The 56822-nt window shown below is 65.1% G+C and carries 53 protein-coding genes and 1 pseudogene (2 of these 54 cut by a window edge); 23 read left to right on the top strand and 31 right to left on the bottom strand.

What is annotated here, in order from left to right:
* Positions 1-481 carry the 5' portion of an aldehyde dehydrogenase family protein gene (locus DTA15_RS26245; protein WP_006490987.1) on the bottom strand. 953 nt of this gene lie to the left of the window's left edge, so only the first 481 of its 1434 coding nucleotides appear in the window; its start codon is at positions 479-481; its stop codon lies beyond the left edge, outside the window.
* A gap of 28 nt (positions 482-509) precedes the next feature.
* The gene (locus tag DTA15_RS26250) at positions 510-2150 is read right to left on the bottom strand and encodes an acetolactate synthase large subunit (RefSeq protein ID WP_006490980.1); all 1641 of its coding nucleotides are present in this window, start codon (positions 2148-2150) and stop codon (positions 510-512) included.
* 388 nt (positions 2151-2538) lie between these two features.
* Here DTA15_RS26250 and DTA15_RS26255 point away from each other — a divergent pair, with 388 nt between their 5' ends.
* Both DTA15_RS26255 and DTA15_RS26260 read left to right on the top strand, forming a co-directional pair.
* A complete protein-coding gene (locus tag DTA15_RS26255; protein ID WP_006490978.1) occupies positions 2539-2844 on the top strand; it encodes a type II toxin-antitoxin system RelE/ParE family toxin in 306 nt (101 codons plus the stop codon).
* A 3-nt stretch (positions 2845-2847) separates the two neighbouring features.
* The gene (locus tag DTA15_RS26260; protein WP_006490972.1) at positions 2848-3147 is read left to right on the top strand and encodes an addiction module antidote protein; all 300 of its coding nucleotides are present in this window, start codon (positions 2848-2850) and stop codon (positions 3145-3147) included.
* A gap of 48 nt (positions 3148-3195) precedes the next feature.
* Here the strand turns inward: DTA15_RS26260 and DTA15_RS26265 are convergent, their stop codons facing one another.
* The 5 genes from DTA15_RS26265 to andAc form a co-directional block, all read right to left on the bottom strand.
* Complete coding sequence (locus DTA15_RS26265) at positions 3196-4482, bottom strand: DUF445 domain-containing protein (RefSeq protein WP_006490986.1); 1287 nt, start codon at positions 4480-4482, stop codon at positions 3196-3198.
* A 96-nt stretch (positions 4483-4578) separates the two neighbouring features.
* Positions 4579-5799: an anthranilate 1,2-dioxygenase system ferredoxin--NAD(+) reductase gene (gene andAa / locus DTA15_RS26270; protein ID WP_006490971.1), complete on the bottom strand. Its 1221-nt coding sequence runs from the start codon at positions 5797-5799 to the stop codon at positions 4579-4581.
* A complete protein-coding gene (gene andAb / locus DTA15_RS26275; protein ID WP_006490973.1) occupies positions 5789-6115 on the bottom strand; it encodes an anthranilate 1,2-dioxygenase ferredoxin subunit AndAb in 327 nt (108 codons plus the stop codon). The genes andAa and andAb overlap by 11 nt, the downstream gene beginning before the upstream one ends.
* A 35-nt stretch (positions 6116-6150) precedes the next feature.
* Positions 6151-6627 (bottom strand): anthranilate 1,2-dioxygenase small subunit AndAd, encoded by a 477-nt coding sequence (gene andAd, locus DTA15_RS26280; RefSeq protein ID WP_006490977.1) that lies wholly within the window; start codon positions 6625-6627, stop codon positions 6151-6153.
* Positions 6628-6642: 15 nt separating this feature from the next.
* The gene (gene andAc / locus DTA15_RS26285) at positions 6643-7914 is read right to left on the bottom strand and encodes an anthranilate 1,2-dioxygenase large subunit AndAc (RefSeq protein ID WP_006490988.1); all 1272 of its coding nucleotides are present in this window, start codon (positions 7912-7914) and stop codon (positions 6643-6645) included.
* Between the two features lie 212 nt (positions 7915-8126).
* Between andAc and andR the strand changes: the two genes are divergently transcribed.
* Positions 8127-9086, top strand: coding sequence for an anthranilate 1,2-dioxygenase regulatory protein AndR (andR, locus tag DTA15_RS26290; RefSeq protein ID WP_006490985.1), 960 nt, complete (start codon positions 8127-8129; stop codon positions 9084-9086).
* Positions 9087-9242: 156 nt separating this feature from the next.
* Here the strand turns inward: andR and DTA15_RS26295 are convergent, their stop codons facing one another.
* From DTA15_RS26295 to DTA15_RS26305, 3 genes are all read right to left on the bottom strand, one after another.
* Positions 9243-9554, bottom strand: a complete 312-nt coding sequence (locus DTA15_RS26295; RefSeq protein ID WP_012493170.1) for a hypothetical protein — start codon at positions 9552-9554, stop codon at positions 9243-9245.
* A 44-nt stretch (positions 9555-9598) separates the two neighbouring features.
* Positions 9599-11275, bottom strand: coding sequence for a methyl-accepting chemotaxis protein (locus DTA15_RS26300; RefSeq protein ID WP_012493169.1), 1677 nt, complete (start codon positions 11273-11275; stop codon positions 9599-9601).
* A gap of 165 nt (positions 11276-11440) precedes the next feature.
* Positions 11441-12331: a LysR family transcriptional regulator gene (locus tag DTA15_RS26305; RefSeq protein ID WP_006484368.1), complete on the bottom strand. Its 891-nt coding sequence runs from the start codon at positions 12329-12331 to the stop codon at positions 11441-11443.
* A 91-nt stretch (positions 12332-12422) separates the two neighbouring features.
* Here DTA15_RS26305 and DTA15_RS26310 point away from each other — a divergent pair, with 91 nt between their 5' ends.
* Genes DTA15_RS26310 through catC form a run of 3 tightly spaced genes read left to right on the top strand, consistent with a single transcriptional unit; the run spans position 12423 to position 14825 of the window.
* A complete protein-coding gene (locus DTA15_RS26310; RefSeq protein ID WP_006484346.1) occupies positions 12423-13556 on the top strand; it encodes a muconate/chloromuconate family cycloisomerase in 1134 nt (377 codons plus the stop codon).
* A 32-nt stretch (positions 13557-13588) separates the two neighbouring features.
* Complete coding sequence (gene catA, locus DTA15_RS26315; protein WP_006484366.1) at positions 13589-14491, top strand: catechol 1,2-dioxygenase; 903 nt, start codon at positions 13589-13591, stop codon at positions 14489-14491.
* Between the two features lie 43 nt (positions 14492-14534).
* Entirely contained in the window at positions 14535-14825 is a 291-nt protein-coding gene (catC, locus tag DTA15_RS26320; protein WP_006484359.1) for a muconolactone Delta-isomerase, read from the top strand.
* A 180-nt stretch (positions 14826-15005) separates the two neighbouring features.
* Here catC and DTA15_RS26325 read toward each other — a convergent pair whose 3' ends face one another.
* Positions 15006-15785 carry an NAD(P)H-dependent oxidoreductase gene (locus DTA15_RS26325; RefSeq protein ID WP_006484350.1) on the bottom strand — a complete coding sequence of 260 codons (780 nt, stop codon included), beginning with the start codon at positions 15783-15785 and terminating at the stop codon, positions 15006-15008.
* Between the two features lie 86 nt (positions 15786-15871).
* Here DTA15_RS26325 and DTA15_RS26330 point away from each other — a divergent pair, with 86 nt between their 5' ends.
* Together DTA15_RS26330 and DTA15_RS26335 are read left to right on the top strand one after the other, a co-directional pair.
* The gene (locus DTA15_RS26330) at positions 15872-16765 is read left to right on the top strand and encodes a LysR family transcriptional regulator (protein ID WP_006484342.1); all 894 of its coding nucleotides are present in this window, start codon (positions 15872-15874) and stop codon (positions 16763-16765) included.
* A 164-nt stretch (positions 16766-16929) separates the two neighbouring features.
* Positions 16930-17334: a DUF2471 family protein gene (locus DTA15_RS26335; protein WP_006484347.1), complete on the top strand. Its 405-nt coding sequence runs from the start codon at positions 16930-16932 to the stop codon at positions 17332-17334.
* Positions 17335-17521: 187 nt separating this feature from the next.
* On the opposite strand, the gene DTA15_RS26340 is transcribed toward DTA15_RS26335, so the two are convergent.
* On the bottom strand, positions 17522-19555 hold the full coding sequence (locus DTA15_RS26340; RefSeq protein ID WP_006484351.1) for an NADPH-dependent 2,4-dienoyl-CoA reductase: 2034 nt from the start codon (positions 19553-19555) through the stop codon (positions 17522-17524).
* Positions 19556-19630: 75 nt separating this feature from the next.
* Here DTA15_RS26340 and DTA15_RS26345 point away from each other — a divergent pair, with 75 nt between their 5' ends.
* The gene (locus tag DTA15_RS26345; RefSeq protein WP_006484341.1) at positions 19631-20713 is read left to right on the top strand and encodes an AraC family transcriptional regulator; all 1083 of its coding nucleotides are present in this window, start codon (positions 19631-19633) and stop codon (positions 20711-20713) included.
* 13 nt (positions 20714-20726) lie between these two features.
* Here DTA15_RS26345 and DTA15_RS26350 read toward each other — a convergent pair whose 3' ends face one another.
* The 3 genes from DTA15_RS26350 to DTA15_RS26360 form a co-directional block, all read right to left on the bottom strand.
* Complete coding sequence (locus tag DTA15_RS26350) at positions 20727-21176, bottom strand: aconitase X swivel domain-containing protein (protein ID WP_012493167.1); 450 nt, start codon at positions 21174-21176, stop codon at positions 20727-20729.
* Entirely contained in the window at positions 21169-22416 is a 1248-nt protein-coding gene (locus DTA15_RS26355; RefSeq protein ID WP_006484364.1) for an aconitase X, read from the bottom strand. Before DTA15_RS26355 ends, DTA15_RS26350 begins: the two co-directional genes overlap by 8 nt.
* Before the next feature lie 202 nt (positions 22417-22618).
* Positions 22619-23047 (bottom strand): MarR family winged helix-turn-helix transcriptional regulator, encoded by a 429-nt coding sequence (locus DTA15_RS26360; protein WP_006484349.1) that lies wholly within the window; start codon positions 23045-23047, stop codon positions 22619-22621.
* Positions 23048-23139: 92 nt separating this feature from the next.
* Between DTA15_RS26360 and DTA15_RS26365 the strand changes: the two genes are divergently transcribed.
* From DTA15_RS26365 to DTA15_RS26395, 7 genes and pseudogenes are all read left to right on the top strand, one after another.
* Positions 23140-24060: a LysR family transcriptional regulator gene (locus tag DTA15_RS26365; protein WP_006491760.1), complete on the top strand. Its 921-nt coding sequence runs from the start codon at positions 23140-23142 to the stop codon at positions 24058-24060.
* Positions 24061-24169: 109 nt separating this feature from the next.
* Complete coding sequence (locus tag DTA15_RS26370) at positions 24170-24601, top strand: MarR family winged helix-turn-helix transcriptional regulator (RefSeq protein WP_006491751.1); 432 nt, start codon at positions 24170-24172, stop codon at positions 24599-24601.
* Between the two features lie 64 nt (positions 24602-24665).
* On the top strand, positions 24666-25760 hold the full coding sequence (locus tag DTA15_RS26375; protein ID WP_006484356.1) for an HlyD family secretion protein: 1095 nt from the start codon (positions 24666-24668) through the stop codon (positions 25758-25760).
* A 13-nt stretch (positions 25761-25773) separates the two neighbouring features.
* Positions 25774-27348 (top strand): DHA2 family efflux MFS transporter permease subunit, encoded by a 1575-nt coding sequence (locus tag DTA15_RS26380; RefSeq protein WP_006484370.1) that lies wholly within the window; start codon positions 25774-25776, stop codon positions 27346-27348.
* Between the two features lie 18 nt (positions 27349-27366).
* On the top strand, positions 27367-28809 hold the full coding sequence (locus tag DTA15_RS26385; RefSeq protein ID WP_006484365.1) for an efflux transporter outer membrane subunit: 1443 nt from the start codon (positions 27367-27369) through the stop codon (positions 28807-28809).
* A gap of 212 nt (positions 28810-29021) precedes the next feature.
* Positions 29022-29452, top strand: a pseudogene (locus tag DTA15_RS26390) (STM2901 family protein).
* Positions 29453-29455: 3 nt separating this feature from the next.
* A complete protein-coding gene (locus DTA15_RS26395; protein WP_006484358.1) occupies positions 29456-29827 on the top strand; it encodes a DUF1493 family protein in 372 nt (123 codons plus the stop codon).
* 307 nt (positions 29828-30134) lie between these two features.
* Here the strand turns inward: DTA15_RS26395 and DTA15_RS26400 are convergent, their stop codons facing one another.
* Positions 30135-30545 carry a TIGR02594 family protein gene (locus tag DTA15_RS26400; protein WP_006496036.1) on the bottom strand — a complete coding sequence of 137 codons (411 nt, stop codon included), beginning with the start codon at positions 30543-30545 and terminating at the stop codon, positions 30135-30137.
* A gap of 217 nt (positions 30546-30762) precedes the next feature.
* Between DTA15_RS26400 and DTA15_RS26405 the strand changes: the two genes are divergently transcribed.
* The 3 genes from DTA15_RS26405 to DTA15_RS26415 all read left to right on the top strand — a co-directional run bounded on the left by DTA15_RS26405 (position 30763) and on the right by DTA15_RS26415 (position 34377).
* Positions 30763-31674: a LysR substrate-binding domain-containing protein gene (locus DTA15_RS26405; protein ID WP_034178642.1), complete on the top strand. Its 912-nt coding sequence runs from the start codon at positions 30763-30765 to the stop codon at positions 31672-31674.
* A gap of 132 nt (positions 31675-31806) precedes the next feature.
* On the top strand, positions 31807-33123 hold the full coding sequence (locus DTA15_RS26410; RefSeq protein WP_006484361.1) for an MFS transporter: 1317 nt from the start codon (positions 31807-31809) through the stop codon (positions 33121-33123).
* Between the two features lie 12 nt (positions 33124-33135).
* Positions 33136-34377 (top strand): metal-dependent hydrolase family protein, encoded by a 1242-nt coding sequence (locus DTA15_RS26415; RefSeq protein ID WP_006484360.1) that lies wholly within the window; start codon positions 33136-33138, stop codon positions 34375-34377.
* A gap of 200 nt (positions 34378-34577) precedes the next feature.
* Here DTA15_RS26415 and DTA15_RS26420 read toward each other — a convergent pair whose 3' ends face one another.
* Positions 34578-35003: a hypothetical protein gene (locus DTA15_RS26420; protein ID WP_012493163.1), complete on the bottom strand. Its 426-nt coding sequence runs from the start codon at positions 35001-35003 to the stop codon at positions 34578-34580.
* 680 nt (positions 35004-35683) lie between these two features.
* Between DTA15_RS26420 and DTA15_RS26425 the strand changes: the two genes are divergently transcribed.
* Positions 35684-38620: a DEAD/DEAH box helicase gene (locus DTA15_RS26425; protein ID WP_012493162.1), complete on the top strand. Its 2937-nt coding sequence runs from the start codon at positions 35684-35686 to the stop codon at positions 38618-38620.
* A gap of 214 nt (positions 38621-38834) precedes the next feature.
* Here the strand turns inward: DTA15_RS26425 and DTA15_RS26430 are convergent, their stop codons facing one another.
* The 5 genes from DTA15_RS26430 to DTA15_RS26455 all read right to left on the bottom strand — a co-directional run bounded on the left by DTA15_RS26430 (position 38835) and on the right by DTA15_RS26455 (position 44549).
* Positions 38835-40697 carry a methyl-accepting chemotaxis protein gene (locus DTA15_RS26430; RefSeq protein ID WP_006484343.1) on the bottom strand — a complete coding sequence of 621 codons (1863 nt, stop codon included), beginning with the start codon at positions 40695-40697 and terminating at the stop codon, positions 38835-38837.
* A 171-nt stretch (positions 40698-40868) separates the two neighbouring features.
* Positions 40869-41540: an OmpA/MotB family protein gene (locus DTA15_RS26440; RefSeq protein ID WP_006484371.1), complete on the bottom strand. Its 672-nt coding sequence runs from the start codon at positions 41538-41540 to the stop codon at positions 40869-40871.
* Positions 41541-41610: 70 nt separating this feature from the next.
* Entirely contained in the window at positions 41611-42375 is a 765-nt protein-coding gene (locus DTA15_RS26445) for a flagellar motor protein (RefSeq protein ID WP_006484340.1), read from the bottom strand.
* 13 nt (positions 42376-42388) lie between these two features.
* On the bottom strand, positions 42389-43645 hold the full coding sequence (locus DTA15_RS26450; protein ID WP_006484345.1) for a Crp/Fnr family transcriptional regulator: 1257 nt from the start codon (positions 43643-43645) through the stop codon (positions 42389-42391).
* Between the two features lie 241 nt (positions 43646-43886).
* Positions 43887-44549, bottom strand: a complete 663-nt coding sequence (locus tag DTA15_RS26455) for a glutathione S-transferase family protein (protein ID WP_006484344.1) — start codon at positions 44547-44549, stop codon at positions 43887-43889.
* A gap of 288 nt (positions 44550-44837) precedes the next feature.
* Between DTA15_RS26455 and DTA15_RS26460 the strand changes: the two genes are divergently transcribed.
* Complete coding sequence (locus DTA15_RS26460) at positions 44838-46193, top strand: polyhydroxyalkanoate depolymerase (RefSeq protein WP_006484363.1); 1356 nt, start codon at positions 44838-44840, stop codon at positions 46191-46193.
* A gap of 107 nt (positions 46194-46300) precedes the next feature.
* Here DTA15_RS26460 and DTA15_RS26465 read toward each other — a convergent pair whose 3' ends face one another.
* The 9 genes from DTA15_RS26465 to DTA15_RS26500 form a co-directional block, all read right to left on the bottom strand.
* A complete protein-coding gene (locus DTA15_RS26465) occupies positions 46301-46762 on the bottom strand; it encodes a DUF3761 domain-containing protein (protein ID WP_006496048.1) in 462 nt (153 codons plus the stop codon).
* 62 nt (positions 46763-46824) lie between these two features.
* Positions 46825-46962, bottom strand: a complete 138-nt coding sequence (locus DTA15_RS38700; protein ID WP_006488624.1) for an HHHH-motif protein — start codon at positions 46960-46962, stop codon at positions 46825-46827.
* A gap of 505 nt (positions 46963-47467) precedes the next feature.
* Positions 47468-48493, bottom strand: coding sequence for an IS110-like element ISBcen1 family transposase (locus tag DTA15_RS26470; protein WP_006488630.1), 1026 nt, complete (start codon positions 48491-48493; stop codon positions 47468-47470).
* Between the two features lie 120 nt (positions 48494-48613).
* Positions 48614-49048 carry a cupin domain-containing protein gene (locus tag DTA15_RS26475; RefSeq protein WP_006488629.1) on the bottom strand — a complete coding sequence of 145 codons (435 nt, stop codon included), beginning with the start codon at positions 49046-49048 and terminating at the stop codon, positions 48614-48616.
* 79 nt (positions 49049-49127) lie between these two features.
* On the bottom strand, positions 49128-50108 hold the full coding sequence (locus DTA15_RS26480) for an ABC transporter permease (RefSeq protein ID WP_227743149.1): 981 nt from the start codon (positions 50106-50108) through the stop codon (positions 49128-49130).
* Positions 50109-50124: 16 nt separating this feature from the next.
* Complete coding sequence (locus DTA15_RS26485) at positions 50125-51102, bottom strand: ABC transporter permease (protein WP_006488625.1); 978 nt, start codon at positions 51100-51102, stop codon at positions 50125-50127.
* A gap of 33 nt (positions 51103-51135) precedes the next feature.
* Positions 51136-52692 carry a sugar ABC transporter ATP-binding protein gene (locus DTA15_RS26490; protein WP_006493773.1) on the bottom strand — a complete coding sequence of 519 codons (1557 nt, stop codon included), beginning with the start codon at positions 52690-52692 and terminating at the stop codon, positions 51136-51138.
* 69 nt (positions 52693-52761) lie between these two features.
* Positions 52762-53790 (bottom strand): ABC transporter substrate-binding protein, encoded by a 1029-nt coding sequence (locus DTA15_RS26495; RefSeq protein ID WP_006493774.1) that lies wholly within the window; start codon positions 53788-53790, stop codon positions 52762-52764.
* 134 nt (positions 53791-53924) lie between these two features.
* On the bottom strand, positions 53925-54842 hold the full coding sequence (locus DTA15_RS26500) for an aldose 1-epimerase (protein ID WP_006493769.1): 918 nt from the start codon (positions 54840-54842) through the stop codon (positions 53925-53927).
* Between the two features lie 313 nt (positions 54843-55155).
* Between DTA15_RS26500 and DTA15_RS26505 the strand changes: the two genes are divergently transcribed.
* Positions 55156-56196, top strand: coding sequence for a LacI family DNA-binding transcriptional regulator (locus DTA15_RS26505; protein WP_006496055.1), 1041 nt, complete (start codon positions 55156-55158; stop codon positions 56194-56196).
* 379 nt (positions 56197-56575) lie between these two features.
* Positions 56576-56822: the 5' end (the start) of a PA14 domain-containing protein gene (locus tag DTA15_RS26510; protein ID WP_006493771.1), read on the top strand. 2072 nt of this gene lie beyond the right edge of the window; 247 of the gene's 2319 nt are visible here — the first part of the coding sequence; the start codon lies at positions 56576-56578; its stop codon lies beyond the right edge, outside the window.

Raw genomic sequence — 56822 nt, forward strand, 5'->3', positions numbered from 1 at the left:
CGGCGAGGTTCAGCGGGAAGTTGAACGGCGAGATGAACGAGCACGGGCCGACCGGCACGCGCTTCGTGTAGCCCGTATAGCCCTGCGCACGCGCGGAGATCTCGAGGTTGACGATCTCGCCGTCGATGCGCACCGATTCCTCGGACGCGACGCGGAACGTGTCGATCAGCCGCGTGACTTCGCCCTTCGAATCGTTGATCGGCTTGCCGGCCTCGATGCACAACGCCTCGGCCAGCTCGTCGAACCGTTCGCGAAAGCGCGCGACGCAATGATCCAGCACGGCCTGCCGCCGGTAGGCCGGCATCTCGCGCATCGGCTTCGTGGCGTCGACGGCGGCGGCGATCGCCGCATCGATCGCCTTCGCGTCGGCCAGCGCGACGCGCGTGGCGACCTTGCCGCTGAACTTGTCGGTCACCTCCAGATCGGTGTTCGCGTAGACGGCTTCGTTGGCGAGGTAGTACGGGTAGGTTTCCTTCAACATGGAACGACTCCTTCCTGTGAACGGGTATTCAGAGTTGCGCCGACAGGCGCTTGATCTCGCGGTTCAGCACGCGCTCGTTGTCCGAGTAGTCGATCGGCACGTCGATCACGTGCACGCCCGGCGACGAGAAGCACTCGCGCAGCAGCGGCTCGAGATCGTCGGCCGACTCGACGCGATGCCCGTGCGCGCCGTAGCTTTGCGCGTACGACACGAAATCGGGGTTCTGCAGCGTCATCGCGAAATCGGGGAAATTCATGTTCTCCTGCTTCCAGCGGATCATCCCGAACGCGTCGTCGCGCAGGATCATCACGACGATGTCGAGCTTCAGCCGCACCGCCGTTTCGAGCTCCTGAGAATTCATCATGAAGCCGCCGTCGCCGCATACGGCGATCACCTTGCGCTGCGGATGCACGATCTTGGTCGCGATCGCCGACGGCAGGCCCGCGCCCATCGACGCGAGCGCGTTGTCGAGCAGCAGCGAGTTCGGCTCATGCGCACGCCAGTAGCGTGCGAACCAGATCTTGTACATCCCGTTGTCGAGACAGACGATGCCGTCCACCGGCAACGCGTTGTACAGGTCGTTGACGATCCGCACCGGGTACATCGGGAACCGCGGATCGTGCTGGCCCTTTTCCAGGTGCGCGTCGAAATGCGCCTTGATCATCTTGAAGCGCTCGAAATCCCAGTGCGATTGCGGCGTCAACGCCTCCTTCATCTGCCACACCGCGTTCGCGATGTCGCCGACCACCTCGATCTGCGGGAAATAGACGGGGTCGACCTGCGCGCCGAGGAAGTTCACGTGGATCACGGTCTTGTCGTCGGTGCGCATGAAGAACGGCGGCTTCTCGATCACGTCGTGGCCGACGTTGATGATGCAATCCGCGTGCTCGATCGCGCGATGCACGAAATCGCCGTCGGACAGCGTCGCGTTGCCGAGCCACAGCGGGTGCGTCTCGTCGATCACGCCCTTGCCCATCTGCGTCGTGAAGAACGGAATGCCCGTCTTGTCGACGAATTCGAGCAGCATCTTGCAGGTGGTCTTGCGGTTGCCGCCCGCGCCGATCATCAAGAGCGGATGGCGCGCGGCCTGGATCGCGTCGACCGCATGCGCGACCGCCTTCTCCTCGGCCACCGGCCGCCGGCTGTAGCTGCGCGGGATCGGCTTGCCGTCGCCCTCCTCGTGCGCGATGTCTTCGGGCAGTTCGAGGTGCGCGGCGCCCGGGCGCTCCTCCTCCGCACGGCGGAACGCCTCGCGCACGGCCGACGGGATGTTGCCGATCGACACGATCTGCCGCGTGAACTTCGTGAGCGGCTGCATCATGTCGACCACGTCGACGATCTGGAAGTGGCCCTGCTTGCTGGACTTGATCGGCTTCTGCCCGGTGATCATCAGCATCGGCATCCCGCCGAGCTGCGCATACGCGGCGGCCGTCACGAAGTTCGTCGCGCCCGGCCCGAGCGTCGCGAGACACACGCCGGTGCGGCCCGTGAGACGGCCGTAGGTGGCGGCCATGAACCCGGCCGCCTGCTCGTGCCGGGTCAGCACGAGCTTGATCTTCGATCGCCGCAGCGATTCGAGCAGATCGAGGTTTTCTTCTCCTGGAATGCCGAACACGTACTCGACGCCTTCGGCTTCCAGCGCCTTCACGAACAGATCCGATGCTTTCATGGGGACTCTCGGTTATGCCGCCTGCCCGGCCTACGGACACGCGGCGTTCATGACGCGCGCCGGCCTACGGCACGCGGACGCCTTACCTACTGGACACTGACCACGGCACTGCCCGCCGCGCACGACGCGATGCGTGATGCGCGGCGACGCCCCCGAACACCGGAGGACGGACGGACCCGCCCGCACGCGGCAAGCACGCGCAGGCGGCAAAGACGTTTTTGATTGTAGACGGATTCGCGCAACTCCGGCTTCGACCGGATGGCCGGCTCCGGCAGCGGAAAGATCGGCCTGACGGCCAGTCGACACCCGGTGACGCGACCGGCGGGCTGGCATGGCAACGATGTTCCATTCAACAGACATGTGAACCATGGTTTACACATTGCAATGCATGCCCTACAGTCCTCCTGCATTCAGCATCCGGACCACCGACGTCTTCGACGCCTGGTTTGCCGGCCTGCCCGATCGCCGCATCCAGGCGCGCATCGACCGCCTGTCGATGGGCAATCCGGGCGACTGGAAATCCGCCGGCTCCCCCGTCGTCGAAATGCGTATCGACCACGGCCCGGGCTATCGCGTCTATGACGTGAGGCGCGGAACGATATGGGTCATCCTGCTCTGCGGCGGCGATAAATCGGCGCAACAGGCCGACATCCGCGCCGCGCACGCAATGCTCGCGCACCTCGACATGGAGTGATCGATGGACAAGATCAAGACGCGGCCGTGGGATTCGGCCGAACACCTGAAAACCGAAGACGACATGGCCGACTACTTCGACGCATGCCTGCAGGAGGCCGGCGACGATCCGGCCTTCATCGCGCATGCGCTCGGCGTGATCGCCCGCGCACGCGGCATGTCGCAGGTCGCACGCGATGCGGGCCTGTCGCGCGAAGGGCTGTACAAGGCGCTGTCGCACGACGGCAATCCGAGCTTCGGCACGATCCTGAAAGTCATCAAGGCGCTCGGCCTGCAATTGCACGGCGCCAAGGCTGCCGCGTGATCCGGCGGCGCACGGCGTCGCGCCACGTGCGCAACGTCCGTGCCCGTGTCAGTGCAGCCACCCGGCCGCCCAGCGCGGCACCAGCGACACGAGATACAAGCCGAGCCCGATCAGGCCGCCGACCAGCGTGCCGTTGATGCGGATGTACTGCAGATCCTTGCCGATGTTCAGCTCGATCTGTCGCGACATCTCGCGCGCGTCCCAGTTGCGCACCGTGTCGCGAATGTGACGCATCAGGAAATCGGCGAAATCGGGCGCCATCTCGTGCACGGCCCGCTCCACATGTTCGTTGAGCGACGCGCGCAGCGCCGGGCTCTCGGCGAGCCGCGCGCCGAGCCAGCCGCCGAGCGTCGCGGCCTGCCGGTGCAGCGCCGAATCGGGGCGCGCGAGATCGGCCTTCAGCCACGCACGCAACTGGTCCCACAAGTCGCGCACGTACTCGTTGAACGCGTCGCCGTCGCGAATATAGCGCTTGATCTCGTCGCCCTTCGCGAGGAACGCGGGGTCGTGCTTCAGCCGCTCGGTCAGCCGCACGACCGTCCGGTCGAAGCGTTGCCGCAACTCATGCTCGGGGTCGGCCGCGACGCCTTCGAGCACGCGGCTCACCGCGCTGGCGAGCATCCGCGCGCCGTTCTCGCCGAACCATTGCGTCGGCATGATCTTCTCGACCTTCGGGTATTGCGTCTTCAGCCATTCGACGATGAAGCCCGCGATCACCTCGCGGTTCTCTTCCTTGTCGAGCACGTCGACCACCTGTTCGATCGCGTCGTCGAGCAGCGCCTGGTGGCGGCCGTCCTTCGTCAGCGTATCGAGGATCGCGCCGGCCGATTGCGACAGGTCGACCCGGTCGATCACCGCGCGGAACGCATCGTGGACGAACGACTGGATCCGCGCGTCGTCGGTCATGTCGAGCGCGAAGCTCATCAGCTTCGTCACGTAGCCGCCGAGCGCGTCGGTGTTCGCCGGCTCGCCGAGCCATGCGCCGAGCTTCTGCGCGGGATCGTGCTGGCGGATCTGCGCGGCGAGCGCGTCGGGGCCGAGGAATTTCTCGCGCACGAACACCGCGAGGTTGTCGGCAATCTTGTCCTTGTTCTTCGGGATGATCTCGGTGTGGCGCGACACGAACGGGATCGGCACGCGGCGGAACAGCGCGACGACCGCGAACCAGTCGGCGAGCGCGCCGACCATCGCGGCTTCCGCGACGGCCTTGAAACCGTCGACCCACGGGCCGCGCGGCAGCACGATGGTGGTGACGAACACCGCGACGGCCGCGAGCAGCAGCCACAGCGCACGGCGCTTGCTTCGTTTCAGTTCGAGGGCTTTGTCTGGCGTCATGGAGGACGAGCGGATCGGCGATGCCGCTAATATCCCCGATTTCGCCGCAGCCGACAAACCCGCGGCTCGCGCGGGCACGCACCGCGCGCGCCGCTGCTACATGAACGTCTTCAGATTGACGGCCGGATCGGCCAGCTTCACCGGATCGGGCACCGCCCCTGCCGCGATCAGCCGGCGCGACGCGCCGATGTCGCGTCCGAGGTTCGCCGCGGCCACCGCGACGATCCTGCCGTCGTCGCCGAGCGCGAACACCGTGAACGGCCCGCTCGCCGGCTCGCCGCGCACGACGATCGTGCGCTCGCTGCCGAACAGCCCGAGCATCTGCAGGTTGCAGTCGTACTGATCCGACCACAGCCACGGCAGCTCGGCATAGATCTCGTCGGCACCGAGCAGGTTCGCGGCCGCGACGGCCGGCTGGTTTTCGGCCACCTGCCACGATTCGATCCGCACATGCCGCCCGAGCAGCGGGTTGAAGTGCATCGTCACCTCGCCCGCCGCGAAGATCGCGGCATCGGCCGTGCGGCAGCCCGCGTCGACGCGTATCCCGTTGTCGACGTCGAGCCCGGCCGCCTGCGCCAGCTCGACATTCGGCACCACGCCGATGCCGACCACGACGACGTCGGCCGGCACGTCGCCCTGATCGGTCTCGACGACCGCGCCGCCGCCCGGCGCGCGCCGGATCGCGCGCGGCAGCGTCGCCATCCGGAACAGCACGCCGCGCGCATCGTGCAATTGCCGCGCATATGCGCCGACGACTTCCGGCAGCGCGCGCTGCAGCAACCGCGGCGCCGGATCGATCACCGTCACGTCGCAGCCGAGCTGGCGCGCGGCCGCCGCGACCTCGAGGCCGATGAAGCCGCCGCCGAGCACCGCCACGCGGCGCCCGGGCGCCAGTTGCGCACGCAACGCACGCGCATCGTCGACCGTGCGCACGTAATGCACCGCGACACCTTCGTCGATCGCCCCGCCGAACGTGCGCACACGCGAACCCGTCGCGAGCACGAGCTTGCCGTACGGCAACGTCGCCCCGTCGTCGAGCCGCACGCGCTGCACATCGCGCTCGATCGCGTCGACGCGGGTGCCGAGCCGCAACGCGATGCGCTGCGTGTCGTACCACGCGGCATCACGGATGAACGCGCGCTGTTCGCCGCCGTCCGTCAGCAGCGCATCCTTCGACAGCGCCGGCCGGTCATACGGCAGCTCGCGCTCCGCGCCGATCATCACGATGCGCGCCGCCGCATCGCGTGCGCGCAGCGCTTCGGCCGTACGCCGCGCCGCGTGGCCGGCGCCGACGATCACGAACGGATCAGCCGACATTGACTTCCACCTGCCCGTCGACGATCCGGATCGGATAGGTCTGCACCGGCTCGGTGATCGGCGCGCATTTCGGCGCGCCGGTGCGAATGTCGATCAGCCCCTGATGCAGCGGGCACTCGACGCAGCCGTCCTCCACATAGCCTTCGGACAGCCGCGCATGGCCGTGCGTGCACAGGTCATGCATCGCGAACAGTTCGTCGCCGATCCGGAACACCGCGATCGGCTTCTGGCCGGCGACGCGCGCCGCCGGTTCGCCTTCGGAGAATTCGTCGAAAGCGCCCAGCGGATGCCATTGGGCGAGCGTTGCTTCAGTCATGTCGATTCCTTGCTTCGTCAGATCGATCAGAGCGGTCAGATCGGCGTCGCGAGCAGCGTCTGCACGCGCGACGTGTCGTAGATCACGCGCTTGGTCTTGTAGCGCAGGCCGTCGGGCGTGCGCACGACCGTGTCGTAGTACTTGCCGGCCTGATACACGTTCGATTCGCCGTTGCTGCGCGTCTGCACGACCACGTAGTTGCTCTCGGTATCGATTTCGCCGTCGCGCTCGGCGACGATCGTCAGGCCCGACGTCATGTGCCGGTACGTGTGCTCCTCGTAGATGTTCGCGTGCCGCAGCGACACCACGCGGTCGCGCAGCATCCGCTGGTTCGTGCAGTGGACGATCCCGACCGGCAGCCCGAGATCGGCGTTCTCCTTCGGCACGATTTCGTACGTGCAGTCCTCGGTGAACATCTCCGGCCAGTGTTCGAGCCGATCGTTGTCGAGGTGCCCGATGTAGCGGTTCTGGAGCATGTAAATCTCGAACCACGTCTTCATGTCTTCCGTCATTTTCCTGCTCCCGCCTCAATAGCCCATCAGCTTCTGGTAGCCGACCCAGAACTTGCGGATCAGGCTCTCGGTGATCACCGTGTCCTGCTGGTCCGGATTGCCGCGCGACATCTCGATCACCGACGTCGCATCGGCGTCGCGCACCGTGCCGCGCTGCACGAGCTCGGTCGCTTCGGTATCTTCCATCGAGATGTAGCCGGCCGGCCCGACGAGGTTCGCCTGCTTGATGCGCAGCGCGCGCAGCTCGGGCGTGTCGTCCGCATAGCCGAAGAAGTGGAAGATCAGCTCGAAGTTGTCGGGCCCTTTCGGCAGGATCTGCCGCGCGACCAGCGTGTTGTGGATCTGCTGGATCACGAGCTGCGGGAAGATCGGCTGGATATGGTTGGTGCAATCCTCGTCGTATTCCGATACGAGATCGAGGATCGATTCGTCCTCCAGATGGAAGCCCTCGTCGAACGAACGGATGTTCTGCTGCTTGTATGCGGCCGACGTGTCGTCATTCGTCTTCGTCACCGTGATGATGCTGTGCAGCCCGTGATTCGCATCCGGAATCGAGCGCGCCTTCATGCCGACGCGGAAGATGTTGAAGGTCGTATGGAACAGGTGCAGCATGCTCGCGTGATACGGGTCCTTCACGTTCTCCATGTACAGCTTCCAGTTCGACTTCGAATACTGGCGCGTGCAGCCGAGATACTCGATCGGCTTGTGGAAGATCCGGTCGATCCACGGACGCATCTGCTCGCCCAGATACGCGGGCAGCGGCGCGACCGCGTCGCTGAAGGTCGCGAACACGAGCCCGCGATAGCTGTCGACGCGCAGCTTGCGCAGCCCGTGCTGCTTCGGATCGAAATCGGCCGGCATCCCGGTCATCCCCTTCTGGCCGCGCCGGAACGGCACGCCGAGCAGGTTGCCCTGGTTGTCGAAGCTCCACTGGTGATAGACGCACGTGTGCGAACTCGCGTTGCCGCGCGACTTGCGGCACACCTGCGCGCCGCGGTGCGCGCAGCGGTTCACCCACGCGGACAGCGTGCCGTCCTCGGCGCGCGTGACGACCACCGGCGTGTCGCCGACGAACGTGCTCTTGAAATCGCCGGCGTTCGGGATCTCCGCTTCGAGCGCGACGAAGTTCCACGTCGGCCCGCGGAAGATGCGTTCCTGCTCGCGATCGTAGACCGCCCGCGAGCTGAACACCTTGTACGGCACGCGCGAGCCGTCGTCGTGCGGAAAGGTCACGTCGGATGCGTCGCCGCGCTCCGCGAAAACGACGGGCGATTCTGTCTGCTCCATGTCGGACTCCTTGTCGATCCGTTGCGTTGAATGCATGGAGCCGATTTTTGAAAAGCTAATATTCAGCGTCTATCCGGAAAGTGCGATTGCGGCGGTGCAATATCCACTTTCGGCGGATTTCTGCGCTAGCATGACGGCACACGCGACCCGTCGCACGATCGCGACCCATTCGTCGGATCGAAGCGCGCGTCGCCCTACCAAGGCTGAGGCCCATGTCCCCAACGTCGTTCGAGCCGCTCGCGCTGCGCGCGCACCGGCTGTTCGAATCCCGCGATCTCGACGAGACGCGCGAGCGGATCTCGCGCGTGATGCAGCCGCACGCGCTGCTGCCGAGCGGCCGCGTGCAGGGCGCGTCGCACATGGATTTCGTCAAGCTGGGCGGGCTCGGGATCGGCACGATCGCGTTCGGCGACGCGATGCGCGTGCAGGTCGATGCCGTCGACGGCTACTACCTGCTGATGTTCTGCCTGTCCGGCCAGGCCGAAGTGCGCGCGATGGGGCGGCAGCTCGGCGTCGACGGCCAGACCGGCGTGCTGTGCGCGCCCGGCGAGCGCTTCGACGCGGTGCTGTCGGCCGATTGCGAGCAGTTCGTGCTGCGCATCGACGCGGCGACCGTCGGCTCGCTGACCGGCGACCCGCGCGCGACGCTCGACCCGGTGCTGCACGTCAGCGACGCCGCGCTCGCCGCGTGGCGTCAGCAACTGATGCTCGTCGCGCGGTCGCCCGAGCTGCTCGAACGCGCGAACGCGAACCCGCGGGTCGCGTCGCAGCTCGAGCATCTGCTGATCGACCTGCTGATCGAAGGCCATCCGCCGTCCATGCCGCAGGCGTCGCATCGCGACCCGGCGCCGGGCTTCGTGCGGCGCGCGCAGGAGTTCGTCGATGCGCACTACGCGCAGCCGCTGCAGCTCGCCGATATCGTCCAGGCCGCCAACGTGCCCGAACGGACGCTGCGCGACGCGTTCCTGCAATTCCGCGGAATGAGCCCGATGCAATATCTGCGCGCGACGCGGCTCGACCATGCGAGGGAGTTGCTGCGTGGGTCGACATCCGAGCGACGGATCGCCGATATCGCGCTCGATTGCGGGTTTACCCACCTGGGCCGGTTCGCGATCGCGTATCGGGAGAAGTTCGGCGAATCGCCGTCGGAAACGCTCGACGCCAGGCGCTGAAGCAGCCGTCCGCACACGCACTGCCGCACGGCCGTAGGCTGCATTTCGCGCGCCGTGCTGCCGATCGCCGTCCCTACCCTTCGCGCCTTCCGCGCATGAGCGCGGTCGCCCCAATCGACGGCCGGTCGCACTCGCGCGACGACCTCGCGTCGCAATCTACGCCGGCGGCCCGCGCCGCGGCACGGCGTTGCTTGCCGCATCCGCGGACGGCCGGCGCGCAGGGTCGAGCCGTGCCGCCGCGCACGCCAGCGCCCCTTCGATCCGTTCGAGCATCGCGCGCGTGGCCTCGCTGCGCGGGCTCGCGCGCAGCAACAGCCCCAGCCACTTCAGCCGCCGCGCGAGCATCGGCACGACCAGCGTCCGGACGATCAGCCGTTGATCCCGGTCCAACGGATCGAAACGCACGCATGCGTCGACGAGCGCATCGAGCGTGAGTACCACGTGAGCAGAACGCGTCGAGCCATTCAAGGGTCGATACTCCCGTCGCAGCAGGCTGCGAACCGTTATCCCGATCAAAACGCCTTCCCGTCGACGGCGCCGCCCGCGACAGGGGCGCTCAGCCCCGCCGCCAGCGGTTTCGTCGGCGCGACGGCGAGCGCGGATGCGGGCGCCGACGACGCCATGACCGGCGCATCGTCGCCATTCGGCGCGAGCTTGAACGCCGCCATCGCCGCCTGCAGGCGGCCGGCCTGCTCCTCGAGCGAATGCGCCGCCGCGGCCGCCTGCTCGACGAGCGCCGCGTTCTGCTGCGTCACCTGGTCCATCTGCTCGATCGCCAGATTGACCTGCCCGATCCCCTGGCTCTGCTCCCGCGACGCGGCCGCGATTTCGGCGACGATATCGGACACCTGCTTGATCGCGAGCTTCACCTGCTCCATCGTCGCGCCGACGCCCGTGGCCTGCCGCGCGCTGTCGCGGATCATCGACACCGACGCGCCGATCAGTTCCTTGATCTCCTTCGCAGCCGCCGCCGAGCGCTGCGCGAGGCTGCGCACCTCGCTCGCGACCACCGCGAAGCCGCGCCCCTGCTCGCCGGCGCGCGCGGCCTCCACCGCGGCGTTGAGCGCGAGGATGTTGGTCTGGAACGCGATGCTCTCGATGACGCCCGTGATGTCGGCAACCTGGCTGGAACTGCTGCTGATCTGCCCGATCGTCGCGACCATGCTCTGCACGGCATCGTTGCCGGCATCGGCCATGCCGGTCGCGCGCGTCGCCAGCGTATTGGCCTGCTGCGCGTTGTCGGCGTTCTGCTTCACGGTCTCGGTCAGTTGCGTCATGCTCGATGCGGTTTCCTCGAGCGACGCGGCCTGCTCTTCCGTGCGGGCCGACAGATCGGCATTGCCGCTCGCGATCTGGCGCGACGCAACCCCCACCGCTTCCGCGCTGCGCTTGATGCCGCGCACCGTCGCACCGAGTTGCCGATCCATCGTCGCCAACGCACCGAGCAACCGGCCGAATTCGTCGTGCGAGTCGACGTCGATCCGGTTGTCCAGCGACCCGCCGGCGATTTCGTCGGCCACGCGCACGGCCTTGCCGAGCGGCGTCGAGATGTGCCGCATCAGGTGCGCGGATACCCACGCCGCGACCAGCACGCCGATACCGATCAGGCCGATCGCGATCCACAGGATCATGACGAAGGTCGACGCGCTGTCGTCGACGAACGACTTCGCCTGATCGATGTTCAGTGCGATGTCGTCGTCGAGCGCCTGCTTGAGCGCGCCGGCGGCGGGCGCCAGCCGGTCGATCGCCGCGGCGGCCGCGTCGCGGTCCCCGCCGCCCACCGCCGCGAGTGCCGCGTCCACGCCGGCCCGGAACCGCGGCAGCACGTCGCGAATCCGGGCCGCGATGCGGCGCTCCTTGTCGCTCGTGATCGATTGGCCGTAATAGCGGTTCCATATCGTGTCGAGACGGCGTTGCCCGGCACGCGTCTCGTCGATCCCGCTGCGGACCCGCGCGGGATCGCGCTCGGACAATGCCCCGCGCATCCGAAGCTGCGTCTCGAAGGTCGCGGCGCGAATTTCCGACAATTCGCTGATCGGCAAGGTGTTGTCCGTATAAGCGTCATGGACGTTCGAATTCAGTCTCGACAGACCGAACAGGCCGAACACGCCGATGGCGACCATGAGCGCGACACACGCGGCAAGCGCGAAAAAGATCCTGAACTTGATGCTTTTCCCCAATCGGCTCACGCTGCTCTCCTCCACTGTTCCAGGGCGATGCGGAACGGGAAACCCCGCGTCCAACCCTGTTTACGGAGAGCGACATGGCCGATTTATCGGCTGCCGGCAGGATAGAAAAAACCATGTGCGGCAATAATCGGCATGCGGCGATCGCTTTGTGTCGGCCGTCAGCCATCACGCCGATGGCACGATCATCTCCCGCGCAATCGCGCAGAATGCCGCCGTCGCAGCGCTTTCGCCGTGCAGCCGGCGGCTCATGATGATCGGCGACGTCGCGCCCGGCTCCGGCAGCCGCCGGTAGACCACGCCCTTCACGCGTACGCCCTCCACGCTCTCGGGCACCAGCGACACGCCGACCTGCGCGGCGACGAGCCCGAGCGCGGTCTGCAGCTCGCGCACCTCGTGCACGGCCGCCGGCACGACCGCGCCGTCGCGCAGCGCGGACAATTGCTGATCGGCGAAGCTCGGCCGCGGCGTGCTCGGGTAGACGATCATCGTCTCGTCGGCGAGATCCGCGAGCGTCAGCGGCCGTCCCGGATCGGCGAGCCGATGCCCGACCGGCAGCGCCGCGATCAGCTTTTCCTCGATCAGCGCCTCGCGCACCAGTTGATCGTCGTCGAAGCGCAGGCGGCCGAACCCCACGTCGATCCGCCCGCCCTTCAGCGCACCGAGCTGTTCGAGCGTGAACATTTCGATCAGCGACAGCTCGACGTCCGGCTGCGCCTCGCGAAACGCGCGGATCACGTCCGGCAGCGCGCCGTACAGCGTCGACGGCACGAAGCCGATCACGATTCGCTCCGACAGTTGCGCGAGCCGCCGCGTCAGCGGCCCCAGTTCGTCGGCCTGGTCGACCAGACGTTTCGCCTGCGCATGGAACACGCGCCCGGCATCGGTCAGTTTCAGCGGCCGCGCGCCGCGCTCGAACAGCGGCAACCCGATCTCCTCCTCGATCGCCTGAAGCTGGCGGCTCAGCGGCGGCTGCGTCATGTGCAGCCGCTCCGCGGCCCGCGTGATGTTCATTTCCTCGGCGACGGCGATGAAGTAACGGAGCTGACGCAATTCCATTTCATGCCTCAAAGGTATGGAAGTAGTCGGAAAGAGTGTTGGACAACGCGGGGCGGGAATTCCTACCATGTGCACCAACAGGAGGAATCGCATGATAGCAACTGCCGCCACCATCGAACGCATCGACACGCTGCTGGTCGACGTGCCGACGATCCGGCCCCACAAATTGTCGGTCGCGACGATGAATTGCCAGACCCTCGTGCTGGTCCGCGTTCGATGCACGGACGGTATCGAAGGCGTCGGCGAGGCGACGACCATCGGCGGTCTCGCGTATGGCGAGGAGAGCCCCGAAAGCATCAAGGTCAACATCGACACCTACTTCGCGCCGCTGCTGCAAGGCATGGACGCGACGCGCCCGGGCGCCGCGATCGCGCGGGCGCGCAAGCTGTTCCAGGGCAACCGTTTCGCGAAATGCGCGATCGAGACCGCGCTGTTCGACGCGCAGGCGCGGCGCCTGGGCGTACCGCTGTCCGAGCTGTTCGGCGGCCGGCGGACCGATGCGGTCGATGTCGCGTGGACGCTCGCGAGCGGTGATACCCAACGCGACATCGCGGAAGCCGAAGCGATGCTCGACGCCCGCCGCCATCGCGCGTTCAAGCTGAAGATCGGCTCGAACGCGGTCGCCGACGACGTGGCCCACGTGGTCGCGATCAAGCGCGCGCTCGGCGAGCGCGGCGACGTGCGGGTCGACGTGAACCAGGCCTGGAGCGAAACCGATGCGATCTGGGCCGGCGCGCGGCTGGCCGACGCCGGCGTGAGCCTCGTCGAGCAGCCGATCGCCGCGACCAACCGCGCGGGGCTCAAACGCCTCACGCAGCTCGCGCGGGTGCCGATCATGGCCGACGAGGCACTGCACGGCCCCGTCGATGCGTTCGCGCTCGCGCAGGATCGCGCGGCCGACGTGTTCGCGGTGAAGATCGCGCAGTCGGGCGGCCTGCAGGGTGCGGCGAGCGTCGCGTCGATCGCGGCGGCGGCCGGCATCGAACTGTACGGCGGCACGATGCTCGAAGGCGCGGCCGGCACGATGGCGTCCGCGCAACTGTTCAGCACGTTCGACTCGCTGAAATGGGGCACCGAACTGTTCGGCCCGCTGCTGCTCACCGAGGAGATCCTCGTCGAGCCGCTGCGCTACCAGGATTTCAAGCTGCATCTGCCGGCGACGCCCGGCCTCGGCATCACCTTCGACTGGGCCCGCATCGAACGGATGCGACGCGACGCCCGCTGATCCCCACACGACAACCGACACCGGAGACACAGATGAACAAGCAAGCCATCGACGCCCTGCTGAAGACCTTCGACGACGCCGCGGAAAAGCCCGGCAACGCGCGCGTGCGCGCGATCGTCAACCGGATCGTGAAGGACATCTGCTACACGATCGAGGACTTCGACGTGCAGCCGAGCGAATTCTGGACGGCCCTGAACTACCTGAACGAAGCCGGCCGCGAATTCGGGCTGATCGCCGCGGGCCTCGGCCTCGAACGCTTCCTCGACGTGCGGATGGACGAAGCCGAGGCCAAGGCCGGCATCCAGGGCGGCACGCCGCGCACGATCGAAGGGCCGCTGTACGTCGCCGGCGCGCCGGAATCGGTCGGCCACGCGCGTCTCGACGACGGCACCGATCCGGGCCAGACGCTGATCATGCGCGGCCGCGTGCTCGGCCAGGACGGCGCGCCGCTCGCGAACGCGCTGGTCGAGGTGTGGCACGCGAACCATCTGGGCAATTACTCGTACTTCGACGCGTCGCAGCCCGCGTTCAACCTGCGCCGCTCGATCCGCACCGATGCCGAAGGCCGCTACAGCTTCCGCAGCGTGCTGCCGGTCGGCTACAGCGTGCCGCCGGGCAGCAAGACCGAGCAACTGCTCGATCAGCTCGGCCGCCACGGCCATCGTCCGGCGCACATTCACTTCTTCGTTTCGGCGGACGGTTATCGTAAGCTGACGACGCAGATCAACATCGACGGCGATCCGCACCTGTGGGACGACTTCGCGTTCGCGACGCGCGACGGGCTGATCCCGCCGGTCAAGCAGGCGGAGGGCGCGGAAGGCAAGCCGTATGGCGTCGACGGGCAGTTCGCGCTGATCGACTTCGACTTCACGCTGCTCAAGGACAAGCAGGACGTGCCGGGCAGCGAAGTCGAGCGGGCCCGCGCGCAGGCGTGAGCGCCCTTCCCGTTCGACGAATCGACAACGCAAGGAGTGCAGGATGCTGTTTCATGTGGAAATGACCGTTCGCCTGCCGGCGGACATGGATCCGGTCAAGGCGGCCACGCTGAAGGCCGAAGAAAAGGCGATGTGCCAGCGGCTGATGAACGAAGGCACGTGGCGCCATCTGTGGCGGATCGCCGGGCAGTATGCGAACGTCAGTATTTTCGACGTCGAAAGCGTGCAGCAGCTGCATGACGTGCTGAGCCAGCTGCCGCTGTTTCCGTATATGGAGATGGAGGTGCGGGCGCTGTGCCGGCATCCGTCTTCGGTGCGGGACGACGATCGGTAAGCAGCGATGAATCGCGGCCGTGCCCCACGGCCGCGAAATGGCACGAGATGCCACGAGAAGCACGACCCGGGCGGCCGGCGATGTCACGCAGGCCGCCCGGGTCGTTTGCATTCCGCGGCCGGCATCTTGCGTATGGCGGCGGTTGTCCGTGCCGCCCCGCGTCGGGGTGTGCAGCAGCCGTCAGGCGGTCACGTGTGCGGCGAACCCCACCTTCCCCGGCGCGATGTCCTCCTTCAACGTCAGCGCCGGAATCTCGTAATCGCCCGCGTTCTGCCGGCGAAACGGAATCGGCGGCGTGGTCCACAGAGCGTCGAGACGCTGGCCGAGCGCCGTACAGGTTTTGTCGAAGCGCGCGGCGTTCATCTTGCCCGTCTGATAGATCACGAACGGCGGCAGCACGTCGAACCCCGGGTAATACAGCACGCCGTGCTGGATCGGAAACAGCAAGTCGTCGATCGGCCCGTTGATGCCGCGCGGGCTGTAGTGCGACTCCCACCCGCCCGTCGTGACGACGATCATCGCGCGTTTGCCGGCCAGCGAACCTTCGCCGTAGCGATCGCCCCAGTGCGTATCGGAATGCTCGCCGACGCCGTACGCAAAACCGTACGCGTACACGCGCTCGAACCAGCCCTTCATGATCGCCGGCATCGAGAACCACCACAGCGGAAACTGCAGGATCGCCGCGTCGGCCCACTTCAGCTTGTCCTGCTCGCGCGCGATGTCGTCGCTTTGCGTACCCGCCGCGAACGCGCGCCGCGAATCGAGCGACGGATCGAACCGCGCGTCGGGCGCGCGATCGGTCACGTCGTTCGCGTCCAGCACCGCCTTCCAGTTCATCGCATACAGGTCGCTCACCTGCACCGCGTGGCCGGCCGCTTCGAGATGCGCGACGGCGAAATCGCGCAGCGCGCCGTTCAGCGAACGCGGTTCGGGATGGGCATACACGATCAGCACATTCATCTTCGTCACTCCGTGGATTGAATGACTGCAGGATGCGGCCTCCGACGGTATATTTGAAATGAATTCCTGATATTCCAGGTATAGCCATGAATAATCTCAGAAGGCTCGATCTGAACCTGCTCGTCACGCTGGACGTGCTGCTCGCCGAGCACAACGTCACGCGCGCGGCCGAGAAGCTGAACATGTCGCAGCCGTCGGTCAGCGTGCAGCTGCAGAAACTGCGCGACGTGTTCGGCGATCCGCTGCTGCTGCCCGGGCCGCGCGGAATGCGGCCGACCGCACGCGCGGAAGCGCTGCGCGAGCCGTTGCGCGATGCGCTCGAAGCGGTCGAGCGCGCGGTGATTCCGGCCACGCCGTTCGATCCCGCGACCGCAACGAACACGTGGCGCGTGGCCGCGACCGACTACGGCGAATCGACGATCGTGCTGCCCGCGCTGCACACGCTGCGTTCGGCCGCGCCCGGCACGCGGCTGGCCGTCGTCGAACTGGTGCCGCCACGCATCGAACAGGATGCCGAACGAAACGGCATCGACCTGGCCTTTCATACGACCGAAGGGTCGCCACCGGACATGCGGCGCCTGCCGCTGTTCGTCGAGCGCTACGTGCTGATCGGCCGCGCCGGCCACCCGAAGCTGAAGCGGCGCCCCACGCTCGCGCAGTTCGGCACGCTCGAGCACGTGATCGTGTCGCCCGACGGCGGCGGCTTCTTCGGCGTGACGGACGAAGCGCTCGCGAAGGTCGGGGCCACGCGGCGCGTCGTGCTGTCGGTGCCGCACTTCCTGTTCGTGATGTCGGCCGTCGCGAGCACCGATCTCGTCGCGATGCTGCCCGAGCGGCTGGTGCGCGACGTGCCGGCGCTGCGCGTGGTGGACGCACCGGTCGAGGTGCCCGGCTATGAAATGTCGATGCTGTGGCACGAGCGCGTGCATCGCGATCCGGCGCATCGGTGGCTGCGGGAGACGATCGCGGCGGCGGTGTAGATCGTCCGTCTGATCGACGCGATCGCCCGCATCGATCGCCGATGCACGAAATCCTGCATTCGGGGCTTGAAACCGCGTCGAACACTGTATATATTTACAGTGCTTTTGCACCATTTGACCCGAATTCCGTCATCCACAGACGAACGGACTTTTGTGAGGCGACCATGTTCCAGGCTTCCGCATTCGATCCCGAGCAACCCGGCTTCAATCCCGTCCACTTCGAGCGCGCCGCGCAGCGGGCGGTCGTCGATCTGCAGCGTGTCGTCGGTGGCCCCGCGCAGCGGGCGCTGGGCCTGCGCCGCCGCACCCATCCGGCGGCCGTGCGCACGATGAGCTGGCAGGCGCTGCTGAACGTCGAGGAGCTGGCGTTTTCGAATGCCGGGTTCCTGAACCGCAACGATCCGACCGTCGTCGACGCGTTCATCCGGCTGCGCGACAGCCGGCTGGTCGCCGCGGACGTCGAGGAACCGGTCGACTGGCACCGCGACGACGACGATCTGCCGGCCGTCTACCTGATCGTCAAGGCGATGCTCGAAGCGGAAGCGGAAGAGCGGGCCGAAGCGGCCTGAGTCGCGCCGGTCGGTCGCGGGCACGGTCTGCGGGTGCGCGCCGCCACGTTGCGTGGTGGCGCCATCGGCGCCGCGGTTCGTCATGGTTGCCGCGCCCGCGAATGGGCGCATCAGTCCGCCAACCGTCGCGCACACTGATCATCGCCACGCGACGATCATCCGAATCGGCCACCGCAACGGCCGCCCGTTACAACCGCGCCGCCAGCCGCGCACCCTGATCGATCGCACGCTTCGCATCGAGTTCGGCGGCCAGCTCCGCGCCGCCGATCAGGTGCACCGAGCGCCCGGCCGCCTGCAGCGGCGCCAGCAACGCGCGCTGCGGCTCCTGCCCCGTGCAGAGCACGATCGTATCGGCTTCGATCAGTTCGTGATCGGTGCGCTGCTCGCCGTACGACACATGCAGCCCGCGCGCGTCGATCCGTTCGTAGTTCACGCCGCCGATCATCTTCACCTGTTTCATCTTCAGCGTCGCGCGGTGAATCCAGCCGGTCGTCTTGCCGAGCCCCTTGCCGAGCGGCGCGGCCTTGCGCTGCAGCAACGTCACTTCCCGCGCGGGCGCCGACACCTGCGCCCGCGTCACGCCGCCGCGCGTCGCGGCCGGGTCGGTCACGCCCCACTCGGCCTTCCATTCGTCCAGATCGAGCGCCGGCGACTCGCCGTCCTGCACCAGATATTCGGCGACATCGAAGCCGATCCCGCCCGCGCCCACCACCGCGACCCGCCGGCCGACCGGCTGCTTGCCCGCGAGCACGTCGATATAGCTGAGCACGTTCGGCCCGTCCTGCCCCGGAATCTTCGGGTCGCGCGGCGCGACGCCGGTCGCGAGCACGATCTCGTCGTAGCCGCCCGCGATCAGGTCGCTCGCGTCGACGCGGCGGTTCAGGTGCAGCTTCACGCCGGTCAGCTCGACTTGCCGACCGAAGTAATTCAGCGCTTCGTGAAACTCTTCCTTGCCCGGAATCCGCTTCGCCATGTTGAACTGGCCGCCGATCTCGGCCGCGCCGTCGAACAGGTCGACCTGATGGCCGCGCTGCGCGAGCACCGTCGAGCACGCGAGCCCGGCCGGCCCCGCGCCGACCACCGCGATACGCTTCGGCTGCGACGCAGGCGTGTATTTCAGCTCGGTCTCGTGGCATGCACGCGGATTCAGCAGGCACGACGCAATCTTGTTCTTGAACGCATGATCGAGGCACGCCTGGTTGCAGCCGATGCAGGTATTGATCTCGTCGGCCCGGCCCTGCGCGGCCTTGACGACGAACTCGGCATCCGCGAGCAGCGGCCGCGCCATCGACACCATGTCCGCGCAGCCGTCCGCGAGAATCTGCTCGGCCACTTCGGGCCGGTTGATCCGGTTGGTCGTCACGAGCGGGATGCCCACTTCGCCCTTCATCTTCTTCGTCACCCACGCGAACGCGCCGCGCGGGACCGACGTCGCGATCGTCGGCACGCGCGCCTCGTGCCAGCCGATCCCGGTGTTGATGATCGTCGCGCCCGCGCGCTCGACCGCCTTCGCGAGCTGCACGGTTTCGCGCCAGTCGCTGCCGTCCGGAATCAGGTCGAGCATCGACAGCCGGTAGATCAGGATGAAATCGCGGCCGACCGCTTCGCGCGTGCGCTCGACGATCTCGATCGGCAGGCGGATGCGGTTCTCGTACGCACCGCCCCACTGGTCGCTGCGCTTGTTCGTATGCATCGAGATGAACTGGTTGATCAGGTAGCCCTCGGAGCCCATGATCTCGACGCCGTCGTAACCGGCTTCGCGGGCCAGCTTCGCGCAGCGCACGAACGCGCGGATCTGCCGCTCGACGCCGCGCGCGCTCAGTTCGTGCGGCGCGAACGGCGAGATCGGCGACTTGATCTTCGACGGCGCGACCGCGAACGGGTGATAACCGTAGCGGCCCGTATGCAGGATCTGCAGCGCGATCTTGCCGTCCTCCGCGTGCACGGCGCCGGTGATCTCGCGATGCCGGCGCGCGGCGGCCGACGTCATCAGCGTGCCGCCGAACGGCTTGGTCCAGCCGGCCACGTTCGGCGCGAAGCCGCCCGTCACGATCAGGCCGACCCCGCCGCGCGCGCGTTCGGCGAAATATTCGGCGAGGCGCGGCAGCGTCTTGCGGCTGTCCTCGAGGCCGGTATGCATCGAGCCCATCAGCACGCGATTCTTCAGCGTCGTGAAGCCGAGATCGAGCGGGGCGAGCAGGTGCGGAAAGGGTGTCGTCATGATGAGTCGGCCAATAAGCGATCGCTGCCATCGTAGGCGCGCGCTGCCTTGAACGTGAGGGGGCAAACAGCCATAATGCTTGTCATTTCCGGCCAAATCGACATGACTTCCCCGTCTCGCAAGGATCGCCTCGGGCTACGCCGGCCGACGATTCCGGTCGCCTATACGCGCCTGCTGCTGCAGGCGCTGGCCGCGCGCGGCGTCGACCTGGCGGCCGTGCGCGCCGGCACGGGCCTGCGCGACGCGGTGCTGGCCGAACCGGACGCGCGCGTCGCGCCGTCGCAATGGGGGCGGCTCGTGCTCAACGCGATCGAAATCGGCGGCGATCCGGGCATCGGGCTCGCGCTCGGGTTGCTGCTGAAGCCGACCGTGCACGGCTTTCTCGGCTATGCGACGTTGACCGCGCGGGACATCCGTGAAGCGCTGTCGGTCACGCAGCGCTACTTCCGGATGCGCAATCGCCAGTACCGGCTGACCTATGCGGAAGACGAACGCGGCGCGACGCTCGAGTTGCACGGCGTGCAGGCGAATCCCGTCCTCCAGCATCACGTGATGTTCGAATTCGTGCTGACCGGGCTCGCACAGAACATCTCGCAATGGTCCGGCCGCGTGTCGCCGCCGATCAGGCTGCAATTCGCATGGCCGGAACCCGCGTATTTCGCGCGCTATCGCGACCAGTTGCCGCCGGTGGCATTCGGCTGCGCGGCCAACGCGCTGTGGATCGCGCGCGATGCGCTCGACTGGCCGCTACCGCTCGCCGACGAGGTCGCGCACCGGCAGGCGCTCGTGCAGGTCGAGCGCGAATATGCGCAGGTGCGGCAGGAGGAAGGCGATCTGGTCGAGCGCGTGCGCGCGGAACTGGCGCGCGCCGCCGGCGATTATCCGGGGCCGGACACGCTCGCCGATGCGCTGCTCGTGTCGACGCGCACGCTGCGGCGCCGGCTGGAGGAAGCCGGATCGAGCTATCGGCAATTGCTCGACGAAGCGCGGTTTCGCGACGCGAAGCAGTTGCTCGCCGCGTCGGATCTTGACCTGAAGACGATTGCCGAGCGGCTGCAATTCACCGACCCGGCGAACTTCACGCGCGCGTTCCGGCGCTGGGCCGGGCAGACGCCGAGCGCGTTTCGGGAAGCGGCTGCGGGAACGGCACGCGCATGACGCGCGCCGCGCGTCAGCGGCCGATATAAATCCGCGCGCCGCCGTCGCCCTCGCCCGCTTCGATCCGCACGTCGCCGGTTGAAGCGACGATCGCGTCATACACATCGTCGCCCACGCACACCACCGGCACCGCGATCGCATACAGCTCGGCGGCCACGATCGCGCCGATCGAGATAATCAAATCGCGTTCCTTCAACACGATCCCGACCGGCCCCGTGCCATTGCGCACCGCTTCCGCGAGCACGCTGCTGCTCGAGCTCGAACCCTTCGCGTGCGGCATCACCATCACCTTGCCGGCGAGGCTCGCGCCGGCCTGCGGATGCCCGCGGTCGACGATCCGGCCCGCGCCCGAGTCGTAGCCGCCCCAGAAGCTCAGCGGCTTGTCGAGGATGAACGGGCGCGCGCACGCGCTGCCCGGCACGAGCGTGTCGCCCGTCAAGAATGTGCCCGTCGTTTCAGTCATCGAATCGCACCTTGCCTTCGTACGCGGAGCGCACGCATTCGCGCATGCTGCCGTACGCGACCGTCACGCCGATGTTCGCGGGCGCATACGACGCCCATTTCCCCGAGTTGGTCATCACCAGCCCCGACAGTTGCTTCATCACCGGCGTGATGTACGTGCAGGTATCGACGACGATCTGGATGCCGCGCGCGGCGAATTTCTCCACGAGGCCGGCTTGCTCCAGTTCCCACAGAATGAAGCGGCTCGTGTTCACGTAGAAGTCGCACGCCGGCTTGCCGTCGAACGCGTCGAGCAACGTGTCGAGCGTGCGGAATTCGGCCAGCGAAAAATGCGGCGTGCCGAGCGCGACCGCGACGAGCGCGTCGCCGGCCGCACCGTGATTCAGCGTGCGGCGAATCTCGTCGAGATCGGCCATCGCGATATCGACCGTGCGCTGCGCGGCGCGGCCGTGCAACGCGGCGTCGAGCGTCGGCGCCTCGGGCGTCACGCCGACCGCATGGAACAGCGCGACGGCCCCGCTCGACGCGGCGGCCGCGCCGAGCGCCTTGAGTTCGTCCTCGGTGGTGTCCGCCGGCAACCCGACGATCGCCGGCACGACCGCGCCCGCGATCTTGCCGACCGCCAAACCGAGCGCGGCGAAATAGATGTCGCGCGACGGCAAGCGGCTGAAATCGGGCGCATTGAACACGATCCGCGCGGCGCGGTTCGCGTCGACATGCAGCCCCGCATACGGCGCGCGCCCGGTGATCGCGGCGGCCAGATCGAGAAAATCGCCGTAGCGGCTCGTGCGCGCGCCGAGCACCGAGTTCGCGAACACGATCGCATTCGATTCGGCCCACGCGATCTGCTCGCCCTTCGCCGGACGATTCTTCAGCTGATACGGCGCGCACGTGAAGCTCGATTCGCAGCCGAGTTGCAGATGCGCGTCCATCAGGCGCTGCGCATCGCGCTGGATCGTGCGGTCGCCGTGGTACAGCTCGGGATGGATCAGGTCGAGCGACCCGACGTTCAAGGTGGTCGGCACCGCGACCTTCGCGCCCGTGTCGACGAAATAGTCGACGAAGTCGAGGCTCGTCTGGCCGTGATACAGACAGCCGTCGATATGGGCGGACGTAATGTCGATCAGGTGCGGCGCGGACATCACCTGCGCGGTGCGCGCGACGATCCGCATCGCGCGGGCGACGCCGTCGCCGAAATCCCCGCGCAACATGGCGTCGTCGCGGTCACTCAACTGCAGCATCGGTTGCTCCTCGTGACGCGTACCGGCGGCGGCGCCGGTTCGTGAAAACAGTCAGAGGACTCTACAACTGGAAATAAAAACTGTCCAGATCGCCATCAAACCGGACATCATCAAAACCAATTCCAGCAATCGACTACTTCCAAGCCGACCAATGGCCTGAATTTCGCGCCAGTTGATCGCCACACCGCCACGCCAGCCCCGCCTACCGTTCCGCCGTCAGGCTGAACAATTCATTGCGCAACGCCTTCGCGCGCTCGCGGCCGAACTGCGTGTCGAATTCGTCCTGCGCGGCCTGCCACGCGACTTTTGCCTGCGCGAACGTACGCTCGCCGAGCTTCGTGAGGTGCAGCGCATGCGCGCGTGCATCGTGCTCGGACGCCGCCGTCGAGACGAAACCGTCGCGCTGCAACGGCTTCAGCGCACGCAGCAAGGTCGTGCGGTCCATCACGAGCATGTCGGCAAGTTCGCTCATCAGGAGGCCCGGGTGGCGCGTGAGGTTCGCCATGATCGAGAACTGGGCGGGCGTGACGCCGACCGGGGCCAGATGGCGTTCGTACAGCTGCGTGACGAAGCGCGCCGCCTGACGCAGCGCGAGACAGTTGCATGCCTGGGCAATCGAGGTGTCGTTCATGTTCGGCAATTTATATGTGCATATGCATAAAGTCAATGTACACTCCGCCGTAACAGCGGCCGGCGGCCGGCCATCGCGTCAAGGAGACCGACATGGACTACATCGACAAGCTGCGCATCTTCCGGTCGGTGGTGGAGATGCGCAGCTTCACGCGCGCCGCCGACATGCACGGCCTCGCGCGGCCGGTCGTATCGCGTGCGGTCGCGGATCTGGAGGCGCGTTTCGGCAGCCGGCTGCTGCACCGGACGACCCGCCAGGTATCGCTGACCGAAACGGCCGAACGCATCTACGAGCGTTGCGCGGCCGTGCTCGACGAACTCGACGCGCTGGAAGTGGAAGCGCAGACGCACACGCGCGAGCCCGAAGGCCTGCTGCGCCTCGTCGCGCATACGACGGCCGCGCTGAACCGGCTCGTGCCGCTGATCGCCGGCTTCAAGCGCGCGCATCCGAACGTGCGCCTCGACGTCACGCTGACCGAGCGCCCGGTCGATCTGGTCGGCGAAGGCTACGACATCGGCATCGTCGTGCCGTACATGCTGACGAGCGAATCGACCGTCGTGCGGCTGGTCGAGCGCATTCCGGTCGTGATCGTCGCGACGCCTGCGTATCTGCAGACGCATGCGCGCCCCGAGACGCCGGCCGACCTCGCCGATCACGCGTTCGTGCCGATCTCGCCGTCGCTGCGCCGCCCGGCGCTGTCGTTCCGGGTCGACGGCGACATGCTCACCGTGCCGTTCCGTTTCGACATCTCGTCGAACAGCCCCGTGTTCAACCGCGAAATGGTGATGCACGACTTCGGCATCGGCGTCGTCCCGAAGACGCTCGTCCAGGCCGAACTCGCATCGGGCGCGCTCGTGCAGTTGCTGGAAGAAGCCGATCTCGTCGACGCGTTCGTCGAAATCAAGCTCGCGTACGCGAACCGCGCGCTGCTGCCCGCGAAGGTGAAGGCGTTCATCGACTACACGGCCGCGTACTGCGACCGCGAAGGCTGGATCGTTCCGGCAGCGGCGTGACGCCGGGCGCGCGAATGCGCGTTTCCGACGCCGATTGATACAGCCACGACACCAATCTGATCCCGCCGCGCCCCTCGCTTCGCGCCGCGTCGCCACCTAACATGTGCACATGCACAAGACCACGCTCACCGATGACGATTGCTTCGCGGTCCGGCAAGCCGCCCGGCGGATCTCGCAGTTCTACGAGCGCTACCTGTCGCGGGCGGGCGTCACGCCGTCGCAGTACAGCATCCTCGCGCTGCTGCGCGAGCGGCCCGGCCTGACGATGGCGACGCTGTCGAACGTGCTGGTGATCGAACGCACCGCGCTGTTGCGCGCGCTCAAGCCGCTCGTCGGCGCGGCGCTGGTGACGGGGCGGATCGAGCCGCCGTGCCGCGGTCAGACCTTCGCGCTGACCGCGCACGGCGAAACGAAGGTGGCCGATGCGCACGTGCACTGGCTCGCCGCGCAGGAAGCGTTCGAGCGGTGCTTCGGGTCGGTGCAGGCGGCCCGACTGAGAGACGAATTGTTCCGCATCACGCACAACCTGCCGGAACGCTAACCCTTTCCCCGATCGACGTCGTGCCGTCGATCGTTTTAATAAGTGCATATACATAGGTGAATCGATGGATACGACCCAAGACGCTGCCTCGTCACGCGAAGCAGCCACAACCGAGCGGCCCGCCAGGCAGCAACGCCGCGTACCGTGGATGCGCATCGCGGTGGGCGCCGTCGTCGTCGTGGTCGCGGCCGCCGCGCTCGACTGGCTGTTCGTGCTGCGCTTCCAGGAAAGCACCGACGACGCGTACGTCGGCGGCGACGTGACCGTGCTCGCACCGAAGGTCAACGGCTTCGTCGACAAGATCCTCGTGACCGACAACCAGCGCGTGAAGGCCGGCGACGTGCTCGTGCAGCTCGATGCGCGCGACTACGACGCGAAGCTCGCGCAGGCCAGCGCCGAAGTCGACAGCGCGCGCTCCGCCGTGACCGAACTCGAAGCGAAGCAGCAACTGCAATACGCGGTGATCGGCCAGCACGCGGCCGACAAGAACGCGTCGTCGGCCGAGTTGACGCGCGCTGCGTCGGACCGCGTGCGCTACCGCGAATTGGTGAAGTCGGACGCCGTATCCAACCAGATCGTCGAGCGCGCGGACGCCGATTACTCGAAGGCCGGCGCGGCCGTCGAACGCAGCGACGCCGCGCTGCTCGCATCGAAGCGGCAGCTCGACGTGCTCGGCGCGCAGCTCGCCGATGCGCGGGCCCGCGTGAACACCGCGCTCGCCGCGCAGCGCGTCGCGGCGCTCAACGTCGAATACACGACGATCCGCTCGCCGGTCGACGGCTACGTCGGCAACCGCACGGGGCGCGTCGGGATGCTCGCGAACGTCGGCGTGCCGCTGCTGACGGTCGTGCCGGCCTCCGACCTGTGGATCGACGCGAACTTCAAGGAAGACCAGTTGCGCAAGATGCGCGCGGGAGACCGCGTCGACGTCGCGCTCGATGCGTCGAGCACGCGCCTGCACGGCCGCGTCGACAGCCTCGCGCCCGCGACCGGCGCCACCTTCAGCGTGCTGCCGCCCGAGAACGCGACCGGCAACTTCACGAAGATCGTCCAGCGCGTGCCGGTGCGCGTGCATCTCGATCCGCAGCCCGGCATCGAGCAGGTGCTGCGCCCCGGCCTGTCCGCGGTCGTGACCGTGCATACCGACCACCAGCACTGAGCGGGAGCCGACGATGACCACCGCGTTTTCCGGCGACCCCGCGTCGCAACCGACCAGACAGCGCGTGTTCGCGTTCGCGCTGATGTGCGTCGGCTTCTTCATGGCGACGCTCGACATCCAGATCGTCGCGTCGTCGCTGCGCGACATCGGCGGCGGGCTGTCCGCGAGCCAGGACGAACTGTCGTGGGTGCAGACCGCGTACCTGATCGCCGAGATCATCGTGATCCCGATGTCGGGCTGGCTGTCGAAGGTGATGTCGACGCGCTGGCTGTTCGCCGCGTCGGCCGTCGGCTTCACGATCACCAGCATGCTGTGCGGGCTCGCGTGGGACATCAACTCGATGATCCTGTTTCGCGGGCTGCAGGGCGCGCTCGGCGCCGCGATGATCCCGACCGTGTTCACGACCGCGTTCGTGCTGTTCCCCGGCAGGCAGCGGCTGATCGCGTCGACGACCATCGGCGCGCTCGCATCGCTCGCGCCGGCGATCGGCCCCGTGATCGGCGGCTGGATCACCGACCAGTGGTCGTGGCACTGGCTGTTCTACCTGAACCTCGTGCCGGGCATCGCGGTCGCCGCGCTGGTGCCGCGCTACGTGCATATCGACGCGCCCGATCTCAGCCTCATCAAGCGCGGCGACTATCTCGGCATCGTGCTGATGTCGGGCTTCCTCGGCTGCCTCGAATACGTGCTCGAGGAAGGCCCGCGCAAGAACTGGTTCGGCGACGACGCGATCGTGATCTGCGCGTGGCTCTCCGGCATCTGCGGCTTCCTGTTCATCGTGCATGCGCTGACCGCGAAAGACCCGATCGTCGACCTGCGCGCGCTCGCCGTGCGCAACTTCGGGATCGGCAGCCTGCTGTCGTTCGTGACCGGCATCGGGATCTTCGTGACCGTGTTCCTGACGCCGCTGTTTCTCGCGCAGGTGCGTGCGTTCAGCTCGCTGCAGATCGGTATCGCGCTGCTGTCGGTCGGCGCGTTCCAGTTGATCGCGCTGTGTGCGTATGCGTTCGCGGCGCGCTACGTCAGCATGCGTGCGCTGCTCGTGTTCGGGCTGATCTGCTTCGGCCTCGGCTGCTACCTGTACACGCCGATCACACACGACTGGGGCTGGCAGGAATTACTGCTGCCGCAGGCGCTGCGCGGCATCGGCCAGCAGTTCAGCGTGCCGCCGATCGTGACGATGGCGCTTGGTTCGCTGCCGCAGTCGCGGCTCAAATCAGCAAGCGGGTTGTTCAACCTGATGCGCAACCTCGGTGGCGCGATCGGCATCGCGGTGAGCGCGACGATGCTCAACGACCGGCTGAATTTTCATTACCTGCGGCTGAACGAACACGTGAGCGCCGGCGAGCCGCAGGTCGCGTCGCTGCTCGATCGCCAGGCCGCGTACTGGGGATCGGTGGCCGGCAATACGCTGAACACCGCTCAGGCCGGGCTCGCGAACCTGCATCGGCTGATCTATCGCGAAGCGCTGACGCTCACCTATGCGGATGCGTACTACGCGCTGTCGCTGTGCTTCGTCGTCGCGCTGCTTGCCGTCGTGTTTTCCAAACCCATTACGTTGAACGCGCCGCCGCCGGACGCGCACTGAGGCCCAGGGATCATCATCATGAAGAAGCTACTCGTCGCGCTGGCCGTCAGCGCATTCGCCGCCGGGTGCGCGGTGCAGCCCGCGCAGCATCCGGCGCTGAACGAATCCGTTCAGACGCTCGCGCCCACCGTGTGGGATACCGACGTGCCGCGCGCGGACGTCGATGCGGCCGCCTGGTGGGCGCAGTTCCACGACCCCGTGCTCGACCGGCTGATCGCGACCGTGCTCGACGGGAACCTCGATCTGCAAGCCGCCGCCGAACGCGTGAAGCAGGCGCAGGCGCTGACCGTGCAGAAACGCGCGGTGCTGCTGCCCGAACTCGACGCGACCGCGCATGCGGCCGACGCGCGGCAGAACACGCCGCCGCCGCTCGGTTATGTGCGGCAGGCTGGGGCCGGGCTCGCGCTGAGCTGGTCGCCCGATGTGTTCGGCGGTGAACGGCTCGATTTGCTGGCCGCTCAAGCGGAGTTGGTCGGGCAAAAGCACGCGGAAGATGCGATGCGCCTTGCGCTTGCCGCCGATGCGGCATCCGCGTATGTCGATCTGCGCTGGGCGCAGCAGGAACTGAAGATCCTGCAGGACAACGCGAAGATCCGGCAGCATGCGCTCGAACTCACACGCAAGCGGCAGGCGTTCGGGCTGTCGACGGAACTCGACGTGACGCGTGCGCAGAACCAGCTCGACGCGCTCGAGGCGCGGATTCCGCCGACGCAGGCGCAGATTTCGCATCAGCTCAATCTGATCGCCGTGTATTCGGGGCGGACGCCGGAATCGGTCGATCGGCTCGTGCTGGCGCAGGCCGGGGAGATTCCCGCGCCGCCGATTGGCGCGCCGGGGACGCTGCCTTCGCAGGCGTTGTTGCGGCGGCCGGATGTGCTGACTGCCTATGCGCAGGTCGAGCGACGGGCAGCGCAAGTGGGCGTGGCAAAGGCCGAGCGGTATCCGAAGTTTTCGTTGAACCTGACGGACGGGATTCTGGCGGCTTCCTATCTCGGGCTGCCGACGTTGACCGATAACCTGTTCAGCGCGGCACTGAGCGCGACGAGCCCGATCTTCAACGCGGGGCGGATTACCGCCGATATCTCGCAGAGCGAAAGCCGGATGCGCGAGTCGGAACTCGGGTTACGGCAGACGATGCTGCAAGCACTGCGGGAAGTCGAGGATGCGCGTGCGAATCTCGTCAGTTCCGATGAGGCGACGCGAAGGCTGGGTAGCGCATTGGCGGCTTCCGATAAAGCGCTCGGGCTGGCGAATCAGCTCTATAAGGGCGGCGCGACGGATTTTCTGGATGTGCTGTCGGCGCAGGAGGTTTATCTGCGGGATTCGGATTCGCTCAATCAGGTCAAGCGCGAACATGCGCTCGCGGCGGTGGCGTTGTATCGGTCACTTGGGGGTGGGTGGAGCAGGAATGAGGCGGCGGGTGGGCCGCGGGCGGAAACCGAAGCTGTGGCAAAGAACTAGGTGGGACTACGACGCGGCGCCGGCTTCCATACTTGCCGGCGCCCCGCTCTTCAGCCACACGATGAAGATCGGCCCGAGCACATTCATCGCGAATCAAATGGGACCGGTCCATGGAGCCGGCCAAGCTGTTTCAGGTGATGCGGTAAAGTATCGCCTTCGCGAGGGGCACACGCTGAGAGAGCAGCGCCCTTGCCGGATCAGGAAAACAACGAATGAGTGAAAACCGCTACACCTACGGCAGTTGGCAGAATCTACGGCCCGTCGACGTCTTTGCCCTGGTGGCGTTCGACGAGACGCGCAAACAGCTGGGCCTGGACGACCTGGCAGCCGCGTCGGCGATGCTGCTCGGCCAGGCTGACCTCCCTGTCCCCGGCAAGTTCGCAGGAGCTACGCCGCGCTCCTCCGTCGCCTCGCTTGCCGCCCGCAAGCTGTTCCCGCAGACGCTACCGTTTCGCCTGCCGATGATCATGGGCGTGGGTTGTCCGGTATTCGGATCTCCTTCACCCACCGCCTCGGCGCATGGGTCGGCCGGACGATTCCCGTCGTAGGCGAGGTGTTTCTGGCTCGCGATGCCTTCCTGATCATGCGCAACACCGTGACGACCTACAACCGACTCGTGAAGCCCGAAGATCGAGTGCTCTGAGCCATGAAAGACGATACCTGGGAACGTTTCGAAGCCTTCACCCGTCAGGAGCTTGGCCGGCCGTTGTTCGGCGGCAAGCTGAATCTTCAGCCGGAATCACGGCTTGAGGAGGATCTCGGCGTCACCGGCCTCGACGGAGTCGAGTTTATCGACAAGTGGGCCGAGACATTCAACGTCGACGCCGAAGGGTTCCCGTACCGGCGCTACTTTGGCCCGGAAGGTCAGGAACTGCTGTCGTCACTCATTGGGCTGTTCGTGAAACGGCTCCGACCGCCAAAGCGCTACCCGCTGACGCTGGGTATGCTGGCCGAGGCAACGCGCCGCGGGAAGTGGGACACGGACGCGATCGAGGCGGCTACGGGAAAGCGATCGTAATTGGCTGGGCCGGTCGGCGGCGGCGTTCAAATTACAGCGGCGGACGCTTCAACTTCACCCAGCCAACCGATCGTTCCGTGCGAATCGGCGTCAGGTCACTGCACAGCCACGCCTGCACCTCGCCCGTGCGTCAGCAACATCGCTGCATAGTCCGGCGCGAAATGCGCACGGTTGCCGAGATCGACGGTTACCCGCTCGTACGGCAGCGATTTTCCCCGAGCGCGACTAAGACAGACTTCGCGTATGGGCTCGTGTATTGCACATCCGCGTAGAGGCGGAGATTTCCGGTTGGCACTGCTGCTCCGGGTCACTCGGTAGCCGGCCAACGGTAGCCGATCACCTCATGCAACGGATACGCAAGTTCCCGGACCTCTTCCAGCTGGTTGCCGCCAAACAGGTGAACGTGTTCGGCGTCGTGCCGCAAGTAGAAACCCACGTGCCCTTTCCAGCTCGTCGGATCATCCCGCGTCAGGATCGCGATGCAGCCGTAGACCGGGCGCTCCAGCGGTTTGCCCCATTCGAGCCACGAGCGCGCGAGCGCGGAGCCGGTGCCGCGGAATCCGGCGTGCGCCATGCACCAGTTCACGAAGGACGAGCACCAGGAAATCTTGTCGTCGTAGCCGACCAGGTTCGTCTGGTTGTTGTATTCGACGATGCGCGGGTTGATGCTGCCCGGCGGGTGGCGGCGGATGCCGAGTTCGGCCAGCGCGACGGGCATCCAGGGTGGGTGGGCGGCTTTCACTTTGCTCTCAGGGTTCGATAGGGTCACGTCGTTCTCGGGTACGTGTCGGTGTTGGTGTTGGTGTTGGTGTTGGTGTTGTTTCGCGCAATCTTCGCACGAATAGGGCGAATCCACAGCCCCGTCACGAGTGGCGATTTTCGTCAGGTCCGCCCGTATCATGGAGGCAGCGCCTCCCCTGATTCCCCTGCCCGCCATGCGCATCACGCCCCTGCCGCCCCTTCAGTGCCTCATCGCGTTCGAAGCCGCCGTGCGGCATGCGAGTTTCACGAAAGCCGCCGCCGAACTGCACCTGACCCAAAGCGCGATCAGCCGCCAGATCCAGCAGCTCGAGGAATTCCTCGGCCGCTCGCTGTTCGTGCGCGAACACCGTTCGCTGCGGCTGACGATCGCCGGCGAGCAATACGCGGCGCAAGTCCACCGTCTGCTCGTGCAATGCGCGGAAGCCACGCACGACGTGATGAAACCGTACGGCGATCTCGAACTGACGATCGCGTGCTCGTCCGGCGTCGCGCTGCTGTGGCTCACGCCGCGGCTGCCGGACTTTCGCGCCACCTATCCCAACATCAAGCTGCGCCTGATCGTGCGCGACGGCCTTGCGTCGATGTCGCCCGCGGAATTCGACGTCGGCGTCTACTACGTGCGCCAGCAGGCGCCGGCCGAATACACCGCGCGCCGGCTGTTCGACGAGGAGGTGTTCCCCGTCTGCGCGCCCGGCTATCTGGCCGGCCGCACGCTCGACGCGGCCGATCTCGCGAACGAAACGCTGCTGCGCCTCGAAGACGGCCAGCGCCAATGGATGTCGTGGTCCGAATGGTTCGACCTGAACGACGTCGACCGGCAGAAGGCGCAGCCGCAGGACATCACGATCAACTCCTATCCGCAGATCGTGCAGATGACGATACTCGGTCAGGGCGTGTCGCTCGGCTGGCGCTACATGATCGACGCCTGCATCGAAGCAGGCCTGCTCGTGCGCGTGACGGAAGCGTCCGCGAGCCACGGCGGCGGCTATTACGTGATCTCGCCGAACGACCGCGCGCAGAACCAGGCCGCCCGCCTGTTCACCCGCTGGCTGTTCGAACAGGCGGAGCAGCAAACCGGGGCCTGAATACCACGCGCCCGATCCATGCGTGCAGCGCATGCAGGCATGCGAATCTTTCGTTTCAGAAAAAATTGCGGCTGTCCTTAGCATGGGATTCACGCGGGGCAGCCGCCCCGTCTTCTGACCAAGGAAGAGACCATGCAAGGAACGCTTTCCCCGCGCGCCGCGCCTGCCGTCGATGCAGCGGTGCAACAGCGCCGCCGCGCCATCGTCGCGACCGTGATCGGCAACGGTCTCGAATGGTTCGACTTCACCGTCTACAGCTTCTTCGCGGTGATCATCGCGAAGCTGTTCTTCCCGACCGGCAACGAACTGACGTCCGTGCTGCTCACCGTCGCGACGTTCGGCGTGGGCTTCTTCATGCGGCCGGTGGGCGGCATCGTGCTCGGCGTCTATGCCGACAAGGTCGGACGCAAGGCCGCGCTGTCGCTCACGATCCTGCTGATGGCGGCCGGCACCGCGCTGATCGGGATCGCGCCGACCTACGAACAGGCCGGCATCGCCGCGCCGCTCCTGATCGTCGTCGCGCGGCTGCTGCAAGGCTTCTCGGCCGGCGGCGAGATGGGCGGCGCCACCGCGTTCCTCACCGAATACGCGCCGCCGGAGAAGCGCGCGTATTACTCGAGCTGGATCCAGTCGAGCATCGGCTTCGCGGTGCTGCTCGGTGCGGCGACCGGCACGTTCGTCACGACGTCGCTCGACACGCAGGCGCTGCATAGCTGGGGCTGGCGGCTGCCGTTCCTGCTCGGGATCGTCGTCGGGCCGGTCGGTTACTTCATTCGCAGCCACATCGACGAGACGCCCGCGTTCAGCGCCGTCGAATCGCAGGCGAAGGAAAGCTCGCCGCTGAAGGAAGTGCTGCACACCTACCCGCGCGAGACGTTCGCGAGTTTCTCGATGGTCATCCTGTGGACCGTCTGCACCTACGTGCTGCTGTTCTACATGCCGACCTATTCCGTGCGCACGCTGCATCTGCCGCAATCGACCGGCTTCACGGCCGGCATGGTCGGCGGGCTGATGATCATGTGCTGCTCGCCGATCGTCGGGCGACTCGCCGACGCGTGGGGACGCCGCGTGTTCCTGTCCGGCTCGGCGCTCGCGATCCTCGTGCTCGCGTGGCCGATGTTCTCGTGGATCAACCATGCGCCCGGGTTCGCGTCGCTGATCGTGTTCCAGGCCGTGTTCGGCGTGCTGATCGCGGCCTATACGGGGCCGATCCTCGCGGCGTTCGCGGAGCTGTTTCCGACCAAGGTGCTGTCGACCGGGTTGTCCGTTGCGTACAACTTCGCGGTGACGATCTTCGGCGGGTTCGCGCCGTTCCTGATCACGTGGCTCATCGCCCGCACCGGCAGCAACATGGCGCCCGCGTTCTACGTGATGCTTGCGGCGGCCGTCAGTTTCGTCGGCACGCGCTTCGTGAAGGATGCGAAGCGTGCGGCCGCCACGACTCGATAAGGATTTTTGCTCATGACCATTACCGTGCTTCAAGGCGGCAACGTGCTCGACCTCGAACGAGGCGTGTTGCTCGAACATCATCATGTCGTGATCGAAGCCGAGCGGATCGTCGAAGTCACCGATCGGCCGGTGGATTTGCCGAATGCGCAGGTGATCGACGCGCGCGGCAAGACCGTGATGCCGGGGTTCATCGATTGCCATGTGCATGTGCTGGCGTCGAATGCGAATCTCGGCGCGAATGCGACGCAGCCGAATATTCTCGCGGCGATTCGGTCGCTGCCGATTCTCGATGCGATGTTGTCGCGTGGGTTTACCAGTGTGCGGGATGCGGGGGGCGCGGATTGGAGTTTGATGCAGGCCGTTGAGACAGGGCTGATTCCGGGGCCGCGGATTTTTCCGTCGGGGAAGGCGTTGTCGCAGACTGGTGGGCATGGGGATTTCCGGCCTCGTGGAGATTTGCTGGAGCCTTGCTCCTGCTGTTTCAGGACGGGGGCGATTGCGCGCGTCGTCGATGGCGTCGAAGTCGTGCGGCTCGCCGTGCGTGAGGAAATTCAGAAAGGCGCGACGCAGATCAAGATCATGGCGTCAGGCGGCGTGGCTTCGCCGACCGATCCGATCGCGAACACGCAGTATTCGGAGGATGAGATTCGGGCGATCGTCGACGAGGCCGAGGCCGCGAATACTTATGTGATGGCGCATGCGTATACGGGGCAGGCGATTGCGCGGGCTGTGAGGTGCGGCGTGCGGACGATCGAGCATGGGAATCTCGTGGATGAAGCGGCGGCGGCGCTGATGCGTGAGCGGGGGGCGTTTGTGGTGCCGACGCTGGTGACTTATGACGCGTTGGCGAAACATGGGGCGGAGTTTGGGATGCCGGCTGATTCCATCGCGAAGGTGGCTTCCGTGCAGCAGAAAGGACGCGAGTCGCTTGAGATCTATGCGAAGGCCGGCGTGAAGATGGGGTTCGGGTCGGACCTGCTCGGCGAGATGCACGCGTTTCAGTCCGGGGAGTTTCGGATTCGGGCGGAGGTGCTTGGGAATTTGGAAGCGCTTAGGTCGGCGACGACGGTGGCAGCGGAGATTGTGAATATGACGGGGGAGCTTGGGGTGGTTGCGGCGGGAGCGATCGCCGACCTCGTCGTGCTGGATGGCAATCCGCTCGACGATATCGGTGTCGTGGCCGATGAAGGCGCGCGGGTCGAGTATGTGTTGCAGCGGGGGGCGGTTGTGAAGCGGCGGGTTGGCGGGCAGTGATTTGACGCCATTCGGCTATTTCAGCAGGCGCGGTGCGGCCTCACGGGCCTTGCGGTCGTGACAGTTGTTGACGGTGGCTATCGGTGTAAATCGCGGCGTTCGCGGCAATGGCCGGGGCGGTGTCGCCCCGGCGGTCAATCGCATTCGGGAAACGCCTGCGTTCCACTCGCTAGCGCCGCATCAAGCGGCCCTTGCAGACGTTATAGCGGCGGCGGTACCCAATCAGGATCGTGGTACGGCTGCTCTCGCAGCGCCAATTGGCCGTAGTCCGGCGTGATCGTGATCTGCCGGGTCACGTAGTTGGCGTTCAGATATATGCGGTCGCCCGGCTTGAATCCGAAGATCTTGAAATCAATGTCGATCGCCTGCATCCACGGCAGGTACGGCCAGCCTCGTTTAGGAAGGTCCGGGTAGTTGCGCAGGACCAGCGCAAACCTCTTCTGCATGTTGACGGGTTTGTTCTTTCTACGACGTGGCTTAGTATTGGCGTCAGCCATTTCCGACTCCTGTGTCGAGTTGGTGGTGGTCAGCGGGTCGTATGGGTTGCCGCCCATGCGGCCCGCGCTTTTTTGGTCCCTCGGGTTTCCCCCTTCCTTTTCCCCTCTTCGTTGGGTCTTGTTGAGCAAGACGACTTTCTTTCGACCATCGGGGCGGAGGGGACTGCGTTCAGCTCCGATGGCGAGAAGCATGGCTTCATGACCAGTGTAGTCGGGCTAGCATCTCAGAAATGGGGAAATGAGGGCGATTGGCCGTTTGGTATAGGGTGCTCCCAATATGAGGCGGACGTTGCGAATCGGACTTGTCATCCCATCACTCCCGGCTCCCTGATGCTCTCACCCAACATAACTTCGGCTAAACGCAACTGCCCCTGAGTGGACCGATAGCGCACCGAACAGTCGACGACTCTTTGAGAGATGAGTAGTGGTCGTTCATACGACAAAATCTACGTACAAGTCATCGCCTCTGCCATCGCCCTGTAGGGCCAGCCGTATCGCCGTTACTAACCAGTTTCTGCCAACGGGCTGCGCCTGCTGAGGGCATCGGTCCCACTATATTCGGATGCGTGCCTCCTGACTGTCGATCTTCGACTGGCCTCTGTTTTCATTGGCTAAGAGTTTGTCCGCCAGGTCCACACACCGAATTGATTGCCGAGAGCACCGCAGACGAAGGGGATTTCGACTCAACTTAATCACGCCCCCGGACCTTTTCTTTCGATCAACTACCACGGAGTTCAACAAAAGGTTACGATGTTATCGCAACACCCGGGATCACTTGATCTTCACAAAAAATGTTAGCCGAGGACCGCATGCCAATAGATAAGAACATGTATGATGAAAATGCCATTTACAGAAGCTGGATCGACAATCAACTAAAAATCGTCGAACCATCCGATCTAAATAACAATCGAGGGTTTAGAAAACCCCAACGAGCGGCACTTTTCGCAGCTCTATGCCATCTGACATCGACACCAGACCGACCGGCGACCATAGTAATGCCCACAGGAACCGGGAAAACTGATGCGATTTTTTCTCTGATTATTGCAGGCGCTTTCCCCAGGACCCTAATAATAGTACCGTCCGATGCCCTACGGTCACAAACATCGGAAAAAATATCAGAACTTAAAAACATTCGCGACTTCCGTGCAATTGACGAACGGGTACTTTCCCCGAAAGCCTTCACTATGAGCGGGGCCCTTACAGAAAAAGATCTACTCGAAATTGCTTCGAGCAATGTTGTTATAGCCACACCGAATGCTTTAACTTTGACTCACGACGATCAACTGACTCAGCTAGTAAACCTCGTAAGCCACTTAATCGTCGATGAAGCACATCATGTTGCAGCAAAAACTTGGCGTAGCGTGAAAACAGCTTTTAAAGGAAAACCATGCATTCAGTTCACAGCCACGCCGTTTCGAGAAGACAAGCAGACTTTGGACGGTCGCATAATTTATAACTACTCTTTGAAAGATGCCCAGGAAGATGGTTACTTTCAAGCCATAGAGTTTCATCCAGTAAGAGAATATCAACTTTCGCTTTCGGATCAGGCAATCGCCGACAAGGCGGTGGCCCTACTTCGCGCAGATCTTGAATCCGGGAAAGATCATCTTCTCATGGCCCGTACCAATTCGATACCGAAAGCAAAGAAGATTTACGATTTATATCGGAAACATGAGGATCTTTCCCCTGTACTAGTCCACAGCGGCGCAAAAGAAAAGGATAAAATTGTCGAAAGAATAAAACAGAGACAGCATAGGATCATCGTCTGCGTAAACATGCTCGGCGAAGGCTTCGATCTTCCTGAATTAAAGATTGCGGCTCTTCACGACCAGCATTGTAGCCCAGCCGTCACGCTTCAATTCATCGGAAGACTTACCCGCGTCAACGATCGATTAGGAGCAGCCAAGTTTGTCGCAAATATCGCAAACCAGAAAGTTGACAATCAAATGTCCGCACTTTACTCCGAAAGCGCGGACTGGGGCACTATTATTCGAGAGGTGAGCGAAAAAAAGATCGGTCGCGAATTGGAGCGAGAAAAATTTGAAGCACAGTTTGACGACATGGAGGATGGCGAGAAAATAATCGCATTGAAGCCAACCCCCAACGTGAGTGCCGTAGCTTACAAAGTTGCTCACGCCGACTGGAAGCCGTTTGGCGCGGAGGAAATGCGAACAAAAGGTGAAGAAGTACAATTTTATTCGGTTAACGAAGATCAAACTTTAGTAATGGCAGTGACGCGCGCCGAATTTCCGGTCTCCTGGACGAACTCTGCCGCAATCTCGGCGACAGACTGGTATCTGTACCTTGCGTATTATCGAAAAAAAGATGCAACGCTATTTATAAGCACCTCAGGCGACGAAGGGCAGTCCATGGCCTTCAAAAATCTAATTTCAAAAAACGCCGAGAAAATCTCCGGAGAAAAGACGTTTCGCATTCTACACAACATCAATCTATTGAAATTTCAAAATGTTGGACTCACACGTGGCACTCGAGACGTCCGCTTTACCATGCACGTCGGCCGGGATATTAACTCCGTAATGGACGACCTCGAAAATGGGACCGCAATAAAATCCAATATATTTGGAATAGGTTTTGAAAGAGGACTCAAAACGACCGCAGGCTGTTCATACAAGGGAAAGTTATGGGAGATGAACTCAGAAACCATTGATTACTGGGTGAAATGGTGCGACTCCGTATCAAATAAAATAAATGACTCGAACATAAATACCAAGGATATACTGAATAATGTAATTAGGTCAGAGAAAATTGAAAACCGCTGGCCCGACGGATTGTTTTACGCAGATTGGCCCGAGTCAATTTACATTGAATCAGAGCACAAGGTTACATTATCAATTAATGGCGTCACCTATAAATTAATAGATCTTTGGCTGGACCGCCCCATTCGCATTATGGATCGCACCCTGCGAATTTCAATTCTTACAGGCGATGAATTTGGGGCAGAGAGATCAGTTGGTCACGTCGACGTTATCCTCGGAGCCGACGGCTACAAAATCGAATGCAAAGATCTCAAGATAGCCTATGGAAAAGAACGCAACTTCTCCGACTATCTCGAAGACCACCCCATTAAAATTCTGAAGCAAGACGGCTCAATTATCTTAGGAAATTACCGTTACTACAGCCCGCAAACTCTCAATGTCAAACTGCCGAGGACACTTCTCTCCAGTTGGGACTGGGGTGAAACAAAAATAAATAAAGAATCCATGGGAAAGGACCGCGACATGGACACCGTCCAAGGATTCACATTTTCTAAAATAGAAAACTCTTACGAATTGATATTTAACGACGATGGCGCTGGAGAAATAGCCGATCTAGTTGCGATAAATGAACGCGAAGACCACGTCCAAATAGACTTTTATCATTGCAAATATTGCAACAAGGAGGCAAAACCTGGAGCACGAATTGATGACACTTATGTCGTAACGGGACAAGCGAGTAGATCAGTGAAATGGTTACACACAGGGGAAGCCATTTTTAAACAACTTCTCGATAGATATAGTACGTCGCTTGAGAATGGCTTCAATCGAATTTTGAAGGGACTCCCCGCGAGATTGGATCTACTTAGAAATAAATGTCGCGATTTGGAAGTCAGGATAGGTTTCTTCATTATCCAGCCCGCCATTTCGGAAGCCCGCATTACGGATGAGATGCTAACCGTCCTTGGAAGCAGCTACATGTATCTCAAGAATATATCCGGGACAGAATTGAAAGTAATCGTCAGTAAATAGAGATTTTTAGAGAGGGCGGGGGCAGAAAATCGCGACCCATCGGCAAAGACCTCAACAGTCGAAGCGAAGCCCCTTCCCCGAGGATCGACCGACTTCTGTAAATGCGTTTCATTACTATAAACGCCGCCAGGTCCTGCGCCAACAAGCAAATACGGCTGCCGTGACCCCACGGCAGCCGTCCCCCACACCCCAGTCCCAAACCGCAAACCACTCCTTACTCATCCACCTTAAAAGCCGAAACCAGCTTGGTCAATTCCGCCGCCTGCTGCTTCAAACTCTCCGCTGCCGCCGCGCTTTCCTCGACCAAAGCCGCATTCTGCTGCGTCATCTGATCGAGCGACTGCACCGCGTCCCCGATCTGATCGATCCCCGCGCTCTGCTCCAGGCTAGCCTCTGCAATCTCGCTCATCATCGCGCTAACGCCCTGAACCTGCGAGACAACATCACTCATCACCTTCCCCGCCTCACTAACGAGCCGCGACCCGGCACCCACCGTCCCCGCGCTATGCTCGATCAGCGATTTGATCTCCTTCGCCGCCTGCGCACTACGCTGCGCCAGATTCCGCACCTCCGAAGCAACAACAGCAAACCCCCGCCCCTGCTCGCCCGCCCGCGCCGCCTCAACCGCGGCATTCAGCGCCAGAATATTCGTCTGAAACGAGATACTGTCGATCATCACGATGATCTCGGAAATCCGTTGCGAAGCGTCACTAATCTGCTCCATCGTCGTCACGACCTCGCCCACCACCTGCCCACCACGCGCCGCCGTATCCGCCGCACCGTTGATCATCTTCGCCGCGGTAGTCGCCGTCTCGGTGTTGTTGCGCACCACGGCCGTGATCTCTTCCATCGACGAAGCCGTCCGCTCCAGATTGCTCGACTGCCCTTCGGTGCGCTCGCTGAGATCCGCATTCCCTGAAGCAATCTGCGCAGACCCAGTCGCAATCGAAGCCGAAGCCGCCCGAATCCGATGAACGAGCGTCGACAGCGACGACACGAACCGGTTGAACGCATCCGACAACTGCCCGATCTCGTCCTCGCTCTCGACGGTCATCCGGCGCGTCAAATCGCCCTGACCGCTAGCAATCTCCGACAGCAGCGTAGCCGCCCGACGAATCGGCGCAGCAATCGCGCGCCCCACCAGCCAGATCACGAGCAGCGCAACCCCAAGCCCCACCACCGCCGCGACCAGCGCCGCACTACGGATCGCACGCGTCACCGGCCCGAGCAGTTCGGCCTGCGGCACCTGAACGACCACATACGCATTCAACTCAGGAATAAACGACGTCGCGATGAACCGCGCGCCGCCGTCGCCCTCATAGCTCAGATACGCATACGGCTTGCCCGCAAGCAGCGTCGACGACGCATCCCCCGGCAGCCCCGATTCATCCTTCAGAAAATGCTTGCCGTCGATCAGCGACGTATCGCGATGCATCATGATCGCGCCGTCGGGGCGCACGAGGTACGCAAACCCGGTGTCACCGATCCGGTAAGCCGAGATCCCCTTCGCAAGCGCATCGACGGACAGGCTCATGCACGCCGCGCCGATCGGCACGCCGTCGAGTTCCACTCGGCTGTTGATGAACATCATGTAGCCGCCGACGGTCACCTCGCGATCCATGTTCACGTCGTACGCCTTGCCCAACGACAGGAAGCTGGTCAGCCACTGATCCTTGTCGGTCACCTTCCGCTGCAAGCCGGCTTCGTTGTAGTAGTTGCCGCTCTTCACCGACACCCACTGCACGGACGCGGCCTTCTGCTCGTCCTTCACGTTCTTCGCGAGCTGGATCCAGTTGCGCGTGCCGGCATCGGGTTCGCCGTCGGCTTCCCATTGCAGCAGGAACGCATCGCGCGCCAGAATGCGCGACGCGGCGATCGGGCCGGCCATCTGGCGCTGCACGTCGGCGCGGATGCCGTTGACGGCGGTCGGCAGTTCTTCGCGGACGACGCGCTCTCGCACCGCGTTGCCGATCAGACGGACACTGAGCCCGCTCGAAATCGCGACGAACACGAGCAGGCAACTCGTCATGCTGAGAATCAGCTTGTTCTGAATGGAAAGCTTGCGCCAGAAATGCATGGGGAACCCTCGATAACCGCTCGGTCTGAGCCAGTTTGGGTTATCGGCATGCACGCGCAGAACCACATCGTTGATTTCAAATGTCGATCATTCGAGATTCGTTATGTTGTTGATGGGCGGGCATATGCAGCCGCCTATATGTATGAGAACCATGCAAATACAACGCGCGGATCAATACGCAACGAAGATCGTGACGCGCCGGTTTCGCGCTCTTGATGCCGCATCGTCCCCCGCGACAAGCGGCTGCGTATCCGCCCGCCCGATCGCCGCCAGCCGATGCGGCGCGACACCACGCTCGGTCAGATAACGCACCACACTCCCCGCCCGCGCCGACGAAAGCTCCCAGTTCGATTCGTATTTCGCGTTCGCGATCGGCACGCTGTCGGTGTGGCCTTCGACGAGGATGTCGCCGGTTGCATGCGCGCTCAATGCCTGCGCAATCTGGTTCAGCACCGGCGACGAATCGGGCAGCAACCGCGCATCGCCGACGTTGAACAGAATCTTCGCGTCGATACCGATCTCGACGCCGTGCGGCGCCTTCACCAGCGCAATGCGTCCATTCGACTTCAACGAATCGAGCAGCGCGAGCCACGGCGGCGCAGGGTCGGACTTCGCGGTATCGACGACGGCAGTCGCCGCGCCCCCGGCCTGCCGCGCAAGCGTCTGATAACGCGCATCGAGCGCGTTGTATTTCGCGAGCTGAAGCACGTACAGCGCGAGAAACAGCACCATCAGCGTCGTGATGAGATCCGCGTACGAAATCAGCCAGCGTCCGGACTGCGCGCCTTCGAGTTCGTCATCGTCGCGATCGGCAGCGGATGCGCCGTCAGTTCGAGCAGTCATGCCGTCGGGAATCCGGGTTCGTCATACGGTACAGATACAGGCCCACGCGCAAGCACGAAGCACACGGACATCACGCGAGCGATTCCGCCGCCCGCCCGCGCACATCGCCGGTCAACCGCGTTTCGATCGTATGCGGCGACTCCTTGCGCGAGATCGCGAGCAAGCCGTCGAGATACAGCTTGCGAAACCGCATCTCGCTGTCGATCTGCGCGCGCAGCTTGCCGTACAGCGGCAGGAACACGAGGTTCGCGAACGCGAGCCCGTACAGCGTCGCGACGAACGCCACCGCGATGCCCGGCCCGAGCTGTGCCGGCTCCAGAATATGGCTCGTCACCTGCACGAGCCCGAGCACCGAGCCGAGAATGCCGAACGTCGGCGCATAGCCGCCGGCCTGCTGCCACACGCGCACGGCGGCGAGGCGGCTGCGTTCGTACGCATCGAGTTCGCGCTGCAACGCATCTTCGAGCACCGCGGTCGACACGCCGTTCGCCAGCAGTTCGAGCCCGCGCCGCGCAAACGGATGAATGCCGCTCACGTCCATCGATTCGAACGCGAGCAGCCCGTCGAGCTTCGCGCGATCGCCCCATTCGAGCAGGTCGGACAGGTTCTTGCGATCGACTTCGCGCGCCCGCACGAACGCGAGCCGCAACTGCTTCACCGCGTCGAAGAAGCGCGCCCACGTGTTCTGGATCATCACCGCGCCGAGCGTGCCGCCGAGCACGATCACGAGCGCCTCGAACTGGAACAGCATCGAGAAATGCCCGCCTTCCAGCGCGAACCCGAACACGATCGCCGCGCCGCCCAGCACCACCCCGACCAGGGTCAACAGATCCATACGCGCCTCCGTATCACGCATCCGACGCCGAAGTCGACGCAACGGCCGTTGCGCCCGCCGCAGGCGCCTTCGCCGCGCGTACGGCCTCCAGCACGCGCTGTTCGATCTCGTCGATCTCGACCGGATCGAGCTTGAGTTCGCGGCGCATCACCCACGACACCTCGTTGCGCCGCGCCTCGGTCATCACGGAAAACAGCTTGTCGGCCACCGCGCGATCGTCGAGGTTCGCGATCAGCTTCGCGAGGTCATAGGTGTCGAACGCGCTGATCACGTCGAACAGCGTGCGCTGGTCGATCCAGACGAGATCCTCGAGCGCGCGCACGTCGCCGCCGCGGCGCGCGTTGCGGCGCGAGAAGTACGCAACGCCTTTCTGTTCGACGTAGTTCAGCACCTTCGATTTGCGGAACGCGAACACTTCTTCCGCGATCTCGCCGTTCGACAGCTTGTTGAGCAGCAGCGTCTTGTCGACGCCGATCAGCGATTCGAGATCGGCCAGTTCGATGAGTTCGAGTTCACTGTTGATCGATACGTCGAGATCGTGATCGGCCACCTGTTGCGCGCGGTCGATCACGCGGGCGGCGTCGAATGTGACGACCTGGCGCGCATCCGACGAAGCCGCGTAATCGCTTGCGCCGCCGGTGCCGGTACCGTCGCCCTGCGCGGCTTCGATCGTGACGAGATTGAGCTTCTCCATGCGCCGCAGCATCGCGAGCACGTGCGGCCGCGAATGGCCGGCAATCGCGCGGCATTTGCGAATCACTTCGGCAAGCGGCACCGAGGTTTCGGCCGCGTGCGCCTGCATCGGCCGGCGTGCCCATGTGTCGCCGGATTCGCGCGCGTCGGCGCCGGCCATCAGCGACAGCACGTGCGCATACGACAGCACGCCCGGCATGAAATCGGCATGCGTATAGGTCGCCAGTTGGTCGTCCTTGCGCTTCACGCGGCGGATCATCGTTCGCACGATATGACGCAGCAGCGCGGACACGCGCTCGATTTCTTCATCGAGCATGCCGGCCGGCACGACGGTGAGCTGACAGAACGAAAGCGCCTTCGCGGTATGCGCGCGCGGTTCGGCGGCGAGCAGCGCCGATTCGCCGAAGAATTCGCCGCGGCCGAGCGTCGCGACGATCACGCGCTTGTCTTCGCAGCGCGTGGACAGCTCGACCTTGCCGTCGGTAATCAGAAAGATGACGGGCTCGCCCGCGAAGCCCTCCGAGTAGATGATTTCTCCGGGCGCCGCGGTACGCGTCCACGATTGCTGACGATTCAAGTCGATTCCCCTGCTGCGCTGGTTATTGCGGACTGCGCGTCGCACGTCTGAAGCATGCGATCGCGAGTCGTCCCCGTGACTCGTTTACGTCATCGTGCGCAACATCCTTTAGGGCATTCGTGCTCGTTTCGAACCGAAATCAAGGTAAAACGTTTGCGGATTGCGCGGGCGCATCGATCGTTCGTTTCGCCGTTTGCGCATGTAGTGAAATTGAAAGTCCGCCGCGACCGCATGCGTCCGGTCAGAACTCCATGTCGAGTTCGTCGATGTCTTCGTGCTCGGCCTTCGCCGCGTCGATCCACTCGGCGACGAACGGATGCGCGAGGACGCGCATGCAGTACTCGGCGACGTCCGGTTCGAGTTTCACGTCGTAGGTCAGGAAGCGCGTGACGACCGGCGCATACATCGCGTCGGCGATGCCGATCTCGGCACCGAACAGCCAGGGGCCGCCGTACTCGGCCAGGCACTCGCGCCAGATCGTCACGATCCGCTCGATGTCGTGCTGCGCGCGCGACCAGATCCGGAAGCCGGAGAAATGGCCGCGCAGGTTCATCGGCAGCGCGGATCGCAACGCGCTGAAGCCGGAATGCATTTCGCCGCAGATCGACCGGCAATGCGCGCGCGCATGCCGGTCGTCGGGCAACAGCCGCGCCTGCGGGCGGATCTCGTTCAGGTATTCGGCGATCGCGAGCGTGTCCCACACCGCGTTGCCGTCGTGCGTCAGGCACGGCACGAGGATCGACGGCGACAGCAGCAGCAGCTCCGCGCGCGACGTCGCATCGATCGGCACGCTGATCGTCTCGAACGTGAGCCCGCTCAGCTTCGCGAGCAGCCAGCCGCGCATCGACCACGACGAGTAATTGCGGCTGCTGATGGTCAGCGTCGTCCGTGCGTTGGATTCCATGTCGCTCCCCTGCTGAATGTCGTTCGTGCCCCTGCACCGTAAACGGACGCGCCGCATGAACGGCCGCACCACGTCTGTGCGGTCCGTTCGCCGAACTGGCGCAACGTCGCACGACCGCGCGGCATGTGTCGCACGCCCGACCGGCAAGGCAACGCGTCGCCTTCGCCCCTGCGTCATCACGTCCCGCGCGTGCCGCCGCGCTCCCGAACCGCTGCAACGCGCGTGCCAGCCTCACGCTGGCATACGGCTTGCCTCGTTCCTTGCAATGCGGCGTCACGAGCGACGGTCATGAACCTGCTTGCCTATCCGTTTTATCAATGGTCTGCGGAATGCCTGCGCCCGGCGCGTGCATGGGCCGCCGCCACCCGCGCGACGATGTCGCTGTGGCCGCCGGCGACATCGACGCCGACCGGCCGCATGGTCGACGCGCTGTGCGAACTGCTCGAATGCTGCGCGTTCTCGCATCGGCGGCCGCCGTTCGGAATCGCGTCGGTCGTCGTCGACGGCGACACGGTGCCGATCGTCGAGGAAGCGGCGGCGGTCACGCCGTTCGCGACATTGCTGCATTTCCGCAAGGCGCGGCCGGTCGCGCGCCAGCCGCGCGTGCTGATCGTCGCGCCGATGTCCGGGCACTTCGCGACGCTGCTGCGCGGCACGGTACGCACGATGCTGGCCGACCACGACGTATACATCACCGACTGGCACAACCCGCGCGACATCCCGCTGGCGGCCGGACGCTTCGGCTTCGACGAGTACGTCACGCACGTGATCGACTTCATCCGCCACATCGGCCCGGACGCGCACGTGCTGGCGATTTGCCAGCCGACCGTCGCGTCGCTGGCGGCCGTCTCGCTGATGGCGGCCGGCGGCGATCCGGCACAACCGGCGAGCCTGACGCTGATGGCCGGCCCGATCGACTGCCGCGTGAATCCGACGAAGGTCAACGAACTCGCGACGAGCCAGCCGATCGAATGGTTCGCGCGCAACCTGATCAGCGTGGTGCCGACGGGTTTCGTCGGCGCGCAGCGGTGCGTGTATCCGGGTTTCGTGCAGGTCGGCGCGTTCATGTCGATGAACCCGGACCGCCATGCGGCGTCGTTCGCCGATCTGTACTACGAGCGCGCGAAAGGCGACCCCGCGAAAGCCGACACGTTGCGGCACTTCTACGACGAATATTTCGCGACGGCCGACCTCACCGCGGAGTTCTATCTGGAAACGGTCGAGAAGGTATTCCAGCAGTACGCGCTCGCGCGCGGCGAGCTGGCGGTGGGCGACACGCTGGTCGAACCGGCGGCGATTCATCGCACCGCGCTGTTGACGATCGAAGGCGAGAAGGACGATATCTGCGCGGTAGGCCAGACGGTGGCCGCGCAGGAACTGTGTTCGGGATTGCCGTCGTACCTGAAGACGCACCATGTACAGACGGGCGTCGGGCACTACGGCGTGTTCAACGGCAGCCGGTGGGAAACGCAGATCTATCCGATCGTGCGGGCGACGATCCACGACAACGAGCCGTACGATCGCACCGCGGACGCGCAAGGCGACACGCACGGCACGCACTACGTCACGCTGCGCGCGCTGCTCGATGCACGGGCATCCGGGATCGATGCGGCGACCGACACGCAATCGGCGCACACGCACTGAACGCGGCTAGCCACACAGTGAATCGCCCCGCCTGAGAGACGGGGCGATGTGTGCTGCAGCATTCGGACGACGCGCGAGCGAAACCGCTCGCGCGCCGGGCCGGCTCGTTACGAGCAGGCCTTGCCGTGCGACGCGTGGTAGCCCTTCGCCTTCGCGTCGGCTTCCGACATGTAGCTGCCGTGCTTCGTCTTGCCGTAGTACTTGTCGGTCGAGCAGTGATAGACCTTCGTGCTGTCGTTCGCCCACACCTTGCCCGCGCCGCCGCCCGGCGCCGCGGCCGTCGTGGCGGCGCTCTTCGCGCCTGCGGCGCCCGATGCCGGCGCGGCGGAAGCCGCCGTAGCCGGGGCCGCGGCCGGTGCGCTCGCCGCGGCAGCGCCCGATGCGCCGTACCACGTCTTCACGCCCTTGTGGCCCGCACATGCGCCCTTCTTCGACGCGCCCGAGTAGAACGAGCCGTCCTTGCACAGCCCGGTCGTGCCGGCCGGCGCGCTGGCCGGAACCTGCGCGAACGCACCGATCGACACACCCATGCCGGCGACCAGCGCGGCGATCAACATCGTTTTTTTCATGATCCTCTCCTGATTTGCCTGAATGACGAAAGCGTCCGGGACATTCCCGGCGACAGCGACGGTTACCGCACCCAGCGGCACACGCGGTGATGGTGATGATCGAAGTGGCACACGCGGTGCGAATGCGCTTCGGCCAGTGCCGGCACGAGCACGGCGCAAGCCAGTGCGGTGGCCGTCAGGATCTTCGCGATGCGGTTCATGGTGAAACTCTCCCGGATAGTCAGCCGGTGATCCGGCTGGTACCTCCTTAACGCCGGGCGTCGACACGCCGTGCACCGCCCCTGCGGGCAATTGACGATCTTTGACATCGCATCGCCTGTCGACGATCGAAGCTGACGAATGTCTTTCTTTTCTTTCTGGTTCTTCAGCTTCTCGATCGTTTGGAATTCGAAGGAATGTGTCGAAGCGAAAAGCAGTGCGCGTAAATCACGCCGACCAATAAAAATCTATGGTCACCCCCTTTTTTGCAACACCGATCTTCGATGCCGTGTATGGCTTGCCTAAATCTATCCGGCGTCGTTGTGGGGATTGCTCTCCGCGCCACGATGAGAGTCGCGCCTGACCGTCCTAAAAAACCGCGCGGCTTCAGAAGCCAATTTTTATGACAGGTTCTCGGTCAGGCCGGTGTGCCGTTCACGTCATCAAATTTCAGCGTTCGCAAAACCAGGTGGGTGATTCTTACAGCAACAAGCCGAAGTCGGTTAATCAGGCCGGCATACCTGCCGACCGCGCATCGAAGGTGGTACGGCTGGTAACAAGTGCCCATGCCGTACGAGCCAGCTTATTTGCCAGCGCGCAAGCCACAACGTTTGAGTGCCGACGCGCCAGCATGGTCCGGACCCAATCGGCAAGCCGGCCGCTTTGCCGTTCCAGTTGCTGCATGTAGACTCGGGCGCACTGCACCAGTAGCCGCCGGATATTCTTGTCCCCGCGTTTGCTGATGCCCAGCAGATTGCTTTTGCCGCCCGTGCTGTACTGGCGTGGCACGAGCCCGACCGATGCGGCAAAGTCGCGACTGCAGCCGTATTGCTTGCCGTCGCCCATTTCCGCGGCCAGCACGCTTGCCGTAATCGGGCCAACGCAAGGAATGCTCAAGAGGCATTGCCCCAGCTCATCGTCGGCTAGTTGCCGAGCCATCTCGGCGTCAATCTCACTGATCTGCTCACTCAGGTACTTGAAATGGCCGTGCAAGCGCTCGAGGATCGCCACTAGCCGGGGCGGCAGCGCATGCTCGGCCAGCACAGCCGGCAATCGCTTGATCACGGCTTGCCCGACTGGCAGGCTGATGCCGAATTCGAGCAGGAACCCGTGTAATTGGTTGGCCGTCTTCACTCGATCCCGCACCAGAGAATCACGCACGCGGTGCAAAGCTGACAAAATCTGCTGCGACTCCGTCTTCGGCGTCACAAATCGCATAGATGGGCGTGAGGCTGCCTCGCAGATCGCTTCGGCGTCCACGAAGTCGTTTTTGTTACTCTTGACGAAGGGCCGCACGAACTGTGGCGAGATCAGTTTGACCTGATGGCCCCAGCCCGCCAATTGGCGCGCCATGTAATGTGCTCCGGCGCAGGCCTCCATGACCACGGTGCAGGGGTGAAACTTGGCGAAAAACTCGATTAGCTGCTTGCGGTTCACCTTCTTGCGGAACACGGCTTTGCCGTGCCGATCCTGCCCGTGAAGATGAAACGAATGTTTGCCCAGATCGATCCCAACCAGCGTTACGTCATGCATGATGGCCTCTCCAGAAAAGAAAACACCCTACAGCGTAACCCGCGTGTAGGGTGGGGGTGACCATCTCATTAACCGCCTGAATGCAGGCGGTTCGTCTAGAACGCACACCCACTCGACCGGCTACGCACCGACCTCGCCCCACGGCGTCGGTTCCGGCACCGCGCACGGCCCGTCGACATCGATCGATTTGAAGTCGGCAGGCCCGACGATCTCCAGGTACTCCATGTCCGGCGAGTAATCGAACAGGTAGTGGACGATCCCCGGCGCCTGGTGCACGCAGTCGCCCGCCGCCACCAGCGTTTCCTGTTCGCCGTACATGAAGCGCGCCCAGCCCTTCAGCATGATCACGATATGGAACTCGGCCTCGTGACGGTGCCAGCCGGTGCCCGCCTCCGGTGCATGATTGGCCCTGACGAGTTGCGCGACGACCTTGCCGTTCGTCGCGGCGGCGATACCGAGATCGCGGTACAGGAAGAAGTCGCGCAGGCCCTCGCCTTGAAAGGCGGTGTCCTGCGGCTTCACGTGGGAAAAAGCGGTGGTGGTCGGCGTGCTCATCGCGGTGCTCCTTCATCGAAAGGATCACGCGAGACAAGCATTAAGCGTTCCAGTTTGCGGCGGCACGACACCGTGCGCGTCAGCGCTTGCGCCGCTTGCCGGTCAGCAGCGTCTGCGCGATCACCGCGAGCAGCAGGAACGCGCCGCTCGCGAGGTTCTGGTAGTACGGGCTCAACGTGCCGACCTGGTTGATCACGTTCTCGATCACGCCGAGCAGCAGCACGCCCGCGAGCGGGCCGAACAGCGTGCCGACGCCGCCCGTCAGCAGCACGCCGCCGATCACCGCCGCCGCGATCGATTGCAGCTCGTAGCTGTTGCCGGCGCCAGGCAGCCCCGAATCGAGCCGCGACGCGAGCAGCGCGCCGGCCAGCCCCGCCAGCGCCCCGCTCAGTCCGTACGTGACGACCTTGAGCCCCTCGACGTTCACGCCGAGCATGCGCGCCGCCTCCTCGTTGCCGCCGATCGCGAACACGCCCGCGCCGTAGCGCGTGTGATTCAGCACGAACGCGGCGACAAGATACGCGACGAACACGATCCATACGAGATGGCCGACGCCGAACAGCGAGCCGTTCGCGATCGTCGCGAAGAAGCCGGGGTTCGCGATCAGCATGTCCTGGCTCGCGAGCACGAGCGACAGCCCTTTCAAGCCGAGCAATGCGGCGAGCGTGACGATGAACGGCGCCATCCGCGCGCGGGCGATCAGCCAGCCGTTCATGAGCCCGACGATCAGCCCGACGCACACCGGCGCGGCCAGCGCGGCGCCCCAGCCGTACGGCGCCGCATACGCGGCGATCACGGTGCCGAGCCCGACGAGCGAGCCGACCGACAGGTCGAACCCGCCGAGGATGATCACGAAGCTCTGCCCGATCGTGATCAGCGCGACGAACGCGGCGGCCGCGACGATATCGAGCAGGTTCGGCGCACTCCGGAAATGCGGAAACACGCGGCCGGCGATCAGGCAGACGAGCACGAGGATCGCGATCGCGCCGCGCGCCTGCACGAGCCGGACGAACTGCGCGCGGCGCGCGCGGCCGGCATCCTGCGTGGTGTGCGGAGTCATCGGCGCGGTCGACATATCAGGCTCCCGAGCGTTGCAGGTACAGCGCGCCGAGGATGAACGCGGCCTTCAGGATCTGCGCATACGTGTAGCTGATGTTGTTCATGATGAAGCTGGCATCGAGCAGTTGCAGGAGCAGCACGCCGAACACGGTGCCGACGATCGACACGCGCCCGCCGGACAGCGGCGTGCCGCCGATCACCGACGCGGCGATCGCATCGAGTTCGAAGTTCACGCCGACATAGTTCGGATCGCCTGCGCCGAGCCGCGCGGTGGCGAACAGGCCCGCCAGCCCGGCCAGCGCCCCGCTCGCCGCATAGACCGCCAGCAGCGTGCGCCGCACCGGCACGCCGGCCAGATGCGCGGCGTCGCGGCTCGCGCCGACGAGAATCGTGTAGCGCCCGAAGGTCGTGTTGCGCACGACGAAGAACACGACGGCCGCGCACACGAGCGCGATCAGCATCACGACCGGCAGCCCGAACCACGTGCCGATGCCGACGAAGTCGAACGCATCGGACGGAGGCAGGCTCACGCGCGAGCCGCCGAGCAACGCCTGCGCCAGCCCGCGCGCGGCGACGAGCAACGCGAGCCCGGAAATCAGCGGATCGATGCCGAGCCGCGCGACGAGCCCGCCGTTGAACAGGCCGACCGCGAGCCCGATCGCAATGGCCGCCGCGAACGCCGCGCCGGTGCCGTACGGCAGGCACACCGCGATGATCGCGCTGGACAGCGCCATCACCGAGCCGACCGACAGGTCGATCCCGCGCGTGGCGATCGCGAGGTTCTGCCCGAGCGCGATCAGCACGATCGGCGCGGCCTGGAACAGCAGGCTGCGCGCGGCGAGCGGATTCGAGAAGCCGGGCGTGACGATCAGGTTGAAGACGGCGAGCGCGACGAACGCGAGATACACGCTGTGGTCGCGCGCCTGCGCGAACAGCGAGCGGCGCGACGGGCGGCGGGCTTCATCGGGTTCGCTCATCAGGTTGGCAAGATTCACGCTGTCCTCGTCCTCGGGTCGATGTGCGGGGCGTCAGGTCTGGTTCGCGAGCAGCGCGGTCACGTCGTCGGGGCTCGCACCGCGCGTCGGCAGTTCGCCGCTCGTCGCGCCTTCATGCAGGATCACGAGCCGGTCGGCCAGCTCGAGCAGTTCTTCCATCTCCGACGACGTCGCGACCACCGCGAGCCCGTCGTCGGCGAGCCGTTTGACGAGATCGTGCACCTCGGCCTTCGCGCCGACGTCGATGCCGCGCGTCGGGTCGTCGAGCAGCAGCACCGACGGCTCGGTCGACAGGCAGCGCGCGATCAGCGCCTTCTGCTGGTTGCCGCCGGACAGCGTCGAGATCGGCGCGCCCGCATGCGACGTCTTGATGCCCAGCTCGCGGATGTAGCGCTCGACGAGCGCCTCCTGCTTGCGCACGGAGATGAAGCCGAACCGGGCGATGCGCGGCAGCACGCACACGACGATGTTCTCGCGCACCGACAGCTTCGAGAAAATGCCTTCCGAGCGGCGATCCTCGGACAGGAACGCGAGCCCCGCGCGAATCGCGCGCGCCGGGTCGGCGCCGTCGAGCGCCCTGCCGCCGACGCGCACCGCGCCGCCGTCCGGCTGCTGCGCGCCGAATACGGCCTTGAACGTTTCGGTGCGGCCCGCGCCGAGCAAACCCGCGAGCCCGACGATCTCCTTCGGCGCGACGCGGAACGACACGTCGCGCAAACGCGTGCCCCAGCGCAGCCCGTCGACGGCGAGCGCGGGCTCCCGCGTCGTGTCGGCGGCCACCGTCTCCGCCTGTTCGCGCGGGCCGTGCGCACCGACTTCGCGGCCGAGCATCGCCGCAATCAGCGCCATGCGCGGCAGCCGGTCCGGCGACTCGCTGCGCACCACCGCGCCGTCGCGCAGCACGGTGAGCCGGTCGCACATCCGGTAGCACTCCGACAGCCGATGGCTCACCAGCACGATCGCGATGCCGGTCGCGCGCAACTGCTCGACGACGCCGAACAGCACCTCGACTTCCGCACCGCTCAACGCGGAAGTCGGCTCGTCGAGAATCAGCACGCGCGCGCCGAGCGACACGCCGCGTGCGATCGACACCATCTGCTGCTGGCCGAGCCCGAGCGAGCCGACCTTGTCGGCCGGATCGACGTCGAGCCCGTAACGCTCGACGATTTCGCGGGTGCGCGCCCGCATCGCGCGGCGATCGATCCACGGGCCGAAGCGGCGCGGCTCGTGACCGAGGAAGATGTTCTCGGCCACGCTGCGTTCGGGAATCAGGTTGATTTCCTGGTAGACCGCGCAGATGCCCGCGCGCTGCGCGGCACGCGGGCTGTCGAACGACACGGGCACGCCGTCGACGCGGATCTCGCCCGCATCGGGCTGGTGAAAGCCGGTGAGGATCTTGATCAGCGTCGACTTGCCGGCGCCGTTCTCGCCCATCAGCCCGTGCACCTCGCCCGCGCGCAGCGACAGCGACACGCCGTTCAGCGCGCGCACGACGCCGAACGTCTTGCCGACGCCGTGCGTTTCGAGCACGACGGGTTGGCCGTGGGCGCCCGAGTCGGCGCCGGGTCCGGCGGGAAGCGTTGCGTCCATCGCGCGCCTCGCGTTCGCGGTTGAGCGGTTGAGCAGCGATTGAGCGATTGCCGAGCGTTTGCCGGCCGGTCAGTAGACGAGGTTCGCTTCGAGCGAATGCTTCGCGTTCGCCTTGTCGTACAGCGCGTCATCCATGATCTGCTTCTGCGCGACCGGCTTGCCGGCGAACCATGCTTCGAGCGACTTGAACGCGAGCGGGCCGAAGCGCGGGTTCGTCTCGACGCTCGCCGCGGCCGAACCGTTCGCGATCGCGGTGACGAAGTCCTTGGTGCCGTCGATCGACACGACCGTCACGCCGCGCTGCTTGCCGGCCTGCCGCAACGCGGTCATCGCGCCGAGCGCCATCGTGTCGGCCTGCGCGTAGACGGCGTTCACGTCCGGATGCGCGAGCAATACCTGCTCCATCACCTTCTGCGCTTCGGTGGCCGACCAGTTCGCGGTTTGCGACGCGACGATCTTCATGTTCGGGAATTTCTTCAGGCCGTCGGCGAAGCCGTCGGTGCGCTGGCTCTCGACGGTATTGCCGTAGCCGCCCTGGATCTCGGCGATCACGGCTTTGCCGCCCGTCGCATCGGCGAGCGCCTGCGCGGCGCGCTGCCCCTGCCGGAAGAAGTCGGAGCCGAGGAACGTGATGAAATCCTGGCACGGCGTGCCGGCCGTCTGGCGGTCGATCGTGACAACCGGAATGCCCTTCGCGCGCGCCTGCGCGAGCGCGGGCTGCAGGCCGGTCGAATCGTTCGGCGCGACGATCAGCGCCTGTGCGCCCTGGTTGATCATGCTTTCGATATCCGCGACCTGCTTCGCCTGGTTCGCGTTCGCATTCGTATACAGCAGCCGCTTGACGCCGGCCGCCTTCGCGGCGGCGCGTACCGACGCGGTTTCGGTCGCGCGGAACGGGTTCTGTTCGTTCTCGGACTGCGAGAAGCCGACGACGAGATCGGTCAGCTTCACGCCGCCCGGCTTCGGATTCGTGCAGGTCTGCGCGGAACTCGCACCGACCTTCTGCGCATTGTCCTGCGCATGCGCGATCGCGACGCATCCGAGCGTCACACCCATCGTCACCACGATACGTTGCAGCTTTGCACGGCTCGGCATCATCGTCTCCAAATGTTGTGATGGCGTGATCGGCCCGCGCCCTCGTCGCCTGCGGACGGCATCGGCGTCACGAATTAATATTATTACTCGATATTATCGCCTGCCCGACTCAGGATAATCCCGTATCGCCGGACCCGTCAGGCGGGGCCCGGCGTCCACCGCAACGTCGCCTGCAGCGACTCGCCCGGCGCCAGCACGCAGCCGCCGACGAGCGACGCGGGTTCCGTTGCATTGAAGCTGTCCGTCGTGTTCGTGACGGGCTCGACGCACAGCGCGTCGGCGCCCGACGGCGCGTACACGACGAGCTGGTCGAACGGCTGCTCGGCCTGCAGCACCAGTTGCCGGCCGCGCTCCGGCCAGATCACCGCCGCCTCGCGCGACCAGCCGACGAAATTGTTGTCGAGTTCGAATGCATCGACCGGCATCCCGCCGCGCAGCGCGGCGACGGCCGGGTGATCGCCGACGTGGGTAGGCAGCACGTCCGCATCGGCATGCCACATCGCGTCGACGTGCGCCTTCACGACGGTGTGCGGCGTGCGCAGGTAATACGGGTGATGGCCCATGCCGAACGGCATCGGCTGTGCGCCGAGGTTGCGCGCGGACAGCGTGATCGACAGCACGGGGCCGTCGAGCCGGATCGACTGGCGCGCCTCGTAATGGAACGGCCAGTCGCCCGCGCGGCTTGTATCGGGGCGATGTTCGAAGCGCAGGTCGACCTGCATCTCGTCGCGCCGCTCGACCTGCCACGGACGCAGCCAGCCGTGCCCGTGCAGCGCGTGACGATACGCATCGTCCGGGCCGGACAGGTCGATCGTGCGGCCGTCGAATTCGAACTTCGCGTCGCGGATGCGGTTGCAGTACGGAAACAGCGGGAAGCTCGCGAAGCGCAGCGGATCGCCGCTCGCGAGCGCCGCGTCGGTGGTCGGGCGAAACCAGTGCTGCGGGCCGTCCGGCGCTTCGTCGTAGTACGCGGCGATCGAGCCGCCGGCCAGCGGCGCGACGCGGACGCGGGTCGACCCGCTGGCGAGTTCGATCAGGTCGGTGTGGCGGGGCATTCCCATCGGCATCGATCATCCCGGGATGAAGCTGACGACCCCGTCGCCGGCATGCAGCATCCGGCCGCGGGCATGTGCGGCCAAGGATGGCACGGCGCCGCCCGCGTGGTCAATAATATTTGTTGATATTATTATCCGGACATCCAGGCATCCGGCGGAACACGCGTAAAGCTTGATTGCCGGCCCGAATGGCCGATGTTACCGTCGGGTCAGATTGATCCGACCCGCTGTTCATCACCGACTTTATTTGCCCATCCTGCCGAGGCCGGACCGCGCTCCTACCGTGAAACGCTCTACTCAACGTCGCCCCACGATGACCGACATCGCCAAGCTTGCCGGCGTGTCGCAATCCACCGTCTCCCTCGTGCTGAACAACGCGGCGGGCACCAAGTTCTCGGACGCCACGCGCGAAAAAGTGCTGAAGATCGCGCACGAGCTCGGCTACCGGTTCCTGCCGCGCGAAGTGACGATGACGCACGGCGGCGAGCGCGACCTGATCGTCTATCTGGCCGACGAAATCTCGACGAGCCCGCACCCGGTCGTCAACATCGACGGCGCGCGCGACGCGGCGTATGCCAACGGCAAGCTGCTCGCCGTGTACTCGACGCACGGCAACGTCGACATCGAGCGCCAGGTGCTCGAATCGGTGCTCGCGATGCCGAACCTGCTCGGCGTCGTCTATGCGACCGTCTATACGCGCAAGGTCGCGCTGCCGGCCGAGCTGCTGCGCGTGCCGGCCGTGCTGCTCAACTGCTACACGACGGACAGCGGGCTGTCGTCGATCGTGCCGGCCGAAGTCGCGGGCGGCCATGCGGCGACCGAATACCTGCTGCGCGCGGGCCACCGGCGCATCGGCTACGTCAACGGCGAACCGTGGCAGGACGCCGCGAAGGACCGGCTGAAGGGCTATCGCACCGCGCTGGCCACGGCCGACATCCCGTTCGCGCCGGAACTCGTGCGCGACGGCGACTGGGGCTCCGACACCGGCTTCGAGCAGACGCTGTCGCTGCTGCGCGAGCCGAACCCGCCCACCGCGATCTTCTGCGCGAACGACCTGATGGCGATCGGCGCGATCGAGGCCGTCAAGCATCTCGGCATGCGCGTGCCCGACGACATCTCGGTGCTCGGCTACGACGACCAGGAAATCGCGCGGCACACGCACCCGCCGCTGTCGACGATCGTGCTGCCGAACTACGAGCTGGGCCGCTGGGCGGTCGAGATCCTGCTGCAGGAAGAACAGAACCGCGCGGTCGGCATGCCCGTGCGCCGCCGCGCGATCAAGCTCGACGGGCCGCTCGTCGAGCGCGGGTCGGTGCGGACCGTCGAGACGGCCGCGCAATCGGCGAGCGCGTAGGCGCGCCCCTTCCTCCTTCCGACACACCCCTGCGACGCGGGCGGCACATTCGCTGCCCGCGCGTGCTTGCACACCCTGTCGGCCCCCTGCTTGCCCTCGGTTGCCGCCCATTCGAGGGTAAACACCATCACTAAATTATTAGTAATATTTCTCCGTCATTTCTATACTTGCGTCGGCATCGGGCAGAACCCCGGGCCACGACAGAACAACACGACGAGACGGTGACCGGAAGCGACCGCGCGCGAACCCGCCGCGCGGCCCGCTCCGTGCCGTCCGCACATCACACGCGCATCGTGCCGCGACGCTTGCCGTCGAGGCACCGCTTCAGCCGCATCGAGTCACCAGTCGTCCGCTTCTCCCCATTGATCCGGAGTCCAGAATGACTATCACGTCTCGTCTCAAGCCCGCCGCGCTGGCGGTCTTCGTCTTGCTCGCCTCGTGCGGCGGCGATGATTCGTCCGCCCCGTCGGCATCCGCGCTTGCCGCGCATGCGCCCGTCGATGCCGCGTCCAGCGACAGTGCGGCCACGGCCAACGCCGCCGCATCCAGCGATTTCATGAACATGGGTCACGGCGGCCCGTCGCATTTCCCGAACCAGCTGGTCACGCTCGGCCTGCCGGGGCCGA

Origin of the sequence: Burkholderia cenocepacia, assembly GCF_900446215.1 — a bacterium.
GTDB lineage: Bacteria > Pseudomonadota > Gammaproteobacteria > Burkholderiales > Burkholderiaceae > Burkholderia > Burkholderia cenocepacia.

Excerpts from the sequence above, each read along its gene's own strand:
- DTA15_RS26405 (WP_034178642.1), top strand. The coding sequence starts at position 30,763 with ATGCGCATCACGCCCCTGCCGCCCCTTCAGTGCCTCATCGCGTTCGAA.
- DTA15_RS26330 (WP_006484342.1), top strand. The coding sequence starts at position 15,872 with ATGAATAATCTCAGAAGGCTCGATCTGAACCTGCTCGTCACGCTGGAC.
- DTA15_RS26265 (WP_006490986.1), bottom strand. The coding sequence starts at position 4,482 with ATGACGCCAGACAAAGCCCTCGAACTGAAACGAAGCAAGCGCCGTGCG.
- DTA15_RS26505 (WP_006496055.1), top strand. The coding sequence starts at position 55,156 with ATGACCGACATCGCCAAGCTTGCCGGCGTGTCGCAATCCACCGTCTCC.
- DTA15_RS26310 (WP_006484346.1), top strand. The coding sequence starts at position 12,423 with ATGATAGCAACTGCCGCCACCATCGAACGCATCGACACGCTGCTGGTC.
- DTA15_RS26495 (WP_006493774.1), bottom strand. The coding sequence starts at position 53,790 with ATGATGCCGAGCCGTGCAAAGCTGCAACGTATCGTGGTGACGATGGGT.
- DTA15_RS26365 (WP_006491760.1), top strand. The coding sequence starts at position 23,140 with ATGGACTACATCGACAAGCTGCGCATCTTCCGGTCGGTGGTGGAGATG.
- DTA15_RS26470 (WP_006488630.1), bottom strand. The coding sequence starts at position 48,493 with ATGCATGACGTAACGCTGGTTGGGATCGATCTGGGCAAACATTCGTTT.
- DTA15_RS26345 (WP_006484341.1), top strand. The coding sequence starts at position 19,631 with ATGCTTGTCATTTCCGGCCAAATCGACATGACTTCCCCGTCTCGCAAG.
- andAb (WP_006490973.1), bottom strand. The coding sequence starts at position 6,115 with ATGACTGAAGCAACGCTCGCCCAATGGCATCCGCTGGGCGCTTTCGAC.
- DTA15_RS26305 (WP_006484368.1), bottom strand. The coding sequence starts at position 12,331 with ATGGAATTGCGTCAGCTCCGTTACTTCATCGCCGTCGCCGAGGAAATG.
- DTA15_RS26325 (WP_006484350.1), bottom strand. The coding sequence starts at position 15,785 with ATGAATGTGCTGATCGTGTATGCCCATCCCGAACCGCGTTCGCTGAAC.
- DTA15_RS26455 (WP_006484344.1), bottom strand. The coding sequence starts at position 44,549 with ATGGAATCCAACGCACGGACGACGCTGACCATCAGCAGCCGCAATTAC.
- catC (WP_006484359.1), top strand. The coding sequence starts at position 14,535 with ATGCTGTTTCATGTGGAAATGACCGTTCGCCTGCCGGCGGACATGGAT.
- DTA15_RS26445 (WP_006484340.1), bottom strand. The coding sequence starts at position 42,375 with ATGGATCTGTTGACCCTGGTCGGGGTGGTGCTGGGCGGCGCGGCGATC.
- DTA15_RS26350 (WP_012493167.1), bottom strand. The coding sequence starts at position 21,176 with ATGACTGAAACGACGGGCACATTCTTGACGGGCGACACGCTCGTGCCG.
- andR (WP_006490985.1), top strand. The coding sequence starts at position 8,127 with ATGTCCCCAACGTCGTTCGAGCCGCTCGCGCTGCGCGCGCACCGGCTG.
- DTA15_RS26360 (WP_006484349.1), bottom strand. The coding sequence starts at position 23,047 with ATGAACGACACCTCGATTGCCCAGGCATGCAACTGTCTCGCGCTGCGT.
- DTA15_RS26415 (WP_006484360.1), top strand. The coding sequence starts at position 33,136 with ATGACCATTACCGTGCTTCAAGGCGGCAACGTGCTCGACCTCGAACGA.
- DTA15_RS26425 (WP_012493162.1), top strand. The coding sequence starts at position 35,684 with ATGCCAATAGATAAGAACATGTATGATGAAAATGCCATTTACAGAAGC.
- DTA15_RS26355 (WP_006484364.1), bottom strand. The coding sequence starts at position 22,416 with ATGCTGCAGTTGAGTGACCGCGACGACGCCATGTTGCGCGGGGATTTC.
- DTA15_RS26370 (WP_006491751.1), top strand. The coding sequence starts at position 24,170 with ATGCACAAGACCACGCTCACCGATGACGATTGCTTCGCGGTCCGGCAA.
- DTA15_RS26400 (WP_006496036.1), bottom strand. The coding sequence starts at position 30,545 with ATGCCCGTCGCGCTGGCCGAACTCGGCATCCGCCGCCACCCGCCGGGC.
- andAa (WP_006490971.1), bottom strand. The coding sequence starts at position 5,799 with ATGTCGGCTGATCCGTTCGTGATCGTCGGCGCCGGCCACGCGGCGCGG.
- catA (WP_006484366.1), top strand. The coding sequence starts at position 13,589 with ATGAACAAGCAAGCCATCGACGCCCTGCTGAAGACCTTCGACGACGCC.
- DTA15_RS26460 (WP_006484363.1), top strand. The coding sequence starts at position 44,838 with ATGAACCTGCTTGCCTATCCGTTTTATCAATGGTCTGCGGAATGCCTG.
- DTA15_RS26480 (WP_227743149.1), bottom strand. The coding sequence starts at position 50,108 with ATGACTCCGCACACCACGCAGGATGCCGGCCGCGCGCGCCGCGCGCAG.
- DTA15_RS26380 (WP_006484370.1), top strand. The coding sequence starts at position 25,774 with ATGACCACCGCGTTTTCCGGCGACCCCGCGTCGCAACCGACCAGACAG.
- DTA15_RS26375 (WP_006484356.1), top strand. The coding sequence starts at position 24,666 with ATGGATACGACCCAAGACGCTGCCTCGTCACGCGAAGCAGCCACAACC.
- DTA15_RS26340 (WP_006484351.1), bottom strand. The coding sequence starts at position 19,555 with ATGACGACACCCTTTCCGCACCTGCTCGCCCCGCTCGATCTCGGCTTC.
- DTA15_RS26440 (WP_006484371.1), bottom strand. The coding sequence starts at position 41,540 with ATGACTGCTCGAACTGACGGCGCATCCGCTGCCGATCGCGACGATGAC.
- DTA15_RS26260 (WP_006490972.1), top strand. The coding sequence starts at position 2,848 with ATGGACAAGATCAAGACGCGGCCGTGGGATTCGGCCGAACACCTGAAA.
- DTA15_RS26500 (WP_006493769.1), bottom strand. The coding sequence starts at position 54,842 with ATGCCCCGCCACACCGACCTGATCGAACTCGCCAGCGGGTCGACCCGC.
- DTA15_RS26385 (WP_006484365.1), top strand. The coding sequence starts at position 27,367 with ATGAAGAAGCTACTCGTCGCGCTGGCCGTCAGCGCATTCGCCGCCGGG.
- DTA15_RS26255 (WP_006490978.1), top strand. The coding sequence starts at position 2,539 with ATGCCCTACAGTCCTCCTGCATTCAGCATCCGGACCACCGACGTCTTC.
- andAc (WP_006490988.1), bottom strand. The coding sequence starts at position 7,914 with ATGGAGCAGACAGAATCGCCCGTCGTTTTCGCGGAGCGCGGCGACGCA.
- DTA15_RS26250 (WP_006490980.1), bottom strand. The coding sequence starts at position 2,150 with ATGAAAGCATCGGATCTGTTCGTGAAGGCGCTGGAAGCCGAAGGCGTC.
- DTA15_RS26490 (WP_006493773.1), bottom strand. The coding sequence starts at position 52,692 with ATGGACGCAACGCTTCCCGCCGGACCCGGCGCCGACTCGGGCGCCCAC.
- DTA15_RS38700 (WP_006488624.1), bottom strand. The coding sequence starts at position 46,962 with ATGAACCGCATCGCGAAGATCCTGACGGCCACCGCACTGGCTTGCGCC.
- DTA15_RS26475 (WP_006488629.1), bottom strand. The coding sequence starts at position 49,048 with ATGAGCACGCCGACCACCACCGCTTTTTCCCACGTGAAGCCGCAGGAC.
- DTA15_RS26335 (WP_006484347.1), top strand. The coding sequence starts at position 16,930 with ATGTTCCAGGCTTCCGCATTCGATCCCGAGCAACCCGGCTTCAATCCC.
- DTA15_RS26395 (WP_006484358.1), top strand. The coding sequence starts at position 29,456 with ATGAAAGACGATACCTGGGAACGTTTCGAAGCCTTCACCCGTCAGGAG.
- andAd (WP_006490977.1), bottom strand. The coding sequence starts at position 6,627 with ATGACGGAAGACATGAAGACGTGGTTCGAGATTTACATGCTCCAGAAC.
- DTA15_RS26465 (WP_006496048.1), bottom strand. The coding sequence starts at position 46,762 with ATGAAAAAAACGATGTTGATCGCCGCGCTGGTCGCCGGCATGGGTGTG.
- DTA15_RS26430 (WP_006484343.1), bottom strand. The coding sequence starts at position 40,697 with ATGCATTTCTGGCGCAAGCTTTCCATTCAGAACAAGCTGATTCTCAGC.
- DTA15_RS26410 (WP_006484361.1), top strand. The coding sequence starts at position 31,807 with ATGCAAGGAACGCTTTCCCCGCGCGCCGCGCCTGCCGTCGATGCAGCG.